Origin of the sequence: Photobacterium sp. WH77 (genome assembly GCF_022014395.1) — a bacterium.
Classification (GTDB): domain Bacteria; phylum Pseudomonadota; class Gammaproteobacteria; order Enterobacterales; family Vibrionaceae; genus Photobacterium; species Photobacterium arenosum.
The window spans coordinates 1-57,671 of record NZ_JAKLTE010000023.1 but is presented as its reverse complement, the minus strand read 5'-3'; the positions used below and the strand labels follow the sequence as shown (position 1 = coordinate 57,671).

Sequence of the window (57,671 nt, the reverse complement as noted above, 5' to 3'; positions counted from 1 at the left end):
CGCATTTGGTGGGGCAGTGGCTGATTAAAGGCTGGGCAAAAGAAACCATCTTCAACCTGAAACTGCCCATGAAAGGCCGTTATGAGGAAGTACTGCAGGATATTGAAAATCTGAAAGTCTTTCTGATTCAGAATGGCATGAAATTCCGCCTGCAGGCCAAACACCTGTACCATGACCGTGAAGAAATCACGGTACATATCCAGAGTCTGGACAACCGTCATCCTCACTAATTGATCTGGTAGCTGGCGGGCTGCTCAGCCCGCCAGCTGAAATCGGATATCCTGCAAATTAAAGCCAAGCTCTAGATCGGTTTTCAGCCTGGCGACCGCTTTACTGGCTCTTGCGCTGTCTTTATTGGGTGCGATTTTCTTGCGCCATTTCTCCGGGAGATTGTCCGCGGACAAAATGCTGTCGAGATCCGGATAAAGTTGTAACAATTCACACGCTGCTTTAGGGCCGATTCCCGGTACGCCCGGAATTTTGCTTGAGCTGATCCCCGCCAGTCCCCAGTAATCGGGCAACTGCTCAGGACGGACCCCGAACTCTTTTGCAATGAACGGGCTGTCAAGCCACCGCTGCTGGAAGTAATCACGGATCATTACAGTCGGTCGCAGCAGCTGGCAGTAGCCTTTGTCGGTTGACACTATAGTGACCTTGCCGCCATGGTCTGCCACTTTGAGCGCCAGGGTGGCAATCAGATCATCGGCTTCATCGCCGTCAGACAGCAGTGAGTCGACGCCCAGCGCCATGAAGTCATCCTGTATCTGATCCATCCCTGTCTGCAGTTCCGGCGGCATAGGTTTGCGCCCTTCTTTGTAATTGGGCAGCAACTCCGCCCGCCAGCCTCTGTCATCGCCATGATGGTCAAACACCGCCACGATATGGGTTGGCTGGCTGATAGCAATGATTTTACTCAGCGCCTGGCAGCACACCTTACTGGTGCTGGCGATATCGGGCTCGCCCGGCTGGGCGGCATGCACACGGCGGATCAGGTTGAGGGCATCAATGACGACTAAGTGTATGGACATATATATCAACAATAGTAAAACAGGGCCTGCTGGCCCTGTATTCTACGTTGCATGGCAAATTATTTCACCATGTCGGGGTGAGTGAGGATCCGGTAGCAGGGAATATATTCGCTGCCCGGCAGTTTCATACGTCGCTGAGCGACGAAATTTTTGAGCAGCTTATCCATGCGCTTCATCAGGGATGGATCGCCGTTGATCAGAAAGGGGCCATTGCGTTCAATTTCCTTGATCCCTTCTTCTTTGACGTTGCCGGCGACAATACCGGAAAAAGCACGGCGTAGATTCGCGGCAAGCTGTTCCGGCCGCTGGTTGAAGTGCAAATCCAGACTGCCCATGGCATCGTGGTTGGGTTCAAAGGGCAGTTGAAATTCCGGTGGGATTTTCAACGACCAGTTGTAACAATACGCGTCCCCGGTTTCCTGACGGTATTCTTTGGTTTGCGGCATGGCCGCTTTCATGATGCGGGCCACTTTCGCCGGGTCATCAATGACTATCTGATAATGTTTGGTTGCTTCTGCACCTAAGGTATCGCGCACAAAGCTGTCCAGGGTGCGGAAATACGGCTCACTGCTTTTCGGACCGGTGAGCACTACAGGCAAAGGTTGATCCTGATTTTCCGGGTGCATCAGAATACCTATGATGTACAGCAGCTCCTCGGCGGTACCGGCTCCTCCGGGGAAGATAATGATGCCGTGACCCACACGGACAAAGGCTTCCAGCCGTTTTTCAATATCTGGCATGATCACCAGCTCATTGACGATAGGGTTAGGTGGCTCGGCGGCAATGATGGACGGTTCGGTCAGGCCGATAAAACGGCTTTTACCGTATCTTTGCTGGGCATGGCCGATGGCGGCCCCTTTCATTGGCCCTTCCATGGCACCGGGCCCGCAGCCGGTGCAGATATTCATCTCACGTAATCCTAACTGGTGGCCGACATCCCGGGTGTATTGATATTCTTCCGGGTTAATGGAGTGCCCCCCCCAGCAGACCACGATATTGGGATCTTCCCTTGAGCGGACTGTCTGGGCGTTACGCAGAATACTGAAGATGAAATTGGTGATGTGTGGTGCACTGGTCAGGTTTAGATCGTTGCGCTGGTTAACGTGTACGTTGACGTAAATAATGTCCCTCAGCACGGCAAACAGGTGCTCCTGAATACCGCGAATAATTTTACCGTCGACAAAGGCGTGCTCGGGTGGGTCTTTGAGTTCGAGTTTTATCCCGCGTTCTCTTCTCAGTACATTGATATCAAATGACTTATTGAGTTCCAGCAGTGCGTTGGAATCGTCACTGTTACTGCCTGAATTAAGTACAGCCAGTGAACAGTTGCGGTACAGGCGATACAGGTCGCTGGCCGCAGTGGCCTTCAGACTGTCAACTTCGAGCTGCGACAGCAGTGTCATCGCACCAACCGGACTGATGTGTGTAATCATGCTTACCTCCCTGGAGACGAATACAGAGGCTGATGCTTCTGTATGTAAGCGATTTTCCTGGCGGATAAAGGATCGACCGCGGATGGAAATAGCGGGCATTTTCCTGACCCGTACTATTGAACATACACAGGGTTACAGGGTTTGACTAGGGCAGAAAGAAAAAAAAGAGTTTGTGTAGCAGTGGGTTAGAGCTTGGATTTGCCAGCAGCTGAGTGAGTAATCAGTGATTAAGCGATCCAAATCAGATGGTTGCGGCCAGCGTGTTTCGCGCTGCTCAGAGCCTTTTGTCCCCGCTCGATCACCTTGCCCGGAGTATCTGTGTCATCAAAGAGCGTCGCGCCTATTGAGGCCGAAATGGTGACGTTCTTTTCCCTGAACCGGAAGGGGAGCTGCAAGATGGCTTCACGAATACCGGACAGCCGTCGATGACGTTCATCTTCGGCGATATCAGGCAGGATAAGCATGAACTCGTCATTGCCGACCCGGGCGATAAAGTCGGTATCTCTGAGATGCTGGTGCACAGTACGGGCGATAATCTTCAGCACTTTGTCGCCAGCCTGGAAACCATAGTTGTCATTGAGATCCCCGAAGTGATCGATATTGACAATGGCCAGGCACAGCGGGTGCTGATAGCGAATCCAGCGGCGGTATTCGTGCTCCAGCCGGTCATGAAAAGCCGCCCGGTTGTAAACACGGGTCAGCGGGTCAAGGAATATCCGGCGTTGCAGATCTTCAATCTGGCGATGCTGGTTCTGCGTTTGCTGATAGAGGTGCTCGGCACGATTCTGGTGATAATGCAGTTGCTCCAGCAACGCCTGTTCACGGTTTTCAAGCGAGCGCTGGCGCTCGACCAGTTGTCTGAGTGAGGTATCGAGCGAATGTGCGGCACCGCGCCAGCTTTCCAGGTTGGTGTACTGCTGCAGCGCGTGGTGGAAGCGGTCAGACAGTTGCCCAAGCTCGGCAGTCAGTTCAGAACGGTGCTTGTACAGCGCTTGCCCCTGATCGGCGGTCTGGCGCGTCGTTTGTTCCAGTGCTGCCAGATCGCCGCTGATGACATCAAGAAATTTTTGCGAATGGCGACGTTCGTGAATAAAACTGTCCAGCGCCAACCGCAACACATCCAGGCATAGCTCGACCAGTGAAATGGGCTCGACATCGGCGAGCAATTGGTGCCGTATGGCCAGCAACTGGTCGCCGGATTCACCCTCGGCATCCAGCTCTGTGATGATCTGTTGCAGCTCATTGCACAGCTTATGCTGTAAATCGTTGTCTTTTGAGCGTGATTCACGTTCGATGCTGACAGGCACAGTCAGGAGTTTCAGGGCGCGATCATACAGACCGAACAATTGGGTGATTTGCTGGTGGCTGTGGTGCAGTGAGTCAGGTGCCTGGGACAGAAGATCATGGATGTCGCGTTTGAGCTGAACCGGCAGGGCAGGGATGCGTTTCAGGCTTTCAGAGCTTTGCCGGATCAGATCAGACAGGCGTTCCATGGTTGAATGGGTTGAGGTTTGCCGGAGCAATAACCGTTCGACCTGGGCCAGATGCGGCACAATCTTACTGATATCTTTGTTTTGTTCCAGATCGGTACGCAGGGTATCAAGCCGTTTGTCCAGCTCGCTATCCAAACCTTTACAGGCAACAGACATACGGGCAATCAGGCGTTTTAGAATAACGATTTCACGACGCGATTTTAATGACACATCGCGGTATGACAATTGAGCCTGATCCAAACGCAGCTTCAATTCACTCACATCAGAAGCTGCATTATATTTCGCAGTCACGTCGACTAATAATTACCTTATCTAAACATCCATTACACCCAGCGCCAGGCGCTGTGCAAGCTCGGATGTTAGCAAAAATGTTCTGATGAGTTGAACATTATTAACGGCTTGTTTTCCCAGACACAAACGCTCGCGTGCTTTTTATGCTATTTCGTGATCTTTGTAGCTCTAAACAGCGGAAATACTGAGCGTTTTTTCCTCAGAGGTGCCGGCGCCAGTCATATTCCTGATGGGAAGAGGTCTGCACCCTGACCAAACCTTTGTCCATCGCCAGTATGCAAGCGCGGCGGATATTCTCGCCGGCGAAACTGGCGGCCGGGGCTGCTTCGATGGCACTCAGGTGCACCCATTGGCTGCCGGTTTCGGTTTTGCTTATCTGGCGGGCGGCATGGGTGGCCATCAGCAGAATGTCGATCAGTTCCTGATCATTGATGGCGGTACAGGCCCGTGGCAGAAAAGGGTACTCGGCCATTCCTATGCGTACCCGGCTGTCGAGCTGCCTGTCGTTCATGAAAGTGTCCACCAGTTGTTTGATGGAATCTGCCAGCTGCTGAGGCGCACTTTCAAGGCGTGAGTTTGGCTCTATGTACAGGAACATGGCATCGGAAAAATGGTACAGGCGGGCCGGTTCGCAAATCTGGGCTTTGAGGTAATCACCAAACTGGCGCTCCAGCTCCAGTCCCTGCTGGTAGCCATGTTCAAGATAGACATGTTTGAGTAGCGGGACTTCAAACAGGGCAAAGCGTAACCGGTCGCTCAGGGGTTCGTTAATGATCTCCCCCAGGTGCCACTGCTCGAAATGCGCACTGCTCTGCTGCAGCGAGCTGGAGAGTCTGGCATTGAGCATTCTCAGGTTGCGCAGGCCACTGCGGGGGTGGGTGTAGAATTCATCCCGCAGCAGCGCCAGGCGCTCCCGCCAGCGGCATGCGGAGCGGTGACGATACCAGAGCACCAGCAGGGCCAGCAACAGGCCGATCAATAGTACTGTGGTGATGTTCTTTTGCTGATAAAGGGCTTTTTCCTGGGTGAATTGCTGTCGTTCAAGTTCTTCTAACTGCAGCGCCCGCGCCATCATACGCTGTTGCTGGCGGAACACTTCGGCATTACTTTTCACCTGATTTTCCTGCAAAGAGGCATACAACTGCTCATAGCGGCGTTGGCTCAGCAGGGCGTTGTAATAGTCTTTCTGCTTCTCAAATGCGGCCGACAGGCTGATTTCTCCCTGCATTTGCAGAGCCGGCTGTGCTTTGGGCAAACGGCTGGCCGCCAGCAGTGCCGCCTGGATGGTCGAGATTGCCTGCGCGGTTTTATCTTCTGCCAGCTCAAGCTGTCCCTGGAGCAGCTGTGACTTGATCAGAGTGATTTCATCATCGCTTTCCTGCGCCAGCTGACGGGCATGGTGCAGGTATTGTTCGGTTTTCGGGTAGTTATAGAGTTTGAGATAAACGCGGGCAATACTCAGGCGCAGCTTGGAGGAGCGGGTGGGTAAGCGCAGCTGGTTTTCCTGATCTAAAGCATTGAAGTAATGCACCAGCGCAAGGTTATACCGGCCCTGCTGTTCGTAAATATTGGCTATCAGGGCCAGAGTGCGGGCCAGGGGGATGGTGCGATTGAAGTGCTCGAAAAACTCTCCTGCCTGCGTCGCGTGTTCCAGTGCCTTGTCAAAGACTTTGCGCTCTTCGTAAAGCGTGGCCAGTTCCAGGTTGGCGATCGCCATTTTGCCGTGATCGTCTTTTTCCTGCGCCAGCCAGTAGCCGCTCAGCAAACGATCCAGCGCCAGATCATAGTGCTGGTGCCGTAAATAATGCATCCCGTGATTAAGCAGGAAGTTGATTTCTTCTTTACTATCATCAAGCTCAGACAGGTCACGCTTGGCACGGATATACATTTTCTCTGCCTGTCTTTCATCGCCAAGGGTGGATTCCATATCGGCACGGAGCATCAGCAACTGATACTGCAGAATCTTGATTTGTTCGCTGCGTTGCAGTTTCTCATCACCGGCGATGACCTGATCGATTTTATCCAGTCGAGCCGCCGCTGAGGAGGCCTCGCCCATCCCGTGCCATAGAATATTGGCATGAATGAGCTGGGTTTCGAGCAGCGTATAGCTGAACGCGTTTTCAATCGCCAGTGCTTCGGCTTCGTTGATGGTGTGAATGGCGTCGCTTTGCGCATTTAACAAAGACTGCGCTCTGGCTTTTATTTGCAGCGCATTGATGGTGCTCAGCGGGGTGCGGATAGAATGGTCAGTTTCTTCATTAACATGAACGCGAGAGCTGTCGACAGGCACACTGAGGCGACGTTGGTTCAGGTAGCGTTCGGTGATCTCCAGTGCTTTTTCCGGGCTGGTTTCCAACAGGAGATCGGCATCGGCCAGAATAGGGGTGGCATAAATCTTCGCCTGAGCCGGCAGGGCGGTGAGAAACAAAAGCAGGATGCTGAAGAGCCAGTAACGACAGTTCATAGCGCACTTATCCATCGGGAAACACGGCCCTCATATTACTGGCTCAGGACGTCAAGTCCAGCAAAGTAAAGCGATTTGCCGGACTTGACTGCTAAGCGGGCGAGCCTTTACTGGCGTGCCATGCGATCGTTGTTGCTTGGCGTCTTGCCCTGATTGGTGCGGTAAGGGTTAATATCCAGACCGCCACGGCGGGTGTAGCGGGCGTAAACAGTCAGTCGCTCCGGCTGGCAAAAACGCATCAGATCCATGAAGATCCGCTCAACACATTGTTCGTGGAACTCATTGTGATTGCGGAAAGACACCAGGTAGCGCAGCAGTTTTTCACGATCTATCCGCTTGCCTTTATAGGCAATTCGCACGCTGCCCCAGTCTGGCTGACTGGTGATCAGGCAATTAGATTTCAGCAGATGGCTGTGCAGCACTTCCTCTACTTCCTCACCACTGGCGGCATTGTTCAGCAGCTCAGGTTCAAAGTCGAAACTGGTAATCTCAATATCCTGCTCATCAATGCATTCACCGGCAAAATCCACGATAGGCTGATCGGTAAAGTCACTCAGCGGCTGGATAGTCACGTCCACATCCATCCCGGCGCAGGCGGATAAATCTTTCTGCAGAATATCTGCCACTTCCTGCCAACTGCCGAAACGGGTATTGTTCAGGCTGTTCAGGAAGAGTTTGAAAGACTTGGATTCAATCAGATTAGGGCTGCTGGCGGGCAGACGCACTTCACCGATAGCCACCTGAGGCAGTCCTTTGCTGTTGAGCCAGGACAACTCGTACAGGGTCCAGATGTCATACCCGGTGAATGGCAGGTCGTCGCTCAGCGACAGATCATCACGATTTAGCTTACGCGGCACGGCCTGCAGCAGAGTGGGATCGTACTGATCTTTGTATTCGCTTTTTTGGCCAAGAGTTAAACCGGCTAGTTCTTTCGCGTCTTTGTATTTGCTCATATTGTCCTGGACACACACACTTGGATTAGAATAGGCAAAGTTTACTGAATCTTGCTTGAGGTTGCGAATGAATCATCCTGTAACGGCCGCATTGGCTGAATTTTCTTCCCGTTTTATTAAAGTGTGGCACGATGAGCGCGCCTGTCTGCCCTGCAGCAGCGATCTGATTGGCCTCACATCTCCTTGTATTGAAACGGATAATGGCGATACCGTGAGCTGGCAGCCGGTCGCGCGTGAGCCTGCTGGCCGTTTTGATGCGGTTGAGACAGGCATTGAACTTCGTCTGCATCCGGATATTACGGCGTTTTACGGCAGCTTTTTCAGTGGCGATATGGCGGCCCGTTTCAAGGCGCTGGAATTTGACCTGCTGCAGGTGTTTAGTGAGTCGGATCATCAACGGCTGCAGGAAAACATTCTGGGTCACCTGGTGACTCAGCGCCGGCTGAAGCTCAAGCCGACTGTCTTTATCGGGGTGATGGATGCAGAAGATCAGGTAATTGCTATCTGTAATCTGACCGGTAACGTTATTCTCGAGACGCTGGGCAAATCCGACCGGGAGGTGCTGGCGTACGATGTCGAGACTTTTATCCGCCAGCTTGAGCCCGTTGTGAAGGTGAGTTAAGCCATGTATGTCGTTGAGCTACAGTTTGAATGCTTTGACAACACCACTGTCGCTGCGGTGGAGCAGGCGATCAATGGCCTGATGGATGCGCTGCGCTATAACGGCCAGGTGCTGGGGCGGGAGTTCCCTGTCGTGATGGATGAAGCCGTGTTTAAAGTGCGGGCTGTCTGTCCGGAGAAAACCAGCCTGCACAGCCAGTTTCACAGTCCGCAGGTCAAAGCGGGTATCAACCGACTGACACAAGCCAGTTTGCTGGCCCCGAAAATTAAAGTCTTGGGGCGTGATATTAATTCGGAAGCGACGGCCGAAGAAGCACCGGGCTGGCAGGTGCTGTATACCACTTATGTGCACACCTGCTCCCCGCTGCGCAGCGGCGACAGCTTATTGCCTATCCCTTTGTACCGGATACCGGCAACCTTTAACGGTGATCATAAAGCCTTGGTCAAATGGCAGACCGAATGGCAAGCCTGTGATGAAATTCAGATGGCCGGAGGCTGTAAAGCTGAACATGCGGCCCTGCATGAAATCCGCGATGCCGACAGTGATTTGTTCCGCCGTGGCTGGGATTTACGCGGCAGGATTGAATTTCTGACCAAAGTGCCCACCTATTATTATCAGTACCGGGTGGGTGGGGTCAGTCTGGTCGATGAGGCTGATCGTCCTTGCCCTAAATGCGGACAAGCCTGGCGGGTGGATGAGCCGATCCACGGTATTTTCCATTTCAAATGCGATCCGTGCCGGCTGGTGTCCAACCTGTCCTGGGATTATCAGTAGCTCAACCCCCGTTGGTCGGCATGCGCCGTTCGACGCAGTCACCGCCCGTTACCACAAAGCAACGGGCGGTGACTGCACTTAACAAGGCAGGTTATTTATCTTGCTGGGCCTGCTCCAGGGCGGCAAGGCGTGCTGTCAGGCTGGCGACTTGTTGCTCCAGGGCAGCCAGTCGTTCGCTGTCGCTGGCCGGTGCTGCCTGGCTGGCTTTAATGTCTGGTACTTTGGCATGCTGTTTCCAGCTTTTAAGCGCCTGAATGATCACAGGCATAGGTAAAGGCTCACGCAGGCGGGCTTTCACCAGTGCGACACTGGGCTCTTTACCTTCCGCGATGAGTGTTGATATGGCGCGCTCCAGCGCATCGGTAATGGCAGATGACATATTTCTTCCTGAAAGAGTGGCTCGGGTTCACTTATTTTCGTAGCAAAGCGTCTAATTGATCAATCACTTCGCACCAATCGGCATCTTCAGCAATCGATTCTTTGAGAAAACGGCGCTGGGCGGGTTGCCAGAAATCAGCCTGAGCGAGGGTTTCGTCTTGTTTGAGATTATGGTCGCGAATGAAGCCTTCTATCGATTCCTTGGACGAATTCATTCCTAACTGATTGAATAAACTGTGTAAGTCGTGGCTGAATGTTTCCATCTTGCTATTCCCCTACTGGTGTTTGTCATAAGTATAGTGGGGAATAGTCGTCAATTCGTCTCTGTGGTTTGTGAGAGATCGCTTACAAGCATGTAAGACATACTGAAGTCTTGCTATGGCAGTTAGCCTAAATGGATAAAGATAATTGTTTATTATCATGTGTTTATGTTGATTTTGTCGTGTCGGGCTAAATGTGGCGTGATAACTGACATTCAATGTGCGCTTGTTCGAATCGGGATATCGCGTAATCTTAACTCTGTCGGAAGGAGCTGACACGGAACAGGAACATGAGCCACGGAGTTGGCGGTCTCAGGATGAGACACGGTCTTCAGGATGAGGGCTGACATGGACAGTTCGGAGACTGCAGGATGTAGTCAGTGCAAGCAGGATGTTTGCCGTCAGGATGACACAAGGATGATGCTTCAGGAAGAAGCCAGGGACACCGCCAGGATGGCTGTTGAGAGTTCACCCGGGATGGGTAACGGGTCAGGAGACCAGGACACTTCAGGATGAAGTTCAACAAGGGAAGCGCTGAAGGATACAGCATACAAAGGAATGATGCAGGGAGCACCATAGTAGTAGGAAGCTACAGGTAAGACCTAAGGGCGCAACGCAAGTTGCGCCCATTCTTTTATGTCTGGAATGTGGTAACAGGGCGTACCACAGCAGGCATTCCGACCGTCAGCTCATTTTTGTTCCCTTGTCTCATACCCTGTATTGGCTGTACTGAGTTGCGACGGCTGATTACGCGTCATCCTGCTTCATATTTTGCCTGCTATCTTGTAAGCGATCTCTCACAAAAGCGTGAGAAATATGCGTTTTCTATGATCTCTTTCAGCGCACAAATCTAAAAATACATCAACCAATTCATTGTCTTATGTTTTTATCGCCTTGTGGCCTGAGCGCAGGGGAAAGAGCAAACCAACGACTGTGCTGTGTCCGGCGCGTAATTATCGTAGTCTTAGAAGTGTCGAAGGAATTGACACACGGAACAGGATAACGGCCAGGGAGCAGGGTCGGTTCAGGATGATAGTGAAGGCGAGGACAGCTTTCACGCTAAGGACGGTTCAGGACATGGCGGGATGCCGGCTGCAGTGTTCAGGATGACACTGCTCAGGAAGAGACAGGGATACTTTCAGAACGAAAGCAGGGACACCGCCAGGAAGGTCGAAGAGAGTTATTTCAGGATGAAGTAACGGATCAGGAGATCAACGGACACGTTCAGGATGAGCGTTTAAAGGAAAATCGCCGACGGATTCCGGCGCATCAAAGGAATGAGGCAGGGAGCCTATGTGTAGCCGGATTGCTGCAAGTAAGACCTAAGGGCGCAACGTAAGTTGCGCCCGTTTTATTTTGTGTGTCGGGAAAAAGAAAAATTGGCGCGGGAACGGTTCAGCCCGGCATATGGTGCGGCGGCACATAAAACTGTACCGGACGCAGCCCCTTGAAGGTGGCGCATCCCTGATAGGCATCAGCACCGTCAGCTGAAAACTCAAACAAGTACAGGGTTTGCCAGCTCCAGTTGCCGGCATCATCTTTCAGGCGGTGCGAGCCTCTGGCGACACTCAGCAACTGCAAGCCTAACTGCTGGCAGCGTTGAGTGATAAATTGCTGGGCCAGCTCGCTCTGGCGCCTTTGCTGCCAGAACAGATAGCCCAGTATGGCCATCGCCAGTATGCCAAGTAAATTATCCATCCGTGGGATTTCCTTCTCAGTTCCGTTTCATTTGTTATTGGCCGCGAGTGGCTTGTTGCAACCGGGTAATGGCCTCGGTCAGCTCGGCATTGGCTGAACTGTGCAGCACCTGCAGCATAGTGCCGCGCAGTGCTGGCAGCATCACCAGATCGGCAAACAGCTGGTTGAATAAATTCTGATCCTGAGTCTGGGCCAGGCGCAGTAAAAACTGACTGGCTGAGTCAGTGTCAGCTAGGCCTTTCCAGCACCTGCCGGCTATGGCGACCAGCATTTCAGGGTGGCAGAGTTCAGGTTTGGCCAGTATGGCCTGAAGCGCCCGGTTCAGCATAGCCGTCTCGGCACCTGACATGGCACGCAGTAAGGCAGACAACAGGAAGATGTCGGTTTGCTGTGCCGTCAGCTCACCTTGAATGCGTTCTTCCAGACGCTCAGACAGCGCCGCTGGCAGCTCACAGTGTTCCAGACAACCCAGCAGCGCGTACAGCGGCGTCATGGGGAGATTCTGCAGCGCCTTGCGCAGGTAGGTCGCGTTATTTTCCTGCTTCATGCGGGCGCAGATATCGGCCAGCCCCTGTAAGCCGACGCCCTGCCATTGCGCCCAATCCAGTTTACCGCTGAGATACACCTGGGCATGTTCGTAATACTGGCTGGCTGGCAACGCCAGTTGCTGACGCAGATGGGCGTGGAAGATCGCCATTTTGTCGTCTTTCGGTTTGAAGGTATACGGGTTGGCCGCCAGCTTCTCCTGCTCTTCGTCTGTTGGCACTGCATTGAGTGTGGCGCCCATGGCTTCGATGACATACTTAATGAAATCGCCGACTGCGGCCTGTTTGAGTAAGCCCCGCTCATCCAGCGGCAGCTTGAGAAACCAGATCCAGGGCGGATTACCCTGCTGCCAGAAGGAAATCGACAGGTGAGCATGCTGCTGTAACGGCCATGGATAAGGTTGGCGGTTATCTTCAACCGCTTTGAAAGTTGCTCGCTCGATTTCACAGACCCGGCGGCCCAGATCGAAAATCTTATACTGGCATCCGGCATTGTCCAACAGTTGGGTCAGGGTGTGAAATTTATCCATGGGCATGCTACAGGGCTCCTAGAGTTTGACGGCTTATGCTGGCGCATTATAGGGAGTTGAGCGTGAAGATGGTATCCTTGCGCGCCAGTTGTCCGGCTGAGCTCACCCTCAGCCATCAGGCTAGTTATGTTGATCCAGGAGTACAGCATTGGATTGTTACGAAAAAACCACCCGTTTGCTGGTACGGTTAGAACAGCAGTTACGCGCGCAAGGACTGTGGCAGCACAGCCCACCCAGTGAGGAAGCGCTGGCCAGTACTGAGCCATTCGCCATTGATACGCTGACATGTGCAGAATGGCTGCAATGGATTTTTCTGCCCCGTATGTATCATCTGGTTGAGGAAAGGCTGATGTTGCCGACTCAGTTCAATATTTATCCCTATGCTGAAGAGTCAGCCAAACTGGAACCTGAACTGGCCGGTGTGTTGCCGCTGATTGCTGAACTGGATCACTGGCTGGGCGGGGCGAATCAATGACAGCGCCAAATACTGAACTTGAGATCCTGTATCAGGATGACTATCTGGTTGCCGTTAACAAACCGGCCGGTATGCTGGTGCACCGCTCCTGGCTTGATCGTCACGAAACCCGGTTTGTGATGCAGACCCTGCGGGATCAGCTCGGTGGGCAGCATGTGTTTCCCTTACACCGGCTCGATAAACCGACCTCAGGCGTACTGTTATTTGCACTCTCAAGCGAGATGGCCGCTGAAATGATGCCAAAATTTGCGGGCCGGGAGGTGAAGAAAACCTATCATGCTGTGGTACGGGGCTGGGTAAAAGAAGCGGCTGTGCTGGATTATCCACTGAAAGAAGAGCTGGATAAGATGAGCGATAAGCGGACCTTGCAGGACAAAGCACCGCAGGAGGCCGTCACAGCGTATCGTCCGCTCGCCAGAGTGGAAACCCCAATCCCTGTCGGCCGTTATGCAACCAGCCGCTATACCCTGGTTGAAATGAAACCGGAAACCGGCCGCAAGCATCAGCTGCGCCGGCACATGCATCATCTGAGTCATCATATTATTGGTGATGTGAACCATGGTGATGGCCGGCATAACCGCATGTTCAGGGAGCACTATGACTGTCACCGGCTGATGCTACATGCCTCTGCGCTGGAATTTATCCATCCGGTTACCGGTCTGCCGATAACGATCCGTGCAACCGTGGATCAGAGCTGGCAGGGTGTGATGCTGGCCTTCCAGTGGCCGCTGTCTTATCTGGACGGATAAAATCACCGTTTTTGATTGCAGGATCGCGCATTTGTGTTTCGGAATTTGCATCTGGCCGGTACAAGGGTCAGAGTAATCTCAGGTCATTGAAATTTAAACAGGGAGTGAGGTGTGACTGTGATGGCAACTATTGGTGTATTTGTGGGCTCTGTGTTTGGCGGGGCAGAGGAAGTCGCAGAAGAAGTCGTCAGCGAGCTGAAAACCAATGGCCACGATGCGGAACTGTTCACAGATCCCAGTCTGGACGATTTTCTTGCTTACCGGGATCAGGTCGCGTTGGTGATTACTTCCACTACAGGGCAGGGGGAGATCCCTGAAAATCTGTTGCCGCTGTATATGGCGCTGAATGATCAGTTTCCACTGATGCCGGCGCTCAACTATGGTGTGATAGCGATGGGCGATTCCAGTTACGGTGAGGACAGATACTGCGGCGGCGGACGGCAGTTTGACGCCTTACTTCAGGAGCTGCAGGCCAAGCCTGTGACTGCGCGTCTGGATATTGATGCCTGCGTCAATTTTGATCCGGCGGAAGCGGCGTTGCCCTGGCTGCAGGACTTTATGAAAAAAGTGCAGTAATGCCGGTGACTCACAGGTAGCGAGATGTAAAAAGGGCACCTCAGCAGGTGCCCGATTTCTGACTTATTATTTACCACTAGTTACTTCAGTTTTGCCAGATCGGATTCGATCTCGGCAATTTTATGGCTGACCACCTGTTCCAGATGGCGTAAATCGTCCAGAATTTTTTTCTTGATATCGACATCGGTGTGACGCTTTTTCGTGATCTTGTCTAACTCGTCGGTGACAAAAGTCAGCTTGCGGTTAATCTCCGAGACTTCCTTGGCTTCACGGTTGCCGCTGTTCACGATGACAGACTTGGACTGGCGTTGGAATTTGAACTTCATGCTTTTGGCAAAAATCTCTCCTTTTCCTTTGGCGAAGTAGATTTTCAGAATGTCATTCGCAGCTTCCTGGCGCAGACTATAACTTTCAATGCGCTCAGGGTGTTCGATGCCCAGGCTGGTAAGGTTGGGGTACATGGCGGCCTCGTGTTGTTTCAGTCAATAAACCGTCTGCGCTCAGTACAACAAATGCGAACCTAAGTGGCATTACCTGGCGTTGATAGAGGCAGTTTGTTGCTACTCTAGCAATTTATGCTGGGTAAATCTTGCACGCGGCGCAGAATCTGCGTCAAGGATTCGCAACAGCCCGTCATGTTTGGCTGACGGGCTGACTGGTTTGACTATGCCGCGTCGTCAATACGTTCAATCAGTGCGGTTTTGAGCGCCGATTCCTGCTCGGCGCTCAGTTGCTGACCCTCTTCATTGACCAGAATGAAAAAGTCTTCTGCTCGCTCCCCTATGGTAGTGATCTTGGCGGCCTGCAGACTGACATTCTGATCGGCAAACACTGAACCTATCCGGGCCAGCAGCCCTGGCATGTCCAGTGCCACCAGCTCCATCATGGTCTTTTTGCCTGTTTTGGTGGGCAGAAAATCGACCTGGGTTTTGACGTTGAAATGGCGCAGCTTGCGTGGCGGACGCTTATTGCGACGCACCGAAACCATGGTGTCCAGGGCATGGATAAGATCGTCCCGGACCGTGGCGCGGCGGTTGTCCGTCAGGGGATCACCGTTTGGATCCAGCACCATGAAGGTATCTAAGGTGTAGCCATCTTTACTGGTCATGATTTGTGCATCATGAACGCTGAGGTTTTTCTTATCCAGTTCGGCCACAACAATGGCAAACAGTTTGGCTTTGTCGCGGCTGTAAACGAACACTTCGGTCCCGCCACGGGTCGGCTTTTTGCTGATCAGTATCAGCGGCATATCCGGATTCTCATGTTTCAGCAGCGCCTCGGCATGCCAGGCTATCTGCTGGTGGGTGTGACGCAGAAAATAGTCGGCTTTAAAACGTTGCCAGAGCACGTCGACTTCACGCTGGCTGAAGCCTTGGCTGCGCAGCAGGGCAGAGGCCATTTGCTGGTTGTGGCGAATACGTTCGCGGACATCAGGCGGGTTTTCCAGGCCGCGGCGTAGCGCTTTCTGGCTGGAGTAATACAGTTCGGCCAGCAGGGTGCGCTTCCAGCTGTTCCACAGCTCCTGATTGGTGGCGCAGATATCTGCCACTGTCAGGCAAATCAGATAATCCAACCGCTCTTCATCGCGCACTGTCTTGGCAAACTCAGTGATCACATCCGGGTCATAAATGTCTCTGCGCTGGGCGGTGACTGACATCAGCAGGTGATTCTTGACCAGCCAGGTGACCAGATTGGCTTCCGGTCGCGACAGGCCATGTTCAAGGCAGAACCGGTAGGCGTCGTCTGCCCCCAGCTCGGAATGGTCGCCGCCTCGGCCTTTGGCGATGTCGTGGAAAATTGCCGCCAGTATCAGCAGTTCTTTTTTCTGAATCCGCGGATACACTTCGCAGCAGATAGGGTGAACCTCCCGGTTGGCCGGATCGCTGAATTTGTTCATGTGTTTGAGCAGGCGGACACTGTGCTCATCCACGGTGTAAACATGGAACAGGTCAAACTGCATTTGCCCCACTATCTGGCTCCATTGCGGGAGATAGGCGGCAAGCACACCGTGGCGGTGCATCAGGTGAAAAGCTTTGTTCAGGGCGTTTGGCTGGCGTACCAGCTCCATGAATTTCTCGCGTGCTTCAGGAATATCCACTAAAAAACGGTTCAGACGGCGTCGGGCAGTACGTAACTGGCGCAGCGTGGGGGCTGAAATGCCTTCTATCTCTGAATTACCTGCGATATGCAGGAACATGTCGAGAATGGTCTCCGGACGTGCCTGAAATAAGGCTGGCTTTCTGGCTTCGATGAGGTTGCCGACCAGGCGGAAATCGTCGTCCAGATCGACGATGGCTAACTCGTCACCGTTTTTCAGTATCGCCTGATCAAACAGCTGCAGCAGCATTTTATTGAGTTCGGCCACACGCCTGAGCGTGCGGTAGAACTCTTTCATCATCATTTCGACCGGTTTGTTGCCTTCCCCTTGATAGCCCAGTTTTTGCGCGACGGAAGCCTGATGCTCGAAGGTCAGCCGGTTGTCGTAGCGTTTGAGCTCACAATGCAGGGCAAACCGGATACGCCACAACGAGGCCTGGCACTCATACAGTTCACGGTACTCGGCATCGGTCAGAAAACCAAAGCGGCTCATCTCCAGCAGATTGGTCGCGCCGAAATGCCGGCGGGCGACCCAGCTTAAGGTGTGAATGTCACGCAGCCCGCCAGGGCTGGATTTGATATCCGGTTCCAGGTTATAGGTGGTGTCGTGATAGCGGGCATGGCGGATGCGCTGCTCTTCGACTTTGGCACGGTAGAAGGCTTCGCTGGGCCAGAATTTGCCGGAATTGACCTGATCCTGCAATTGCAGAAAGCTGTCTTCACTGCCGCACAGCAGGCGGGCTTCCTGAAGATTGGTGGCCACGGTTAAATCTTCCAGCCCGATATTGATACACTCTTCAACGGTACGGACGCTGTGGCCCACTTCCAGCTTGAGATCCCACAGTAAGGTCAGAAACTCACTGATTTGTTTTCCTGTATGATTATCAAGCGGGATGGTACTGAGCAGCAGGATGTCGACGTCAGACAAGGGATGCAGCTCGCCGCGACCGTATCCGCCGACCGCAACCAGCGAGAGATCGTCGCGCTTATCGAGTCCGAACAGGGGCCAGAGATGGCGAAGCAGCCGGTCTATACAGCCCGCTCTGGCTTCGACCAGCTCAGTCACAGGAACATGCTGGGAGAAGAGTAACTGCTGCTGATCGTTGAATTGCTCCAACTCTTCTTTGAGCATGATAAGCAGCTGAGCAGTGTCTTCGCAGCTGGTTGGGGTGTGGGGTTCGGATTGAATCTGTGTCATTGCTGTCCATGCCATGTTGAGGTATCAGTGACGGGCAATAAAGCCTTGTTTCCAAGCCTTTGCTGGTGGCTGGGAGGAAAACTGCCGTCTCTTTACTCTAGCCTGAATTACAGCAACAAAAAAGCCAGCAATGTGCTGGCTTTGAGTCAATGGTCAGTAATCGTCGAACTGACCTGCGGATCAGGCGTTTTTCATCACCCGTGGCAGGCTTTCTTCTTTACGCAGGGTCAGGATTTCACAGCCGCTATCGGTGACCAGCAGCGTGTGTTCCCATTGCGCCGATTTCTTGCCGTCGACAGTGTAAACCGTCCAGCCGTCTTCATCATCGAGAAGGCAGCCGAACTTACCGGCATTGATCATTGGCTCGATGGTGAAACACATACCCGCTTTCAGTACAGTGCGGTCGGCGTTTTTGTAATGGACCACTTGCGGCTCTTCATGGAATTCATCACCGATGCCGTGGCCACAGTAGTCTCTGACAATGGTGAAGCGGCTGTTACCGTTTTTCACAAACTTCTGGATTGTGGTGCCAATCTCGCCCAGCTTGGTGCCCGGCTTCACTTTTTTAATGGCCTGGTAAAGGCTTTCCTGCGCGACACGGCACAGGCGTTTGTCTTCCAGTGAGACCTCGCCTACTTCAAACATTTTAGAGGTATCGCCGTGGTAGCCATCTTTGATTACCGTGATATCAATGTTGATGATATCGCCATCTTGCAATACATCTTGTTCGCTGGGAATGCCGTGGCATACCACATGGTTGATTGAGGTACAGATGGATTTAGGGAAACCGTGATAGTTCAGCGGAGCCGGGATCGCACCCTGGGTTTCGGTGATGTACTCATGACAGATCCGGTTCAGTTCTTCAGTGGATACGCCAGGTTTTACATACGGCTCAATCATTTCCAGTACGTCGGCAGCCAACTGGCCGGCAACGCGCATCTTTTCAATTTCTTCAGCCGTCTTGATCTTAATGCTCATGCAAACTTCTCTGCTCTGTCAGTCTCTATACTTTATATGGTATCAGCGAGAGCGGAGGATGAAAACTGACTTTGGTCTGTACAGAAGATTTTGACTGGATTTTTGCGGTCTAAATATGGTATAAAGCGCGCCGTAATTTGGCATATTGTGCGTTGACGAAAGTCAGTGCGGCAGGTCAGATTGCGAAAACATTATTTTATTTAATCACTCACACATATCGACACGTGCTCCGGGGTGCCCAAGGCTTATGAGTAAGTCGACCTTAAAAGGTCAAGGGTCGGTAGCATGGGATATGTGGACGCCTAACCCCAATTGAGGAATATTCAATGGCAACTGTATCAATGCGCGACATGCTGAAGGCTGGTGTACACTTTGGTCACCAAACCCGTTACTGGAACCCTAAGATGAAGCCATTCATCTTCGGTGCTCGTAACCGTGTACACATCATCAACCTTGAAAAAACTGTACCAATGTTCAACGAAGCGCTGGCAGAAATCAACAAGATCGCTGCTCGCAAAGGTAAAATCCTGTTCGTTGGTACTAAGCGTGCTGCAAGCGAATCTATCAAAGACGCGGCCAACAGCTGTGATCAGTACTACGTGAACAACCGTTGGTTGGGCGGTATGCTGACTAACTGGAAAACTGTTCGTCAGTCAATCAAACGTCTGAAAGATCTGGAGACTCAGTCTACCGATGGTACTTTCGACAAGCTGACTAAGAAAGAAGCGCTGATGCGTACTCGTGAAATGGAAAAACTGGAGAAATCTCTGGGCGGTATCAAGAACATGGGCGGTCTGCCAGACGCTATGTTCGTTATCGATGCTGATCACGAGCACATTGCTATCAAAGAAGCGAACAACCTGGGTATCCCAGTATTCTCTATCGTAGATACTAACTCTAACCCAGACGGCGTAGATTACGTTATCCCAGGTAACGATGACGCAATCCGTGCTATCCAGCTGTACACAGGTGCTGTTGCAACTACTGTTACTGAAGCTCGTAACCAGGACATCGTTGTTCAGGCTGAGCAAGACGGTTTCGTAGAAGCTGAGTAATCAGTCGCTCCTTTGAGCATCTTAAGTTACCTTGTGTAAACTAAGTATGGTTAACAGGGGCCGTTTACAGGCCCCTGATTTTTACACCAAGATTTGAAAACTGAGGATATAACAATGGCAACAGTTACAGCTGCCCTGGTTAAAGAACTGCGTGAGCGTACTGGCGCAGGTATGATGGAATGTAAAAAAGCACTGGTTGAAGCAAATGCTGATATCGAGCTGGCCATCGAGAACATGCGTAAGAGCGGCGCTGCAAAAGCGGCTAAGAAAGCAGGTAACATCGCTGCTGAAGGTTCTATCATCATCAAGAACAACGACAGCCTGGCTGCTCTGGTAGAAGTGAACTGCCAGACTGACTTCGTTGCTAAAGACGGCAACTTCCTGGCTTTCGCCAACGAAGTCGCTGATGCTGCACTGGCTGGCAAAACTGACATCGCTGAACTGCAAGCTCAGTTCGAAGAGAAGCGTATTGCTCTGGTTGCTAAAATTGGTGAGAACATCTCTATCCGTCGTGTTGCTTACATCGAAGGTGAGAAAGTGGCTTCTTACCGTCACGGCGACCGTATCGGTGTTGTTGTTGCTGGTAACGGCGAAGACGAAACCCTGAAGCACATTGCAATGCACGTTGCAGCTTCACGCCCAGAGTACGTGAACCCAGAAGACGTACCAGCTGACGTTGTTGCTAAAGAGCGTGAAGTTCAGGTTGAAATCGCCATGAACGAAGGCAAGCCTCAGGAAATCGCTGAGAAGATGGTTGAAGGCCGCATGAAGAAGTTCACTGGCGAAGTCTCTCTGACTGGTCAGCCTTTCATCATGGAGCCTAAGAAATCTGTCGGCGACGTACTGAAAGAAAACGGCGCTTCTGTTTCTACCTTTATTCGCCTGGAAGTAGGTGAAGGTATTGAGAAAGCAGAAGGCCTGAGCTTCGCTGAAGAAGTTGCTCTGGCGCAGAAAGGTTAATCTTTCGCAAATTGCTTATAGAAGACCGTGGCCAAGGCTGCGGTCTTTTTACAACTCCATATCTCTATAGTAAGCCTGGAAGGTACAATAAATGACCACGAATCCTAAACCGACTTATCAACGGATCCTGCTGAAACTGAGTGGCGAAGCGCTGCAGGGCGACGAAGGTTTTGGTATTGATGCACATGTGCTTGACCGCATGGCTCAGGAAATTAAAGAACTGGTAGAACTGGGCGTACAGGTGGGTCTGGTTATCGGTGGTGGTAATCTGTTCCGTGGTGCAGGTCTGGCTGCTGCGGGTATGAACCGAGTTGTGGGCGATCACATGGGTATGCTGGCGACAGTGATGAATGGCCTTGCCATGCGTGACGCGCTGCACCGTGCCTATGTGAACGCGAAAGTAATGTCAGCTATTCCGCTGAATGGTGTCTGTGACAGCTATAACTGGGCAGAAGCTATCAGCCAGCTTCGCCAGGGCCGGGTCGTTATTTTCTCTGCCGGTACAGGTAATCCTTTCTTTACGACAGATTCAGCGGCATGCCTGCGTGGTATTGAAATTGAAGCTGATGTTGTGCTGAAAGCCACAAAAGTGGACGGTGTTTACAGCGACGATCCAGTTAAAAACCCAGAAGCTGTTCTTTATGATAAGCTAGGTTATCAGGATGTTCTGGAACAAGAGCTGAAAGTCATGGATCTCGCCGCCTTCACATTGGCTCGTGACCACGGTATGCCGATTCGTGTGTTCAACATGAATAAACCTGGCGCACTGCGCAAAGTGGTGATGGGTGAGCCGGAAGGTACCTTGATCGCTCACAGCGAGTAAGGGCGTAACATATTGATAGGGTAGGAAAACAGCTTCCTGCTAAGACCGACTATTCAAGGGTACAAACGTGATTAACGATATTAAAACTGATGCGCAAACGCGAATGGAAAAAAGTGTTGAAGCACTGAAATCTCAGCTGGCAAAAGTGCGTACTGGTCGTGCACATCCAAGTTTGCTAGATGGTATTCAGGTTGACTACTACGGCTCCAACACACCGCTGCGTCAAGTAGCTAACGTCATCGCTGAAGATGCCCGTACCCTGGCCATTACGGTATTCGACAAGGAACTGACGCCTAAAATTGAAAAGGCGATCATGATGTCGGATCTGGGCCTTAACCCATCCTCTGCAGGTACGGTTATCCGGGTTCCACTGCCAGCATTGACGGAAGAGCGTCGTAAAGACCTGGTGAAGGTTGTTCGCGCTGAAGCAGAACAAGGCCGTGTTGCCATTCGTAATATCCGTCGTGATGCCAACGCAGAAGTGAAGGCACTGCTGAAAGATAAAGAAATTTCAGAAGACGATGATCGTCGTGCTCAGGATGACATTCAGAAGCTGACTGATGCTGCCGTGAAGAAAATTGATACCATTTTGGAAGCAAAAGAAAAAGAGTTGATGGAAGTATAAGGTTCTCCTTACTTATTATTGACTCTGGCTTGATAAGCTCTAAAGCGCTGTGCGTGCAGCACGGCGCTTTTTTGTTGAGGGAAAAGTATGACAGAGCATACAAGCAGCACTGAATGGTACACCCAGAACCTGCCCAAGCACGTGGCTATCATTATGGATGGTAACGGACGCTGGGCGAAGGCGAAGGGTAAAGCGCGGGTGTTTGGCCATAAAGCCGGTGTAGAAGCCGTACGTAAAACTGTCTCTGCTGCGAGCCGTATTGGTATCCAGGTAGTGACTCTGTTTGCATTCAGCAGTGAAAACTGGCGCCGTCCGGAAGATGAAGTGTCTTTATTGATGGAACTCTTTCTGACCGTTCTTGGCCGGGAAGTGAAGCGTCTGCATAAAAATAACATCCGTCTTAAAATTATTGGCGACACCAGCCGCTTCAGTCAGCGTCTTCAGGACAAAATCACGGCAGCCGAAACTTTAACCGCTGGCAACACCGGCATGGTTCTCAACGTGGCGGCGAATTATGGCGGACAATGGGATATTCTTCAGGCTACTCAGGCTCTCGCCCGGGAAGTGGCCGAGCAGGGGCTGACCCCGGATGATATCACTGAAGACATGCTGGCTGCTCGCTTATCCACCAGTGGCTTGCCTGATGTCGATCTTCTTATTCGTACCAGTGGCGAATGCCGGATCAGCAACTTTATGCTGTGGCAGACCGCCTATGCCGAGTTGTATTTCACACCGCAACTCTGGCCTGATTTTGATGAAAATACCTTAGCCGATGCCATTGCCTGGTTTATGGATCGGGAGCGTCGTTTTGGTTGTACGGGTGAACAAATAAAAAAGTTACTGAAAGCTCAGTAACACCAAGATGGTAGCGCGGAAAATGGAACCCCGCTGCCATTCTGAAAACAAGCTCGTGGCTTGTTGGATTGCTGCCAAGCAAGATATTGCTGAGAAGCGACAACGATAAATAATAACGAGAGGAACAAGCTTGCTTAAGCAACGAATTTTGACTGCATTGGTTCTGGCACCATTGGTGGTAGCCGGCATCTTCCTGCTACCTTTTTCGGGTTTTATGTTGGCTATCGCAGGTATCACCCTGGTTGGCTTCTGGGAATGGACCCAGTTTGTAAATACCCGTTCACGCCTGCTGGCGATGGTACCCCCTGTTTTAGTCTTACTGGCGTCATTTCTGGCTCTCCCTGCAGATGCCATCGAATTGGGTAATTTACAATTTCCTCATCACATCATGTTAGCTGCAGGTGGCGTCTGGTGGTTGTTTGCCTGCTTGCTGGTCGTGACTTATCCGAACCAATCTGGCTTCTGGGTTGGTTCAACCACGCTTCGCTACCTTTTTGGCTTACTGACTTTGATTCCCTTTTTCTGGGGCGTCGTCATGTTACGTGCTGTTAACTATGCCGAAGCCCCCTATCTGGGTGCCAAACTGGTTATGTTGGTGTGTTTACTGGTCTGGGCGGCAGACAGCGGTGCTTATTTCGCGGGTAAACGTTTTGGCCGCCATAAAATGGCCCCCAGAGTCAGCCCGAATAAAACACTTGAAGGGCTTGCCGGTGGTGTGGTGCTGGCAGTGGTCGTCGCGTGGGCAACCGCAGAACTGTTTGGCATAACCTTTAATAACAGCGGTGCACTGTTAGTGACAGTGGTGCTGACTGTGATTGCCTCTGTATTTGGTGATCTGGCAGAGAGTATGCTCAAGCGTGTTTCCGGAATTAAAGACAGTGGACAGATCTTACCTGGTCACGGTGGTATTCTGGACCGGATAGACAGCCTGACGGCGGCACTGCCCGTTTTTGCATTGCTCTATCTCTGGCTTATCTGAGACCTGATTCGGGGGGAAGCGGGTAACCACTTCCCCCATTTTGATTTTGATACCCTTGATAGTGTGTTGACCCCCTGTTTACACACTAACTGGAAATGGACGGTAGGATTATGGCTGTGAACAGCCAGAATTCATAAAGTAGTGAAGGTATGCGTAAGTTAACCATTCTTGGAGCAACGGGGTCGGTAGGCACCAGTACACTGGCCGTAGCGGCAAACAATCCTGACCACTTTGAGGTGGTCGCGCTGGCGGCTGGGACAGACAGCCGTAAAATGTTTGAACTGTGCTGTCAGTGGAAGCCCAAGTTTGCAGCTATGGCCTGCGAGCAGGCCGCACGTGAACTGTCTGAGCAGTTGAAAGCTCACGGTGTTGCCACTCAGGTGCTGACCGGTGTTGCTGGCATGTGCGAAATTGCCGCGCTGGATGAAGTGGATACCGTAATGGCCGCCATAGTGGGGGCAGCAGGGTTGATGCCGACTATGTCTGCGGTTAAAGCCGGGAAGCGAGTGCTGCTGGCTAATAAAGAAGCCCTGGTGATGTCTGGCCAGATGTTTATTGATGCCGTTGCGAAGTATGACGCAGAATTATTACCGGTGGACAGTGAACATAATGCTATTTATCAGTGTCTACCCTTAGGTGTTCAAAAGCAGACCGGGCGCTGTGATCTGTCTGCAGCTGGGATCAGTAAGATTTTGCTGACCGGCTCTGGTGGTCCGTTTCGCTATACCGATCCACGGGATCTGGAGACTGTGACACCGGAAATGGCCATTGCGCATCCAAACTGGTCGATGGGACCGAAGATTTCCGTTGACTCGGCCACTATGATGAATAAAGGGCTGGAGTACATAGAAGCCCGCTGGTTGTTTAATGCGTCCAGGGAGCAACTGGAGGTGCTGATTCATCCCCAGTCGGTGATTCACTCTATGGTACAGTACAAAGATGGTTCAGTGATTGCGCAGATGGGTTTGCCGGATATGCAGACGCCAATCGCTTTTGCCATGGCCTATCCTGAAAGGGTGGATGCCGGCGTTAAGCCGCTTGATTTTACCCAGGCGGGAGAACTGACATTTATGGCGCCGGATATGTCGCGTTATCCGTGTCTGCAGCTTGCGATAGATGCGTGCTACAGTGGACAGGCAGCAACAACGTCGCTCAATGCTGCCAATGAGGTGGCAGTGGCAGAGTTTCTGGCCGGTGGAATACGTTTTACCGATATCGCGCGAGTGAACCAGCAAGTGCTGGAGCGGATTAACCTGACAGAGCCGCGGAGTCTGGAGTGTGTGATGGCGTTGGATGCTGATGCACGACAGCTCGCGCAGCAAGTGATTCAGAAGGTAGCTAAATGATGGGAATTTTGTGGAATTTGGGCGCCTTTCTCGTTGCGCTGGGCATTTTAATTGCGGTGCATGAATTCGGACACTTCTGGGTTGCACGCCGTTGCGGCGTGTATGTCGAGCGTTTTTCCATTGGTTTTGGCAAACCCCTATGGCGCCGGGTTGATAAGCAAGGCACCGAATACATACTGGCAATGATCCCACTCGGCGGCTATGTCAAAATGCTGGATGAGCGGGTTGACACTGTACCGGCTGAACGTCGCCATCAGGCTTTCAATAACAAGTCATTGTGGCAAAGAAGCGCCATTGTGGCGGCTGGCCCTCTTGCTAACTTTGTTTTTGCTATCTTTGCCTATTGGGTTGTGTACCTGATTGGTGTCCCTGCGGTTAAGCCGGTGATCGGAGAGGTTGCGCCGCAGTCAATAGCTGCCCAGGCCGGTATTGAAAGCGGCATGGAACTTAAGTCAGTTTCCGGTATCCAAACTCCGGATTGGGAGTCCGTCAATATGGCCATGATAAGCCATATTGGTGATGATGAGATGACGCTGACAGCCGTGCCGTCGGAAGAGTCTTATGAAAAGACATTCAATCTGGATTTGCGCAACTGGTCTTTTGACCCGGAAAGTGAGCGTATACTGACGACTCTGGGTCTCACCCCGTTTTCACCGCCGATCACGCTGGAAATTGGTCAGTTGGTGGATAACGGAGCGGCCAAAAAAGCTGGCTTCGAAATAGGGGATACGATTGTCGCTATCGATAAGCAGCCGATTACTCAATGGCTGCAGGTGGTTGATGCGGTTCGTTCCAGCCCGGATCAAACGCTGACAGTTCAGTTGCGCCGTGGCGACGAGCTGGTAGAAGCCTCCTTGACGCCCATTAGCAAAAAGTTGCCGAGCGGTGAGTGGGTTGGATATGCTGGCTTCGCACCTGTGATGTCAGAGTGGCCAGCAGATCAGCGCTTTGTTCGCCAGTATGGACCGATTGAGGCCATTGGTGAAGCGACCGGGAAAACCTGGCAACTGGTGACACTGACCTTTGATATGGTAACCAAACTGGTGACCGGGGATGTGGCACTGAAGAATTTAAGCGGCCCGATTTCTATCGCCAAAGGTGCGGGAACAACGGCTGATTATGGCATAGTGTACTTTTTGGGTTTCCTGGCTTTAATTAGCGTTAACCTGGGTATAGTGAACCTGTTGCCGCTGCCTGTGCTGGATGGTGGGCATTTACTCTTTTTTGCAATTGAAGCTGTGACACGACGTCCTGTTTCAGAGCGTATACAGGATCTTGGCTACCGTCTTGGATCTGTGATTTTAGTCGTTTTGATGGCTGTAGCGCTCATAAATGATTTTACCCGCCTTTAATAAGTGCGTTTTTAGCAAGGAATAATCAGAACAGTAATGGCGATGAAGAAACTGTTAGTCGCATCCCTCTTGCTTGGCAGCAGTGTGGTACATGCGGAACAATTTGTGGTGGATGATATCCGCTTTGAGGGATTACAGCGTGTAGCCTTGGGTGCTGCATTGCTGAAAACGCCTGTCAGAATTGGTGATTCGGTCGATGAACGTGACGTCGCGGATATGATCCAGGCCTTGTTTGCTTCAGGCAATTTTGAAGATATTCAGGTTTTTCGTGACGGCAATGCTCTGGTGGTGAAAGTCATTGAGCGTCCGACCATTGCCAGCATTACGTTTTCTGGCAACAAGGCAATCAAAGACGAGCAGCTCCAGGAAAACCTCAACGCGTCTAAAATCAGCGTGGGTGAAGCACTGGATCGCACAACTCTGAGTAAGATTGAAAAGGGCCTGGAAGATTTCTACTACAGTGTGGGTAAGTACAACGCCAGTGTTAAGGCCGTTGTGACCCCATTGCCACGAAATCGTGCTGACCTGAAATTTGTCTTTACCGAAGGGGTATCGGCGAAAATTCAGCAAATTAATTTCATTGGTAATAACGTGTTTACCGATGAAGATCTGCGCGACAAATTCAATCTGCAGGCCGATGTACCCTGGTGGAACTTCCTGGCCGATGAAAAGTATCAGAAACAGGTGTTGGCTGGTGATCTGGAAACCCTGCGTTCTCAGTACCTCAACAACGGTTATCTGAAATACAAGCTTGAATCGACCCATGTGTCTATCTCCCCTGATAAGAAAGGGGTATACATCACCCTGAATATCAATGAAGGCCAGCAGTATACTGTCAAGGGCGTCAAATTCCGCGGAAACCTGGTTGGCGCGCAGGGCGAACTGGCCGGGCTGGTCACCTTTAAAGAGGGGGATATTTACAACGGTGCGAAAGTCACAGGGTTGGAAGAATCGATCAAACGCCGGCTTGGCGAGTTGGGTTATGCCTACCCGCAGGTGAATACCATTCCAGAGTTTGATGATACCAATCAGCAGGTGTCCCTGCTGGTGAACGTTGAGCCAGGCAAGCGTATTTACGTGCGTAATATTGCTTTCTCTGGCAATACATCAACTCAGGACGAAGTGTTGCGCCGCGAAATGCGCCAGATGGAAGGCAGCTGGCTCAACTCTAAGTCAATTGAACGCGGTAAAGAACGTCTGAACCGTACCGGTTTCTTTGAATCGGTTGATGTACAGACAGTGCGTGTTCCGGGTACCGAAGATCAGGTCGATGTTCAGTACAAGGTGAAAGAAGCCAACGCTGGTAACATCAACTTTGGTGTCGGTTATGGTACTGAATCCGGAGTTTCTTTCCAGGCTGGTATCCAGCAGGACAACTTCCTGGGAACCGGTAACCGTTTCGGCATCAGTGCCATGATGAATGACTACCAGAAAAACGTGAGCGTTGAGTACCGCGACCCGTATTTCACGCTGGATGGTATCAGCCTGGGCGGCAAAGTGTACTACAACGAGTTTGAAGCCTCTGACGCTAACATTTCTGACTATACCAACCAGAGCTACGGTACCAGTCTGACCTGGGGTTTTCCGTATGATGAACTGAATTTCTTTGAATTTGGTCTGGGCTATGACCACAACAAGATCTCGAATACGGAAGAGTATTATCAGATCGAAAAATTCAAACAAATTCATGATTTTGATCAAGCGAATACTTCCATTGAGCTGGATGACTTTGACTGGTCGGTTTCCTGGACCCGCAATAACCTGAACCGTGGCTTCTTCCCGACAGCAGGTAACCATCAGCGTGCTACCTTCCGCATGACAGTACCGGGTTCAGATGCCCAGTATTTTAAAGCGCAGTATGATGTCCGTCAGTACTTCCCGTTAACTCAGGAACAGGACTTTACCCTGTTGCTTCGCGGACGGCTGGGCTATGGTAATGGTTACGGCACAACGGATAATGGCAGTGATCAGCTATTGCCGTTTTATGAAAACTTCTATGCGGGTGGCTTCTCTACCCTGCGTGGGTTCCGTTCCAATACTGTGGGTCCGAAAGCTGTCTACGTTGGCGGCTGTGATAGCGGTGGTAGCATAGGTGGCAATAACAGCTGTGCGACAGGTTCTGACGATGCTGCGGGCGGTAATGCTGTCGCACTGGCCAGTGTTGAGCTGATCGTCCCGACTCCGTTTGCTTCTGAAGAGGCGAGGAATCAGATCCGTACCAGCCTGTTTATTGATGCCGGTAACGTGTGGGACACAGAATACGATTTGAGCGGACAGGACGGTGATTTTCTGTATGACTATTCAGATCCTTTCCTGATCCGTGCTTCATATGGTGCGGCTCTGCAGTGGATGTCACCAATGGGACCTCTGGTCTTTTCGGTTGCGAGGCCACTTAAGAAATACGATGGCGATGACGAAGAATTCTTCACATTTACCATCGGACGCACATTCTAACCCTTTAAGGAGAGAGCCTTTGAAACAGTGGATTAAAGCAGCCGGTCTTAGCCTGGTCGTTCTTTCATCATCTATGTATACCCAGGCAGCGGCAGCGGCTGAGAAGGTAGGCTACGTTGCCACGGCTCAAGCCATGGCGCAACTGGCACAGCGTTACAACTTGCAGGATAAGCTGCGTAACGAGTTCCAGGGACGGGTAACAGAATTGCGCTCGCTGGAAACCAATATCAAATCTAAGCTGGAAAAGCTCAAGCGTGATGGTCAGCTGATGAGTGCCAGCGACAAGTCTAAACTGCAAAACGAGTTGCAGACGCTGGATGGCCAGTTCAAGCAAAAAGCGCGTGCTCTGCAGGAAGATCAGGCGCGTCGTGCGTCGGAAGAGCAGCAAAAGCTGGCCATGAAACTGCGTACAGCGATTCAGGATGTGGCTAAGCGCGAAGGCTACGATATGGTTGTTGATGGTCAGGCAATCCTGTTTGCTAACCCTAAAGATGATCTGTCTGCGAAAGTGATGTCAGCGGTGAAATAAGCTTATCTTGTTTCACTGAGTGCTAGTGAGAGAGTACACCGGGAGGGAATCAAGGTCCGTCTGGTGTATTCCTCTTAGTATCCAAAATGACATTATTATGTGAACATTGTTCAAATTGTGGGCGTTTCTGCGTTATCCCTTTGCATTGTCTCTTACTCCGCAGATAATAAGGCGCAGTACGTACAAAACGAAATATTAAGGTAAATAATGGCTGCATTGACGCTTGCTGCATTAGCAGAAAAATTAGGTGCGGAGCTGCGTGGTGACGCAGCGGCCGAAGTCACAGCAATCGCAGGGTTGGGCCAGGCAGGCTCCGGCCAGATCACTTTCCTTTCCAGCAGTAAATACCGTCAGCACCTGCAAGCGTGCAAGGCGACAGCGGTGATGTTGACACCGGCTGATGCTGAATATTTCGACGGAAATGCACTGATCGTTAAAGACCCTTATCTGGCCTACGCCAAAGTGGCTCAGTGGCTCGATTCCACACCAGCCAGCGCGGTAGATATTGCGCCATCAGCGTATATTGCCCCTGACGCCGTTCTGGGTGAGGGCGTTGCCGTTGGCCATAATGCCGTGATCGAATCCGGTGTGGTGCTGGGTGATCATGTTCAGGTTGGTCCCGGCTGCTTTGTCGGTAAAGGTGCGCGCCTTGGCAGTCGCACTAAGCTATGGGCCAATGTCAGTATTTATCACAATGTTGTGCTGGGTGACGATTGCCTGGTTCAGTCGGGGACAGTGATTGGCTCTGATGGCTTTGGTTATGCGAACGATAAAGGCCAGTGGCAAAAAATTCCTCAGCTGGGCACGGTGCGTATTGGTAACAGAGTAGAGATCGGAGCTTGTACCACTATTGATCGTGGTGCGCTTGAGGATACCCTGATCGCTGATGGTGTTATCATTGATAACCAGTGTCAGATTGCCCATAACGTTTCCATTGGTGAAAATACTGCGATTGCAGGTGCTACGGTTATGGCTGGCAGCCTGAAAGTCGGTAAACATTGTTTTATTGGCGGAGCCAGTGTGTTCAATGGCCATATGGAAATTACCGATGGCGTGACTGTGACAGGTATGGCAATGGTCATGAGACCTATTACTGAGCCTGGCGTGTATTCATCCGGTATCCCATTACAAACTAACCGGGAATGGCGTAAAACGGCGGCACGTGTTCTGAAAATTGAAGAAATGAATAAGCGATTGAAATCTGTAGAGAAAAAACTCGAAAAAGATAGTCAGTAGTTTTTCGTTCTCATTTTGCCGCTTCGGGCCTGCGTCACTTACCGCGTAGGCCGCTTACGTTTTTGTCCGGCGCTTTATTAACTTTTTAGACAGGAATGCAGTTTTGACTAGCGAAAACAAAACGCTGAATATCACCGAGATCCAAGCTCTTCTTCCGCACCGTTATCCTTTTCTGATGGTTGATCGTGTTGTTAACTACGAAGAAGGCAAAACACTGACAGCGATTAAAAACGTTTCCGTCAATGAGCCGCAATTTACCGGCCACTTCCCGAAAATGCCTGTTTTTCCTGGTGTACTGATTCTTGAAGCCATGGCACAGGCCACTGGCTTGCTGGCGTTTAAAACCTTTGGTGCGCCGGCAGAAAATGAACTGTATTACTTTGCCAGCATTGATAATGCGAAATTCCGTAAACCCGTTGGCCCTGGTGACCAGCTGGTAATTGAAGTGGAATTCCTGAAAGAGCGCCGCGGTATTGCCATGTTTAATGGCATTGCGAAAGTGGACGGCGATGTTGTGTGTTCTGCTGAGTTGAAATGCGCGAGACGAGAGTTTTCATGATTCACGAAACAGCACAAATTCACCCATCAGCGGTGATTGAAGACGGTGTGATAATCGGAGCCAATGTTACCGTTGGCCCTTTTACCTACATTGGCAAAGATGTCGAAATTGGCGACGGTAACGAGATCATGTCACACGTTGTGATCAAAGGCCCGACCACGATTGGCAAGGATAATCGCATTTTTCCTTATGCAATTGTCGGTGAAGAGTGCCAGGACAAGAAATACAACGGTGAACCGACGCGCCTGGAAATTGGTGATCGCAATGTGATCCGCGAAAGCGTACAGATCCATCGCGGCACGGTACAGGATAAAGGCGTGACTATTGTTGGCGATGACAACCTGTTGTGTGTCAATGCCCACGTTGCTCACGACGTCGTGATTGGTAATCACACCCATATTGGTAACAACTCAATTCTGGGTGGCCATGTGGTGGTAGGCGATTACGCCGGCGTGATGGCACTGTCAGCCATCCACCCATTCTGTAATGTGGGTGCGTACAGCTATGTCGGTGGCTGTTCTGCCGTGGTGCAGGATGTGCCGCCTTATGTACTGGCTCAGGGTAACCATGCCACACCGTTTGGACTGAACATTGTGGGTTTGCAGCGTAATGGCTTTGAAAAGCCTGAAATTCATGCCTTGCGCCGTGCCTATAAAGAGATTTACCGCTCGGGTAAAACGCAGGCCGAGGTGAAGCCGGTACTGGAAGATATGGTGAAAGACTGGCCGTCGGTTGGCCTGTTGCTGGATGCTCTGAACAATACCGAACGCGGAATTATTCGCTGATATGAGCAAGCCTCTTCGAATTGGAATTGTCGCCGGGGAGATCTCCGGCGATATTTTAGGGGCCGGCTTTATTGAAGCGGTCAAAGCGCGCTATCCGGATGCCGAGTTTGTTGGCGTTGCAGGACCGCGCATGCAGGCGCTGGGCTGCGAAGCTCTGTTTGATATGGAAGAGCTGGCGGTCATGGGGATCGTCGAGGTTGTCGGTCGGCTGCCTCGTCTGTTTCACATTAAAGCCGAGCTGGTTAAGTATTTTTCAGCCAATCCGCCGGATGTGTTCGTGGGCATTGATGCGCCTGACTTTAATCTGCGATTGGAAAAAGACCTGAAATGTCAGGGTATTAAAACCGTTCATTATGTCAGCCCGTCGGTCTGGGCCTGGCGGCAGAAGCGGATCTTCAAAATTGAAGCCGCGACCAATCTGGTTTTGGCCTTCCTGCCCTTTGAAAAAGCCTTTTACGATAAATTTAACGTTCCGTGTGAATTCATCGGTCATACCATGGCGGATGCCATTCCATTAGAGACAGACAAAGCCGCTGCCCGGCAAAAGCTGGGACTGGACAGCGATAAACGCTGGCTGGCCGTGTTACCTGGCAGCCGTGGCGGTGAAATGGGTCTGCTGGCAGAGCCGTTTATTCAGGCTTGCCAGTTGCTGAAAGCGAAACAGCCAGAGCTGGGTTTTGTGGTGGCGCTGGTGAACCAGAAACGCCGGGAACAGTTTGAACAGGCGTGGAAGGCGACAGCGCCCGAACTGGATTTTGTTCTGGTTGATGATACCGCGCGCGATGTCATGACGGCGTCAGATGCGGTGTTACTGGCTTCCGGTACCGTAGCGCTGGAATGTATGTTGGTTAAGCGTCCAATGGTGGTGGGCTATAAAGTCAAACCGCTGACAGCCTGGTTAGCCAAACGCATGCTCAAGACCAAATATGTGTCATTACCCAATATTCTGGCGGACAAAGAACTGGTGCCTGAATTATTGCAGCAAGAGTGTGTGCCAGAGAAACTGGCCGCGGCAGTTGAGCAAAGCCTGACAGCCGACAACCAGCCGCTGATGGCCGAATTTACCCGGCTGCACCAGCTTATCCGGTGTGATGCGGATAAGCAGGCTGCCGAAGCCGTGCTGACCTTAATCGGTAAGTCATCTAGCAGTGGCCGGTGTTAATTTACCGGACAGAGTGAAACACATTATGCAATACGAACCCTTTGTATACCCGGATGCCCGATTGATTGCGGGTGTGGATGAGGTTGGCCGTGGGCCGCTGGTCGGTGCTGTTGTGACAGCCGCTGTCATACTCGATCCGGCCAATCCTATAGTCGGGCTTGCTGACTCGAAAAAGCTGAGTGAGAAAAAGCGGCTGGCGCTGTTTGACGACATTCAGGAAAAAGCACTGAGCTGGTCTTTGGGCCGCTGTGAGCCGGAAGAAATTGACGAGCTGAATATCCTGCAGGCTACTATGGTCGCGATGCAGCGAGCGGTTGCTGGCCTGTCTGTACAGCCCGATTATGTCTTGATCGACGGCAACCGTGTGCCATCGTTACCTGTGTCGGCCCAGGCCGTGGTGAAAGGTGATATGCGGGTAGCAGAAATCAGTGCTGCCTCGATTCTGGCCAAAGTGACCCGCGACAGAGAAATGCAAGTCCTGGATGCGCAGTACCCTGCTTACGGGTTTGCCCAGCACAAAGGTTACCCGACCAAAGCACACTTTGCGGCGTTGGAAAAACATGGCGTGATTGAGCAGCACCGTAAGAGTTTTAAGCCAGTTCGAGAGCGAATTGCGCAAAATTTGAAGTAATGGCTTTCGGGCACTTGCGTTGACGAAAAATCATTTTAGACTCAACCCCTGTTTGTGTCTTAACCGCTGAATTGACGACATCATCATGGCTGAACCACGCTTTATACACCTGCGCATCCACAGTGACTTTTCCATGGTCGACGGCCTGAGTAAGGTCCCGCCTCTGGTCAAGAAAGTGGCAGAGCTGGGCATGCCCGCAATGGCCCTGACAGATTTCACTAACCTGTGCGGCCTGGTGAAATTCTATTTCGCAGCCCATGGCGCGGGGGTGAAGCCTATTATCGGTGCGGATTTCAAAGTGCGCAGCGATGAGAATGGCGATGAGCTGTCTGATCTCACTGTCCTGGCGGCAGACAATGACGGTTATAAAAACCTGACTTTGCTGATATCCCGTGCCTATCAGCGCGGGCATGTGCAACACATGCCTGTGATTGACCGCGACTGGCTGGTTGAGCAGAAGCAGGGGTTGATCCTGTTGTCTGGCGGTAAAACCGGAGATGTCGGACAGGCCTTGCTCAAAGGCAACCAGGCGGCGGCAGAGCGCTGTGTGGCCTTTTATCAGCAACACTTTCCCGGCAATTATTATCTGGAACTGGTCCGCACCGGCCGGCCGGATGAAGAAGCGTACCTGCATTTTGCCATTGAACTGGCCGCGCAGGCAGATTTGCCTGTGGTGGCAACCAACGATGTGCGTTTTATCAACCCGGATCAGTTCGATGCTCATGAAATCCGCGTCTGTATCCATGATGGTTATACTCTGGTCGATCCCCGCCGTCCCAAACATTACAGTGCTCAGCAATATCTGCGCAGTGAAGAAGAAATGTGCAAGCTGTTTGCTGATATTCCGGAAGCCCTGGAAAACTCAGTAGAAATTGCCAAGCGCTGTAATGTAACGGTCCGGTTAGGTGAATATTTCCTGCCAAACTTTCCGACCGGTGACATGACGACGGAAGATTTCCTGGTCTTGAAGTCGAAAGAAGGTTTGGAGCGACGTCTGGAATTCTTATTCCCGGATGAAGAAGTGCGCAAAAACCGTCGCCCTGAATACGACGAACGTCTGGATATTGAACTGGAAGTGATCAACCAGATGGGTTTCCCTGGCTACTTCCTGATCGTCATGGAATTTATCCAGTGGTCGAAGGAGAACGGTGTGCCCGTTGGCCCGGGGCGGGGCTCGGGTGCAGGATCCCTGGTCGCTTATGCGCTGGATATCACGGATCTCGATCCGCTGGCCTTTGACCTGCTGTTCGAACGCTTTCTGAACCCGGAACGGGTATCCATGCCTGATTTTGATATCGATTTCTGTATGGATAAGCGGGATCAGGTGATAGATCACGTGGCCGAAATGTACGGCCGGGATGCGGTATCCCAGATCATCACTTTTGGCACTATGGCGGCTAAAGCCGTTATCCGGGATGTGGGCCGGGTACTGGGCCACCCTTATGGCTTTGTCGATCGCATTTCCAAGATGATTCCGGCAGAACCGGGCATGACACTGGCAAAAGCTTTTGAGGCCGAGCCGCAGCTGGGTGAAGTGTACGAAGCCGATGAAGAAGTCAAAGATCTGATCGACATGTGCCGGGTGCTGGAAGGGGTAACCCGAAACGCCGGTAAACACGCCGGAGGGGTGGTCATATCGCCGACCACAATTACAGATTTTGCCCCGCTGTATTGTGACGCTGAAGGCCATCACCCGGTCACACAGTTTGATAAGAACGATGTAGAAACCGCGGGGCTGGTGAAGTTCGACTTCCTGGGCTTGCGTACGCTGACCATTATTGACTGGGCGCTGGGCATGATTAACCCGCGCCTGGAAGCTCAGGGCAAGCCGCCGGTCAATATTACGGCTATCCCGATGGCGGATCAGAAATCGTTCGCCATGCTGCAACGCTCAGAATCCACCGCGGTGTTCCAGCTTGAATCGCGCGGCATGAAAGATTTGATCAAGCGCCTGCAGCCGGACTGTTTTGAAGACATGATCGCACTGGTGGCCCTGTTCCGTCCTGGCCCGCTGCAATCAGGCATGGTGGATAACTTCATCGACCGTAAGCATGGTCGTGAAGAAATCTCTTATCCCGATGCCACTTATCAGCACGAGTCGCTGAAAGAGATTCTGGAGCCGACATACGGCATTATTCTGTACCAGGAACAGGTCATGCAAATTGCCCAGGTCCTGGCCGGTTATAGCCTGGGCGGTGCTGACTTGCTGCGCCGTGCTATGGGTAAGAAAAAACCGGAAGAAATGGCGAAACAGCGAGCCACGTTTGAAAGCGGCGCCGTGAATAACGGGGTCGACGGCGAGCTGGCGATGAAGATCTTCGATCTGGTAGAGAAATTCGCAGGTTACGGCTTCAACAAATCACACTCGGCCGCCTATGCCCTGGTGTCTTACCAGACTCTGTGGCTGAAGGCGCATTATCCGGCTGAATTTATGGCTGCGGTAATGACCGCCGACATGGATAATACCGATAAAGTGGTCGGCCTGGTGGAAGAATGCCAGCGCATGAATCTGCAAATACTGCCGCCGGATGTTAACAAGGGGCTTTACCGCTTCACCGTTGATGATGAGGGTGCCATTGTCTATGGCATAGGCGCTATTAAAGGGGTAGGTGAAGGCCCGATAGAGAATATTATTGCGGCACGGGAAAAAGGCGGCCATTTTAAGGACTTATTTGATTTCTGTGCCAGAATAGACACCAAGAAGGTCAATAAACGCGTTCTGGAGCGGTTGATCAAAGCCGGTGCGATGGATCGTCTCGGACCCAACCGCGCGGCGATGATGGCAACATTGGACGACGCGCTGAAAGCCGCTGGCCAGCACCATCAGGCCGAGGCATTCGGTCAGGCGGATATGTTCGGCGTGCTGACAGCAGCGCCGGAAGAAGTGGAAAAAGCGTACGCCAATATTCCGGAATGGCCAGAAAAAATCTGGCTGGAAGGCGAGCGGGACACGCTCGGCTTGTACCTGACCGGCCACCCGATCAACAGTTATGTGCGTGAGCTTAAGCACTATGTCACCTGGCGCCTGAAAGATGCCCATCCGACAGGGCGTGATAAGGTAGTGACGATTGCCGGACTGGTTATCGCCGCCCGGGTTATGACAACCAAGCGCGGTACCCGGATTGGAGTGCTGACATTGGATGACAGATCGGGGCGCATGGAAGTTATGCTGTTTTCCGATGCTTTGGAGCGATATCTCGATCTGATTGAAAAAGACCGGATTTTGGTCGTTTCCGGACAGGTCAGCTTTGATGATTTCAATGGTGGCCTTAAAATGTCTGCACGTGAAGTCCTTGATATTTCTGACGCTAGAGAAAAGCACCTGCGGGGTCTTGCTATCTCGCTGACTGAAGGGCAGATTGATCACACATTTTTTGAGCGTTTCAGCAAAGCGCTGGAGCCGCATCGGGCAGGTACTGTCCCGGTGAATATTTATTATCAGCGTTCGAATGCACGCGCTAAACTTACCCTTGGCACAGAGTGGCGGATAACGCCAAGTGATGATTTAATCACTGATCTCAAAGTGTTACTGGGCGAGCAGCAAGTCGAATTTGAGTTTAATTAATGAGTCCGATACCTGTCAGACAGGTTGCTAATAATGGACAAAGGATTACAAGTGGTATGAGCCTGAACTTCCTTGATTTTGAACAACCCATTGCCGAGCTAGAAGCCAAAATTGAAGCACTGCGCGATGTATCGCACCGTGATAAATCGGCTTCGGTTGATCTGGACAAAGAAATTGCACAGCTTGAACAAAAAAGCCTGGAACTGACCAAAAAGATTTTTGGCGATCTGGGCGCTTGGCAGGTCGCACAACTGGCCCGTCACCCGCAGCGTCCGTATACGCTGGATTATATCGAGCATATCTTTACTGAATTCGATCCGCTGGCCGGTGATCGTGCATTTGCCGACGATAAAGCCCTGATCGGCGGTATCGCCCGTCTGGATGGCCGTCCGGTTATGGTGATTGGCCATCAGAAAGGCCGAGAGACCCGTGAAAAAGTATTGCGTAACTTCGGTATGCCTAAACCTGAAGGCTACCGTAAGGCATTGCGCCTGATGAAAATGGCTGAGCGTTTCCGCATGCCGATCATCACTTTTATAGACACAGCAGGCGCGTACCCTGGTGTGGGTGCCGAGGAACGCGGTCAGTCTGAAGCCATCGCTATGAACTTGAAAGTCATGGCCGGTTTGAGCGTACCTGTGATTTGTAACGTGGTCGGTGAAGGCGGCTCTGGCGGCGCACTGGCGATCGGTGTCGGTGATTGCGTGAATATGCTGCAATACTCGACTTATTCAGTGATCTCCCCGGAAGGCTGCGCGTCGATTCTGTGGCGTGATTCTGATAAAGCCCCTCAGGCTGCAGAAGCTATGGGTATGACAGCAAATCGTCTGAAAGAGCTGGGTCTGATTGATAACATCATTGAAGAGCCTCTCGGTGGCGCGCACCGTGACGTGCCTGTGATGGCTTCGCGGATCAAGCAGCAACTGCTTAATACACTGAACGATCTGGAAGGCCTGGATGATGACAGCCTGCGGGAGCGTCGTTATCAGCGTTTGCTGAGTTACGGCTACTGCTGATAAGCACTTCCGGATACAGATCAACGGGTCGCCACAGACGGCCCGTTTTGCTATCTGTTGCGCGTCGTTGTTGCACACGGGCCCAAAGCAGCACTAACACCTGGCACTGCACTGATATAAGATAGCCTTATTGCCACAGATCACAGAGCAGAATTGCTGACATTTATGTTGTTTACTCATTTCTCTGACACCCTCTTGCGCCTTTGCCCGCAGCCATCACAGCTTGTTCTTGCGCTCAGCGGCGGACTGGATTCCCGTGTTTTACTGCATCTTTTGAGTCGGTTTGTACAAAAGTATCCGCATTATCAGTCGATTGCTGTGCATGTGCATCACGGCTTAAGCCCGAATGCGGATCGCTGGTTAGCACAGTGCGCAGCCTGGGCGAAGAAAGATGGGGTGACCTTTCACTGGGAACGAGTCAGTGTGCCGTCGGGTAACCGTATCAGTCTGGAACAGGCCGCGAGAGAAGCTCGCTATGACGCACTGGCGGGGTATGTTCAGTCTCAGGAGTACCTGCTGACCGCGCAGCATGCCGACGATCAGCTGGAAACTGTCTTGCTGGCGTTAAAGCGCGGCAGTGGCCCTGCCGGTCTGGCTGCAATGCCCGAGGTCAAACCCTTTGCCAATGGCTTACACCTACGCCCTTTGCTTGATGTCAGCCGCGCCGAGTTACAAGCCTATGCCAATGAGCATCATTTGGACTGGGTGGACGATGAGAGCAATCAGGACAGGCGTTTTGACCGTAATTTTTTGCGGCTGGATATTGTGCCGGCACTGACATCACGCTGGCCGGGATTACGGCAGGCTGCAGCACGAAGCGCCGCATTGTGCGGCGAGCAGCAGTCATTGCTGGAATCCTTACTGACAGACAAACTTCATCAGATGAGTGCGCCAGACGGCAGCATAGATCTGAGCACAGTGACGGACGAGAAACAGGGCAGAGCGCTGGTGCGTCTCTGGTTGCAGCACCAGAACCTGTCTGTTCCCTCTAAAGCGCAACTGGAACAAATCTGGCAGGCGGTTTGCCTGGCTCGTGAAGACGCTAACCCTTGTGTGTCGTTGAGCGGATACGATATACGCCGCTTTCAGTCTCGTTTATATGCGGTCCGGCCCCGGCAGGATGTGACGGAATGGCGCCGGGAGATCACCCCGGATATCACTTGTCCGCTACCGGCTTCGCTGGGCGTTATTACACTCAGCAGTCTGTCTGGCGGACATCTGCGCAGCCCTGAGCCGGGTGAGCGGGTGTGGGTTGCTTTTGACCCCAGTGGTCTGCAGGCACAACCACTGGGGCGTGCAGGCAGCCGCAAGCTGAAAAAGCTGTTTCAAGAGTATGGGGTGCCCAGCTGGCGTCGGCGCCAGACACCCTTACTGTTTTATGGTGACAAACTGGCCGCGGTGGCGGGCTTATTTGTGGTCGAAGGCTTTGAAGGCAATGAATGCGAGTTAGTCTGGAAGTGTGATCACCTACACTGACACCGGGGTCAGGAATGTAGATAGTCAATCAGTGTTTGAATGTCGATATAAGTAAAATAATGAGGATCTTATGAAAAAAGCAATGACGCTGACACTGGCTGCGGCACTATTTTCACTTCCTGTTATGGCTGCAGGTGATGCCGAGGCCGGTAAGGGAAAGGCCGCTATTTGTGCCGCCTGCCACGGTGCTGATGGTAAGACTTTGATTCCGGGCTATCCCAACCTGAATGGCCAGAATGAGCAGTATCTGGTTTATGCCCTGAAAGCTTACAAGAATAAAGAACGAAATGGTGGCAACGCCATGTTGATGCAGGCGCAGGCTGCAATGCTGAGTGATACAGATATTGATAATCTGGCGGCTTACTTCTCGCAAATGTAGTAACGGCCACCCGTATCCGCCCAGCAGGGCTGGGCGGATAAACTCCCTTCATTCTCTTCGCGGTTAAACAATCTTCTTGTTGCTGTAATATTGACCAGTTGGATTAACTGGCATTGATAAAATCCACCAATAAATATATTGTACTAGTTCACTGATACGGTAGGGTTGTAAAGCATGGCAGGAACACGCGAACATTTTGGCTCACGGATAGGCTTTATCCTCGCGGCTGCAGGAGCAGCGGTAGGGTTGGGTAACATCTGGGGGTTCCCCACTCAAGCGGCCAGTAATGGTGGCGGCGCTTTCCTGCTGGTTTATCTCCTGATGATTCTGGTGGTGGCTTTTCCTATGTTGATCGTTGAAATGGCGATTGGTCGTTATGGTCAGGCTAACCCGGTAGACAGTATGCGAAGCCTGAGCGATAACCCGACAGCAAAGCGTGCGGGTGCGTTGGTGGGCTGGGTTGGCCTGATGGTTCCTTGTCTGGTGCTGGCATTTTACAGCATAGTGGCCGGCTGGCTGGTAACCTTTCTGCTGGCGGCTGTTACCGATATTCTGGGAATGGCAGATGTCACCACCTGGCTGAAAGGTTTTTCTGTCTCTCGTAACCTGTTTGGTGCGGCTATCTTTTATTTGCTGACCATTTTGATCGTACAAAGCGGGGTGAAGCAGGGAATTGAAAAATGGTCTACCCGCTTGATGCCGGCGCTGTTTGTGCTTTTCCTTCTGATGTTTGTCTACATCATGACTCAGGATGGGGCAATGGAAGGCCTGAAGCATTATCTGATTCCTGATTTCAGTAAGGTACTGGAACCTAAGCTATTGCTGGCAGCAATGGGGCAGGGCTTTTTCTCCCTGACGATCGGCGGTTGCTCAATGTTGATTTACGGCTCTTACCTGAGCAAGAAAGAGAGCCTGCCTAAAATGGCACTGAGCGTCACCCTGGTTGATACGGCGGTGGCCTTTATCGCCGGTCTGGTGGTGCTGCCCGCGATGTTTGTTGCCATGCAGAAAGGGGTGGCGATATACGCTGAAGACGGTTCGTTGCTGGGATCGGATACCCTGGTATTTACCGTACTGCCGCTGCTGTTTGACAGCCTGGGCTTTGCCGGTCAGCTGATTGCACTGGTGTTTTTTGTCTTGATGACCATTGCGGCGCTGACGTCTTCGATTTCAATGCTGGAGTGCCCGGTGGCTTTGGTCAGTGAGCGCTTTGAAACGGACCGTAAAGCGACAAGCTGGGTTTTGGGCGGGGTTATTGCCGTATTCAGTGCGGTGATTATCTTTAACTTTGGCCAGCTGTTTGGCCTGGTGGCGACCATAGCCACCCAGTATTTCCAGCCCGTAGCGGCCTTGTTGTTCACTGTGTTTGGTGGTTGGGTATGGTCTCGTCACCGTAAACTGAAAGAGCTGAGCGAAGGTAGCCCGGAACTGGAGAAGTCGCTGTTCTGGAAAATCTGGCCTGTGTATCTGAAGTTTGTTTGCCCTGTGCTGGTCATCGCGGTCTTGGTGTCTTCTTTCAGCTAACTCAATCGCTTTAGAACATCACGCAACATAAAAAAACGGAAAGCCTGGCTTTCCGTTTTTTGTGTGCGGTATTTAGCGAAATTGTCTGGCGTCTGGTAAATAGTCAAATCCGGCAGTAGCAAGCCTGGCGATCAGTTTATCTTTGTCAATCTCGTAATAGCGGACCAGAGCGTCCAGATCGCCAAACTCATCGCGTATCTTCATATTGACGATGCTCATCAGCATGACAGGATCCATGGTGTCGAAGGTTTTCAGATTCATTCTGCGTCCTCGTGATCACTGATCAATAAATTTGCAGCGGCAAAGGCTGCTTGATCTCGGATGGACTGCGGCACCTCAGAGCTGGCCGCGACATTATTTAAAGCACGTACGGCGCAGGCAATCGCGGCAGGGATATAGCCCTGATCTCCACTGCCAATCTGGCTGTAACTCTGACGGACAAGCTCGCAGCAGTCAGCGACTTTCATAGTGTCTCCTGATTATGGTCACGAAAGATGAGTCAGAGCTTACCGCTATCGGCTATTGAGATCGAGTGAAGAGGGTTATTTAGAGCGCTTGTGCTGGTAGAGCTGGCGATCTGCCCGCTCTAATAAGCTTATCGGCGTATCACCACGCCGATAGGGGGTGGCGCCAATCGAGGTGCCTATGTCCAGGCTGCGCAGGGTATGGTCCTGATCTATCCGCGTCATGACGCGGTGAATGACCTTGCGTGCAGACTGCTCAGAGGCCGGTTGCAGCAACAGGACAAATTCATCTCCGCCCATGCGGTAACATCGGTCTGAGGTGCGGACTGATTGTTTCAGGATCGACGAAAAACGGCGGATAACGTTATCGCCATCCAGGTGGCCATATTTATCATTGACCTGCTTGAAGTTGTCCAGATCAAACAATAGAAGTACCAGGCCAACCTGGCGGCGATCACTCATGGCGATGGCATGCAGTATGTCCTGATCCAGACAGCTGCGGTTACGCAGGCCGGACAGATGATCCCGCATCGCCATTTCTTTGATCCGGCGATACTCTATCGCACTGAATAACGGGCCGGCCAGGAGCCTGTGGTAGGTATGGAGAAGGTTAATTTCATCCTGATCCAGCGCGTAAGGTGTGTCGTACTGGATCTCCCCCAGAGAGTGATCGGCATACCGCAGGGCAAAGCACTGGCGGTTGTCCGTTCCTTGCCCGTGGCGTATCAGGGTGGTGGTGGTTTCATGGCGCCAAAGCATGCGACTGATATCAATCTGTTTCTCAACTTCCAGTGCAAAGACTTCCAGCAGCACAGACAGCTCAGGCTTGCCCTGCATTTTTTGCAGGATAAGCAAGCGCTGATCCGCACCCAGCGGCTTGGCGCGGGTTCGGCAGGTGTCGGTTTGCTTTTTGTGCCAGATAATTGGATCCATGACTAATATCATTGATAAGCAAGGTTTTTAATATATGAGATTTTGGAACTAGATCAATAGAAAATGGAATGAAATGAAAATCTCCCATTGTTTTTATTCTAAAAACGAACGTAGCTCACTTTCTCTCTCCTGGGCATCCAAATAACCGAGATTAATCAGTGCGTGTATGTAATTGGGCTCGAAAAGTATATAGCTGGTAAGGGCGGCATCGTCCTTGGGACTGATGCCTAGTAAGCGCATCAGAGAGCGGGCGGCCAGCGGCATATGGTGATAGAAAGCCTGGGCCAGAGGCTCAAATGACTGACTCGGGTACAGGTGCAGGGTATCAACCGATTTGACCGCCATCTTGCGCCTTTCATCGTCTGGCAGCTTGCTGAGCAAAGTATTGGTGTATTCCAGATGCTCCAGCTCAGCGGCCATGGTATCACTGAAAATGGTATCCATCAGATGGCCTGTCAACATGCCTACGCCAGGGGCCTGAGTGGGATCTTGCGGCCGTAATCTTTGATTGATCAAATCAATGATCAGAATCTTATCTGCGCCCATTTTCATCGAAGGACGCAGTGGCGTCAGTTGGTGAATTGATCCGTCGCCATAGTATGCCTGTCCAATCCGGCTGGCCGGGAAGACAAAAGGGATGGCCGATGAGGCCAGCAGGTGCTCTGTGGTGATCAGTGAACGGCGTCCTTTGGATTTCGAATAGGTCCAGGGCGTAATACTCTGCTGGCCCTGAAAAAAGCTGACGGTTTTCCCGCTTTTATAGCTGGAGGCTGTGATGGAAATGCCGTGCAGATTACCTGCCAGGATCTGCTGTTCCAGCCGGCCGTAATTATTGACCTGGTTCAGCAACAGGCGCAGTGGCCGATTGTCCAGTAACCCGAACGGCGGCCTGGGGTGATGTTCTGCCCGCAGCCTTGCCAGCAGTTGATGTGATAAATGCTGGGTGATGCCCCAACCACTAGAACGGAACACCCGTCTGCTGTGCAGGCGTGCCCAGATCCATTCCAGCTTTTTTACTCCTAATCGAAAACAGGATGCATAACAGGCAATCGCAGTAGCGTTAATGGCACCGGCAGAGGTACCACTGTAGATAACAAAAGGGCTGTGATGGTTACGGGGATACCACTCAGAAATCGCTTTCAGTACGCCAACCTGGTAGGCCGCTCTGGCGCCACCCCCTGAAAGCAAGAGACTGATTTTTGGCTTTTCCTTGCCCATGCAAAACGTTCCACTCAAGATACTAAACAGATGCGACAGACACTGGTGGCGTCTAGTCTAGTGATAATACTCAGTTTATTTGTAATTTAAACTGAGTATATGTGGCACAGACACAAAAAAGCCTCCGTCCGGAGGCTTTTTTTAATATTACGGGTCAGCAAAGGCTTAAGCCAGCTTTTGCTTAATGAAGTTTGCAATGCTGCCGGCGGCCACAGGCTCTTTCGTACCTGTGCGGCGGTCTTTGTATTCCACTTCACCGTTTTTCAGGCTGCGATCGCCGATCACCACAGTATGTGGCACACCGATCAGTTCCATATCGGCAAACATGACGCCAGGACGTTCTTTACGATCATCAAACAGTACCTCGATACCGGCAGCCGTCAGATCTGTATACAGTGCTTCAGCAGCCTGCTGAACTTCTTCTGATTTGTGCATGTTCATCGGCACAATGGCCACCTGGAACGGCGCAATGGCATCCGGCCAGATAATACCGTTCTCATCGTTATTCTGTTCGATAGCCGCTGCGACCACTCGGGTACAGCCAATGCCGTAACAACCCATTTCCATTACGGCCTGCTTGCCGTTGGCATCCAGTACAGTGGCGTTCATGGATGAAGAGTAGTTAGTTCCCAGTTGGAAAATATGGCCCACTTCGATACCGCGTTTGAGCAAGATAGTCCCTTTACCGCATGGGCTTGGGTCACCTTCAATCACATTGCGAATATCTTCGACACGACCCAGCTCTACGTCACGGCCCCAGTTGATGCCAAAGTAGTGTTTGCCGTCAATGTTGGCACCGGCACCGAAGTCGCTCATCACGGCAACGCTGCGATCAACAATGAAAGTGGCAGGCAGATTGACAGGTCCCAGTGAGCCCGGGCCGGCATTCACAACGGCGCGGATTTCTTCTTCTGTCGCAAACTCCAGTGGTTTGGCAACACAATCCAGGTTTTCTGCTTTCACTTCGTTGAGTTCGTGATCGCCACGTACGATCAGAGCGATTAACTCTGCGTCTGACTCTTCAGACGCTTTCACGAACAGTGTTTTAACGTTTTTTTCAACCGGCAGGCCAAATTGCTCAACCAGCTCAGCGATGGTTTTAGCATTTGGTGTATCAACCAGCTTCATCTCCTCTGCCGGCTCTGCACGCTCGATGGCAGGCGCCAGCGCTTCGGCTTTTTCGATGTTGGCGGCGTATTCCGACTCGGTAGAGAAGGCAATCAGATCTTCGCCACTTTCGGCCAGAACGTGGAACTCGTGCGAGCCGCTGCCGCCGATAGAACCGGTATCTGCCAGCACGGCACGGAAATCCAGACCCATGCGACTGAAGACGTTGCTGTAAGCACGGTACATGTCGTTATAGGTGTCTTGCAGGCTGTCTTTATCCAGGTGGAAGGAGTAGGCATCCTTCATGATGAATTCACGTGAGCGCATCACACCGAAACGGGGACGAACTTCATCACGGAACTTGGTCTGGATCTGGTACAGGTTCAGTGGCAACTGCTTGTAGGATTTCACCTCATTACGCACGATGTCAGTGATCACTTCTTCGTGCGTCGGGCCCAGTACAAACGGTCGGTCATGGCGGTCAGCAATTCGCAGCAGCTCAGGACCGAATTTGTCCCAGCGGCCTGTTTCCAGCCACAGTTCAGACGGCTGAACCACAGGCATCAGTGTTTCGACTGCACCGGCATTGTTCATTTCTTCGCGAACAATGGTTTCGACCTTACGCAGGACACGCAGACCTGTAGGCAGCCAGGTGTACAAACCTGAGGCCAGCTTACGGATCATACCTGCACGTAGCATCAGCTGGTGGCTGATGACTTCTGCGTCGTTTGGAGTCTCCTTCAGGGTAGAAAGAAGATATTTACTGGTACGCATTGATGGTATCCGTTGGTAATTATGAGGATTAATATTGAGAGCAGTATATTAGCAGCGTATCTGCCTTTCGCCAAAGGGAACCCGAGGCTTATTGGCTGTCCGGTGACTTCAGTCACCGGAAAACAGGTTAAGTATAGTCTGTAAGGTCAGCTTGCCCGGAGGCGACTATTTGTTCGACCAGGACTTTATGGCCTTCAAACCGAAACAGTACGTTGTAGTCAAACAATAGTACGGCATAGCGCTTGTCATCCGTTTTCCCTTTCTTATAGGCCGGGCGGGGATCCTGCGCCAGTACTTCTTCAATCACCGCTTGTTGATAGGCTGCGTCTTCGCCATCGAGCTGGGCCAGTGCAGCAGGGGTAAACTCGACGGGAAGCAGTTCAGGTATCTCTGCCGCAAAGCCGCCACTGGCATCCGGCACACTGTCGGAATAGGGAATATAGGGTTTTATGTCAATGACAGGCGTACCGTCAACCAAATCCACACCGGCCAAATCCAACAGCACCTGACCTTTTTCATGCCGCACGCCGTTCAGCTTGATCGCTGACATCCCTATACCGTTAGGGCGAAAAGTGGCCCGGCTGGCAAAGACGCCGATGCGGTCATTACCGCCTAGTCTGGGCGGTCTCACGGTAGGGCGCCAGCCCGCCGCCAGGTTCTGATCAAATAAAAACAGCAGCCACAAATGGCTGAACTGTTCTATGCCTCTGATCGATTCCGGCGTGTTCGCATCGCCGCAAAGCACCAGGGTTGCTCTGGCACTGGGTACCAGGCCGGGCTGACGGGGAACGGCGAATTTCTCTTTGTAAGGGGAGTGGATGACACCAATTGGCTCAATCTGAAAAGTCATTTTCTCTGTCATTCGTGCATGTCGCTGCAGATCATATCTGCCAGACCTTAGCACATCTCAATGTGGTGTTGCTGAAAATCTTGTTGTGGGAAAAGCGTATTAAGTGTTATGTTATACTATAACATTTAATGCGAGGAGGCATGATGAAACCAGGTATCCATCCCGAGTACCGTAAAGTGGTGTTTCACGACACTAGCGTAGATAAATATTTCGTTGTCGGCTCGACACTGAAGACAGATAAAACCATCACATGGCAGGACGGCAAGGAGTACCCCTACTTCTTGCTGGACGTGTCGTCTGAATCGCACCCTTTCTACACCGGCAAGCAGCGGGTGATTAAGACAGAAGGCCGGATGGCAAACTTTAACCGCCGTTTTGCGGCGTTTGGAAATAAGGAAGCACAATGAAGGTATTAAGCTCACTCAAAAGCGCCAAGCTGCGCCATAGAGATTGCCAGGTGGTCAAGCGACGTGGCCGCATTTACGTAATTTGCAAATCCAATCCACGCTTTAAAGCCGTGCAGGGTACGGTGAAAAAGAAGAAGTAAACGACCGAGCTGTCTGATCAGATCATTGTTCCCCATCCAGAACAACAAAAGCCCCTTTGCAGGGGCTTTTGAACTTTTATCGGCAAGGTGTTGTGAGGCGATGGCTTACCAGCCTTTGACAATGCCGCCTTTGAAGATCTCCATCGCTGCATCGTTCACCGCATCAGACTGATATGCCTTGATAAAGGTCTGCACGTTTTCGGCATTCACGTTATCTTCACGGGCAACAATCAGGTTCACATAAGGTGATTCTTTGTCTTCCACAAAGATACCGTCATGATCCGGAGACAAGTCGATAGTGCTGGCGTAGGTGTTGTTGATAATGGCCAGTTTGACGTCATCCAGAGAGCGCGGCAGTTGCGGTGCTTCCAGTTCAACGATGTCCAGGTTCTTTGGATTTTCAACGATATCCAGCACAGTGGCTGTCAGGCCTGCGCCGTCTTTAAGTTTGATCAGACCTTGTTGCTGCAGCAACAGCAGCGAGCGGCCCAGGTTGGTTGGATCGTTTGGCACTGCGATCTGATCACCGTCTTGCAGCTCATCGATAGAAGCGATTTTGCTTGAGTAGGCTGCAATCGGGTAGACAAAGGTGTTACCGGCAATCGCGAACTTGTAGCCACGGTCTTTAATTTGCTGATCCAGATAAGGTTTATGCTGGAAGGCGTTAACGTCGATCGAGCCTTCTTCCAGCGCCGCGTTAGGTGACACATAGTCGGTGAAAGTGATCAGCTCAACGTCCAGACCATACTTGTCTTTGGCTTCTTTGGCGGCCACTTCAGCTACCTGCGCTTCTGCACCGGCCATCACACCCACTTTGATTTTGCTGTTGTCAGCAGCAGCGGTAGATTCCTGTTTTTCGCCACAGCCAGTCAGTGCCAGAGCTGACGCCAGACCCGCGACTGCAAAGAAATGTTTAATATTCAGAGCCATTGTACTTCTCCTATTGTTCAGGGAATCCCTGTACTTTGTTGTCGTTGTATTTCTGTAACTTATCGGTTTCGCCGGCAAGCCATGTCCGGCGGATGTGAGTTTTCTGTTGTGTTCCCGTCAAACTTATCTGTGGTCGACGCGGCGGACCAGATGATCCCCGGCGGACTGGATCAGCTGTACTAACACGACCAGCATGATCACAGTGATCATCATGACTGTGCCGTCAAAGCGCTGATAACCATAGCGGATACCGACATCACCTAAACCGCCGCCGCCGACTGTACCTGCCATGGCCGAGTAGCTGACCAGAGTGACCAGAGTAATGGTGACGGCATTAATAATGCCCGGCAGCGCTTCCGGCAGCAGTACCTTGCGAATGATTTGCACTGGCGTGGCACCCATAGCTTGCGCGGCTTCAACCAGACCGCTGGGTACTTCGAGCAGTGCACCTTCCACCAGACGGGCGATAAAGGGAATTGCGCCGACTGTCAGTGGCACAATGGCCGCCGCAGTACCGATGGAACTGCCCACCACAAAGCGGGTGAATGGAATAATGGCCACCAGCAGAATAATGAACGGGATGGAGCGGCCGATATTAACCACACCACCCAGCACTTTATTAAAGCCCGGGTTGGCCAGCAGGCCGTTGGGCTTGGTCAGGTGCAGAGCGACACCCACAGGAATGCCGATGGCGAAACCAATCAGGCCGGAAGCGAAGACCATCATCAGTGTTTCGCCTAAAGCGTCCGTCAGCAGACCAATCAGGCGTTCGTTGGTTTGCCACCAGGTGGCGATAGAATCAAGCAACATAACCCAGCACCTCTACATTTACTTTGTGTTCGCGAAGGAAAGCGATGGCTTGTTGTGTCGCTTCTTCAGAGCCAAAAAATTCCGCCAGCATCAGGCCGAACTTCACACCGCCGGCATAGTCCATGTCGGCACTCAGAATGTTGGCATCAATACCGAACTGCCGCGATGCCTGACTGAGCAGTGGCGCATCCACGGAAGCGCCGGTGAATTCCAGCCGTATCAGAGGGTAGTTAGTCTCTGTACGCTCTGTTTCCAGGCGCGCTTTATAATCTTCCGGTATCGACAGATCTAAGGTAGAACGGATAAATTCACGTGCCAGTTCTGTTTTCGGATGGGCAAAGATATCACCCACCGGACCTTTCTCGACCAGCTCGCCGTTGCCTATGATGGCTACTTCTGAACAGATGCTTTTCACCACGTTCATTTCATGGGTGATCAGCAAAATGGTCAGGTTCAGCTTATTATTGATTTCTTTCAGTAACTCAAGAATGGACTGGGTGGTGGCCGGATCCAGTGCGCTGGTGGCTTCGTCACACAACAGGACTTTAGGATCAGAGGCCAGGGCACGGGCAATAGCCACCCGTTGTTTTTGTCCGCCGCTGAGGTTTGACGGGTAGGACTGATGTTTGTCAGCTAAACCAACCAGATTGAGCAATTCGGTTACTTTGCGTTTGACTTCCGCTTTATCCGTGCCAGCCAGTTCCAGCGGCAGCGCGACATTGTCGAAAACGGTGCGGGACGATAACAGATTGAAGTGCTGGAAAATCATGCCGATTTTACGGCGAGCCAGCGTTAATTCCTGATTAGAGAGCTGAGTGAGATCGATACCATCAACAATGATGTGTCCTGAGGTTGGCTTCTCAAGCAAGTTAACGCAACGTATCAGGGTACTTTTTCCCGCACCGGACGCACCGATGACACCAAAAATTGTGCCTTGCTCAATGCTGAGGTTGATATCGCGTAAGGCGTGGATGTCTTTATCCCCGACTTTGAAGGTTTTATTGACCCTGTTGATCTCTATCATGCTGTGTCCTGCTACTGCTTTTTTAACTTGCTTGCTGTGTTGTAAACCAGCATAGCTTTATGGTCGTAATTTCGCCTGTATTAGTGTTTTTGTGTGTAGTTTAAGCGATAGACCTTGTCATCTTCTTGTGTTATCGCAATTTTTCCGTGTCATCTGTTGTGGATGCTAGGGTGTCTAGATGGCTAAGTCAATAGATATTTTTACGTCTAGACGGCTAAATCAAAAAACACTGCGATTTAGCCGGAAAAGTGTCAGCCAGTCTGCCTGAGGATAAAGAGATGATTCCGTGTGTCAGCCATGCCATAATTTAGCGAATTTGATTTCTATCTTTAGGTGATCGCTTGGCTAAGCCTGCTGTGTTTATTGATCGTGACGGCGTCATTAACGTTGATCACGGCTATGTCCATACTGTTGACGATTTTGAATATATCGAAGGGGTGTTTGACGCCTGCAAGAAACTGAAAGAGCAGGGTTACCTTCTGGTGCTGGTGACCAATCAGGCCGGTATTGCCAGAGGCATGTATACCGAAGATGAATTCCTGACCCTGACAGAGTGGATGGACTGGAATTTTGTCGATAACGGTGTTGAATTTGACGGCATCTATTACTGCCCGCATCACCCGACAGAAGGAAAGGGCGATTATCTGCAAGATTGTGATTGCCGCAAGCCCAAGCCAGGCATGTTTATTTCAGCCCGCGATTTTCTGAACATTGATATGGCCCGTTCAGTGATGATTGGCGATAAAACCGATGATATGACAGCGGCGCAAGCGGCTGACGTGGGCACCAGAATTCTGGTGCGTACCGGTAAGCCAGTCACTCAAGAAGGGGAGGCACTGGCATCGGTTGTGCTCGACAGTGTCGCGGATGTCCCGGCCTGGTTAGCGGCCCGCAACTAACTGTCCGGCATCTTTAAGGTTCACAAAAACAGACACGCTCAAAACGTGTCTGTTTTTTTATATCTGAATAGTGATCACTCTGATGGTCTGCCAGGTGGGTCAGAATATCAGGGCAGTATTTTCCCTTTGAGACAGGGGTAAATATAAACTCATGTTTTTATTGTCAAATAGTGAGCAGGCTGCTGTTTGGATCATCATTAGACATTCAACCAACTGCTATACTGACTAGACCAAGGAACAGGCGGACAATGACAGGAGTCATTTACCTTCATGCTTTCATACTTTTTGCGCCGTTTGGTGCTGGTAATCCCCACTTTTATCGGCATTACGATTCTTATTTTTGCCCTCACCCGTTTTGTGCCGGGCGGACCGGTCGAGCGTATGCTGGCCAGTATTCAGGCGCAGCAAAGTATGTCTATGTCTCCTTCTATGGCAGGGGAAAGCAATGCACTGTCAGAAGATCAACTGGCCGAACTCAATGCGTTTTACGGATTAGACAAGCCGGTATTTGAAGCTTATTCCGAGTGGCTGATGAAAATGCTGCATCTGGACTTCGGATTGTCGACCCGTTACTACGAACCTGTCTGGGACATGATTATGGACAGGCTGCCGGTGTCCATGTTCTACGGCGGTGTGACCTTTTTTCTCAGTTACTTTATCTCTATTCCTCTGGGTTACTACAAAGCCTTAAAACACGGCAGCGGCTTTGACTCCGGATCTTCAATTCTGATTTTTGTCGGTTATGCCTTGCCGGGGTATGTGGTAGGGGTGATGCTTATTACGCTTTTCAGCTATCAGCTGGAATGGTTTCCAATGGGCGGCTTTGTCAGTGACGATTTCGATGACTATGAATCACTCTGGCAGCAGGTTAAAGATATCCTCTGGCATGCCTGTCTGCCGCTGATTTGTTATCTGATTGGTGATTTTGCCACTCTGACAATGACGATGAAAAACAACATGATGGAAACATTGTCAGCGGATTATATCCGTACAGCTATCGCCAAAGGGTTACCCTTTTCGACCGCGGTTCGCCGCCATGCGCTCCGCAATAGTCTTATTCCTATCGCCAGCCACTTTGGCAACTCCTTGCTGTTCTTTATGACAGGGTCTTTCTTGATTGAGGTGATATTCAATATTGATGGGATCGGTCTGCTGGGGTACGAATCTATCATTGAGCGGGACTATCCTGTGGTGATGGGAATCGTTGCGATAAATGCTGCGTTATTAATGCTGGGCAATATCATTTCCGATGCTTGTGTTGCCATGATTGATCCCCGAGTGAGATTCGGAGCCTGAGATGCTGACACTTAGCCCACTGACAAAAAAGAAAATCCAGCGTTTTAAAACGATAAAGCGAGGTTACTGGTCACTGATAATATTATCCACACTGCTGGTGTTATCCTTCTTTGCCGAGTTTTTGATTAACAGCAAAGCGCTGATCGTCAAGTATCAGGGGGAGTACTATTTTCCGGTCGTCAGCGATGTGCTGCCTGGCACTCAGTTCGGGCAGGAGTACCAAAGCGAGGCACAGTACCGGGAATTGCAGCAGGCTTTTTCGCAAAGCGATACGGATAATTTTGTGCTGATGCCGCTTGTGCCCTGGAACCCCTATGAACAGGATTTTAGCGGGGATTATCCTCCCACCGCGCCTGACGCCCAGTCCCGGCATTATCTTGGCACCGATACCATAGGGCGGGATATTCTAGCCCGGCTGGTTTACGGTTTTCGTATCACTATGGGTTTTGCCTTACTGACCATGGCTATTTCCTATGCCATAGGTACAGCTGTCGGCTGTGCGATGGGTTTTTGGGGCGGAAAGTTTGACTTGCTGGTGCAGCGTTTTATCGAAATCTGGTCAATGGTGCCTTTTCTCTATGTCATCATGATACTTGTCTCTATTACTCAGCCTTCGTTTACGCTTTTTGTCGCCATCAATGTGCTGTTCGGCTGGATGGGGATGACCTGGTACATGCGCACTATGACCTACAAAGAAGTGGCCCGGGATTACGTGATGGCCGCGAAGGCACTGGGCGCCTCAAACTGGCGGATTCTTTACGCGCACATTTTGCCCAATGTTATGGTGATGATAGTGACATTGGCTCCGTTTACCATAGCAGCCAATATTACAGCGTTAACGGCACTGGATTATCTTGGTCTGGGCTTAATGCCGCCGACACCCAGTTGGGGAGATTTACTGCAGCAAGGGAAATCGAATTTGGGTGCGCCCTGGATTGTGATTACCGTGGTGACGGCCATCGTGCTGGTCCTGGTAATGGTGACCTTTATCGGTGAGAGCGTGCGTGCGGCTTTCGATCCGAAAAAATTTACCCGTTATAGTTAATAAAGACGTGTAGCCAGATAACAAGGATGTACGATGAGAAAGATACTGAACATTTTCGCCTTTTGGACCATCACATTGAGCGGTGCACCGGCAGGGGCAGCCGAGCTTCCGGCCGGGCTGAAATGGGAGTCTAATCTGCATGAGCCGCGTTTTGCTTCTCCGCATGCCAAATTCGGCGGCACTTTTAATACTTATATTGAGAGTTTTCCGCAGACATTTCGTATCGTCGGACCGGATTCCAACGGCCGCTTCCGTACCTGGCTGCTTGACAGCCGACCCGCTGCAGTAACCCGTCATCCTGATACCAAGGCCTGGATCCCGGATATCGCCAGTGAATGGGCTTATGGCAATGACGATAAAACCGTTTATTATCGTATTAACCCCAACGCCAGATGGTCTGATGGAAAGCCTATTACGGCGGATGATTTCATCTATGTACTGACGTTTATGCGCTCCAAAGACATAGTTGCCCCCTGGTATAACACCTTTTATACCCAGCAGATTGCCGATGTCGTTAAATATGATGCTCACACCTTTGCTGTGGTATCAGCAGAAAAACGCAATAAAGAAGAGTTGATGCTGTACACCAATCTGCAGCCCCGTCCCGCTCATTTCTATAAACCGAAAGTCGATAAAAACAGTGATGGGGTAGAAGATAACTTTGTTCGCTACTACAACTTTAAAGCCGAGCCGTCCGCCGGCCCGTATTACATTGACGATATCAAAAAAGGCAAGTCGATCACTTTCAAACATGTTGGCAAAGACTGGTGGGGATACTCAAATCCTTATTATCTGTATCGTTATAATGTCGAGAAAATTCGCGTCAAAGTGATACGCGACAAAGACATTGCCCGTCAGCACTTTGAAAAAGGCAATCTGGACTCTTTCTGGCTGGACACCCCTGAGTTGTGGCGCGAGAAGTCGGACACCCCCAATTTTGAGCATGGCTACATCCATAAGTTTTGGGGATATAATCAAGTCCCCATGGGCGCGGGTGGATTATGGCTAAATACCGCCAAACCACTGCTGGGGAATCTGGATATCCGTAAAGGCCTGGCATACGCCACCGATTTTGATGGTCTGATTGAGAAAGTCTTACGTGGTGATGTCATCAGGAAACCCAACCCGATGGGAGTCGGGCATGGTGATTACACCAACAGCGAGCTGAAAGCGCCACCGTTTGATCCGGATACCGCGATTGAATATTTTACAAAAGCGGGGTTCGGTAACATTGGCCCGGATGGCATTCGGATCAACGATAAAGGACAGCGGCTTTCGTTTGCTATCACCTACAGCTACGGCTACCTGACACCACAAGTGGCTTATCTGAAAGAACAGGCCAAACTGGCCGGGCTCGAATACACCCTGAATCTGGTTGATGGTTCATCGGCATTCAAATATGTGCTGGAGAAAAAGCACGAGCTCTCTTTTCACTCTATGGGCACCAGCGAAATCCCCCAATACTGGGAATATTTCTACTCTGAGAACGCCAATAAGCCGCAGAATAATAACTTCACCAATTACAGCACCCCTGAATTAGACCGGCTGATCCTGGCCTATCGTTCCGAATTTGACTTGAATAAAAAGAAAGCTCTCGCCAAGCAAATACAGGTCATTGTGGATCAGGCCAGCGTCATTATTCCTGGTTACATGCGCCCCTATGCCCGTGAAGCTTACTGGCGCTGGCTGCAGATACCGCAACCGGCGATGACAAAATCCACTGAATTTCTGTTTCCCTCGGGGACGTTCCGGGATCTGGGCACGTATTGGATTGATGAGTCGCTGAAGCGTGAAACCAAAGCGGCTATGAAGTCAGGCAAAACCTTCGAGCCCGTCACTATCATGGAAGAGGCATACAAGCTGTAAGCGGGCGGAGGGCGAAATGAACGAGCATCAGGTTATCCTGCGGGTAGAGGGGCTGGAAACTGAGTTTTGCACAGATGACGGTGTGGTAAAGGTACTGCACGGCGTGTCATTTGATGTCAGAAAAGGCCGCACTCTTGGGTTGGTCGGCGAGTCAGGGTCAGGCAAAAGCGTGACGGCCATGTCTGTCATGGGCCTGCTGCCAAAGCCTTATGGCCGGGTAACCAATGGCAAGGTTTTGTACCGGGAGACGAACTTACTCGAACTTTCCGCCCAGGACATGTGCGCTATGCGTGGCGATCGCATATCAATGATCTTTCAGGACCCAATGACAGCACTCAATCCTGTGTACACCATAGGTAAACAGCTTAACGAAGTGCTGGCGCTTCATCGTCCGGAACTGAACAAAAAGGAGCGTAACCGTTATTCACTGGACATGCTGAATAAAGTGCAGATACCCATGGCCGAAAAACGCCTGCATGAATATCCCCACAGCTTGTCCGGCGGCATGCGGCAACGGGTGATGATCGCCATGGCGCTGGCCTGCAAGCCAGACATTCTGATCTGTGATGAGCCGACCACGGCACTGGATGTCACGATCCAGGCCGAAATCCTGAAATTGATGAAGGCACTGCAGGAAGAAACCCAGATGGCGATGATCTTTATTACCCATGATTTGGGTGTAGTGGCGGAAATTTGTGATGATGTGGCTGTTATGTATGGCGGTAAAGTGCTGGAAACGGCCGATGTGTTTGAGTTGTTCGACCATCCCCGGCATCCCTACACCCAACGGCTGTTGGGATTGATGCCCAGCGCTGAACGTCCAAGCAAACAAATGATTCCGCTTGAACCCATAGATCCATCAAGGTTTCCGGAATTTGGGGAATAGAGTGGCAACTACGCAAAGGAGTGGGTGTCTTCATGGACGACATTTTACGTATTGAGAACCTGAAGCAGCACTTTGTTTCAGGTAAAGGAATATTTAAAAAGGGCTACACAGTGAAAGCCGTTGATGGTGTCTCTTTTTCAATAAGAAAAGGAGAGACCTTAGGGCTGGTGGGGGAATCCGGCTGCGGCAAAAGTACACTGGGTCGAACCATTCTGAAGTTGCATGAGCCGACAGAAGGTAACATCTTTTTCGACGGTAAGGATATTACGCACTTGTCTCCTCGCCAGATGCGCCCGCTCAGAAAAGATATGCAGATTGTGTTTCAGGATCCTCTGGAATCGCTGAATCAGCGACATACGGTAGGCATGATTCTGGAAGAGCCATTTATTATCCATAATGTAGGAACATCAGCCGAGCGTAAGCAATGGGTACTGGAATTGCTGAATAAAGTCGATTTACCTGCTACTGCCATTAATCGGTATCCTCATGAGTTTTCTGGCGGGCAGCGCCAACGAATCGGAATTGCCCGCGCGATTGCACTAAAACCTAAATTATTAATCTGTGATGAATCTGTCTCTGCTTTGGATGTCTCTGTCCAGGCGCAGATATTGAACCTGTTACTGGCGCTGCAACAGGAGATGAAACTCACCGTGATTTTCATTTCTCACGATTTGTCAGTCGTAAAGCATGTATCAGACAGAGTCGCGGTTATGTACTTCGGCAAACTTGTTGAGATAGGAACGGCTGAAGAGATTTATCATGCACCGAAAGCGGATTATACGAAAACCTTATTAGCTGCGATCCCTATCAGCCATCCATCGCAACGGAAAAGACCTGCAGTACCTCAATAATTTCCTTTTAAAGCGGGTGAAATGTGCTGTTTTTAGGCTGTATGTTTTGGTGTTGTCTAAAAAATAGACCAACGAAATAAAAATCAAAAAAAACTATTGCGCTGTAAGAACATCTCTCTATAATGCGCCCTCGTTGTCACGATAAACCGCACGGCTTACGGGATAACAAAACGTTCTTTAACAATTTGACCATGCAATCTGTGTGGGCACTCGACAATGATACAGTCATAAAAGATTTATCAGTGAACTGAGTGACCAATTGGTAGCACTTTTTATAAAAGAGTTACCGCCACAGTCAATTCGTTTCAGCTTCGGTTG

Annotated in this window: 55 protein-coding genes (1 of these 55 running past the window's edge); 34 read left to right on the top strand and 21 right to left on the bottom strand. The window is 51.3% G+C overall.

Annotated elements, in window-relative coordinates; translation table 11 throughout:
- Nucleotides 1-230, top strand: partial view of a 23S rRNA (cytidine(2498)-2'-O)-methyltransferase RlmM gene (rlmM, locus tag L6J37_RS18495; RefSeq protein ID WP_237796171.1) — the 3' end only. It extends 853 nt beyond the left edge of the window; the window shows 230 of its 1,083 coding nt (coding positions 854-1,083); the start codon falls outside the window, past its left edge; it ends in the stop codon at nucleotides 228-230.
- 24 nt (nucleotides 231-254) lie between these two features.
- On the opposite strand, the gene xni is transcribed toward rlmM, so the two are convergent.
- The 5 genes from xni to queF all read right to left on the bottom strand — a co-directional run bounded on the left by xni (nucleotide 255) and on the right by queF (nucleotide 7,662).
- Complete coding sequence (gene xni / locus L6J37_RS18490; protein WP_218386475.1) at nucleotides 255-1,028, bottom strand: flap endonuclease Xni; 774 nt, start codon at nucleotides 1,026-1,028, stop codon at nucleotides 255-257.
- A 59-nt stretch (nucleotides 1,029-1,087) separates the two neighbouring features.
- A complete protein-coding gene (gene ppnN / locus L6J37_RS18485) occupies nucleotides 1,088-2,461 on the bottom strand; it encodes a nucleotide 5'-monophosphate nucleosidase PpnN (RefSeq protein ID WP_192017560.1) in 1,374 nt (457 codons plus the stop codon).
- A gap of 227 nt (nucleotides 2,462-2,688) precedes the next feature.
- Nucleotides 2,689-4,215, bottom strand: coding sequence for a GGDEF domain-containing protein (locus L6J37_RS18480; protein ID WP_237796169.1), 1,527 nt, complete (start codon nucleotides 4,213-4,215; stop codon nucleotides 2,689-2,691).
- Nucleotides 4,216-4,444: 229 nt separating this feature from the next.
- Nucleotides 4,445-6,709 (bottom strand): tetratricopeptide repeat protein, encoded by a 2,265-nt coding sequence (locus L6J37_RS18475; protein ID WP_192017562.1) that lies wholly within the window; start codon nucleotides 6,707-6,709, stop codon nucleotides 4,445-4,447.
- Nucleotides 6,710-6,816: 107 nt separating this feature from the next.
- Entirely contained in the window at nucleotides 6,817-7,662 is an 846-nt protein-coding gene (gene queF / locus L6J37_RS18470) for an NADPH-dependent 7-cyano-7-deazaguanine reductase QueF (protein ID WP_192017563.1), read from the bottom strand.
- 67 nt (nucleotides 7,663-7,729) lie between these two features.
- Here queF and syd point away from each other — a divergent pair, with 67 nt between their 5' ends.
- Together syd and L6J37_RS18460 are read left to right on the top strand one after the other, a co-directional pair.
- Complete coding sequence (gene syd / locus L6J37_RS18465; protein WP_192017564.1) at nucleotides 7,730-8,284, top strand: SecY-interacting protein; 555 nt, start codon at nucleotides 7,730-7,732, stop codon at nucleotides 8,282-8,284.
- 3 nt (nucleotides 8,285-8,287) lie between these two features.
- Nucleotides 8,288-9,058, top strand: coding sequence for a Zn-ribbon-containing protein (locus L6J37_RS18460; protein WP_192017565.1), 771 nt, complete (start codon nucleotides 8,288-8,290; stop codon nucleotides 9,056-9,058).
- 91 nt (nucleotides 9,059-9,149) lie between these two features.
- On the opposite strand, the gene L6J37_RS18455 is transcribed toward L6J37_RS18460, so the two are convergent.
- The 4 genes from L6J37_RS18455 to L6J37_RS18440 form a co-directional block, all read right to left on the bottom strand.
- A complete protein-coding gene (locus L6J37_RS18455) occupies nucleotides 9,150-9,437 on the bottom strand; it encodes a hypothetical protein (RefSeq protein WP_192017566.1) in 288 nt (95 codons plus the stop codon).
- A 31-nt stretch (nucleotides 9,438-9,468) separates the two neighbouring features.
- Nucleotides 9,469-9,699 (bottom strand): DUF2789 domain-containing protein, encoded by a 231-nt coding sequence (locus L6J37_RS18450; protein WP_027251653.1) that lies wholly within the window; start codon nucleotides 9,697-9,699, stop codon nucleotides 9,469-9,471.
- A gap of 1,392 nt (nucleotides 9,700-11,091) precedes the next feature.
- Nucleotides 11,092-11,394, bottom strand: coding sequence for a DUF3301 domain-containing protein (locus tag L6J37_RS18445; protein WP_192017567.1), 303 nt, complete (start codon nucleotides 11,392-11,394; stop codon nucleotides 11,092-11,094).
- Nucleotides 11,395-11,428: 34 nt separating this feature from the next.
- Complete coding sequence (locus L6J37_RS18440; protein WP_237796168.1) at nucleotides 11,429-12,475, bottom strand: DUF3549 family protein; 1,047 nt, start codon at nucleotides 12,473-12,475, stop codon at nucleotides 11,429-11,431.
- Between the two features lie 142 nt (nucleotides 12,476-12,617).
- On the opposite strand from L6J37_RS18440, the gene L6J37_RS18435 reads away from it, so the two are divergent.
- The 3 genes from L6J37_RS18435 (at nucleotide 12,618) to L6J37_RS18425 (ending at nucleotide 14,269) form a co-directional block, all read left to right on the top strand.
- Entirely contained in the window at nucleotides 12,618-12,944 is a 327-nt protein-coding gene (locus L6J37_RS18435) for a YqcC family protein (RefSeq protein ID WP_161444723.1), read from the top strand.
- Nucleotides 12,941-13,693 (top strand): tRNA pseudouridine(65) synthase TruC, encoded by a 753-nt coding sequence (gene truC, locus L6J37_RS18430; RefSeq protein WP_218386467.1) that lies wholly within the window; start codon nucleotides 12,941-12,943, stop codon nucleotides 13,691-13,693. Before L6J37_RS18435 ends, truC begins: the two co-directional genes overlap by 4 nt.
- Nucleotides 13,694-13,813: 120 nt before the next feature.
- A complete protein-coding gene (locus L6J37_RS18425) occupies nucleotides 13,814-14,269 on the top strand; it encodes a flavodoxin (protein WP_192017609.1) in 456 nt (151 codons plus the stop codon).
- A gap of 80 nt (nucleotides 14,270-14,349) precedes the next feature.
- Here the strand turns inward: L6J37_RS18425 and L6J37_RS18420 are convergent, their stop codons facing one another.
- The 3 genes from L6J37_RS18420 to map form a co-directional block, all read right to left on the bottom strand.
- Nucleotides 14,350-14,730, bottom strand: a complete 381-nt coding sequence (locus tag L6J37_RS18420; protein ID WP_192017569.1) for a DUF3461 family protein — start codon at nucleotides 14,728-14,730, stop codon at nucleotides 14,350-14,352.
- A 203-nt stretch (nucleotides 14,731-14,933) separates the two neighbouring features.
- On the bottom strand, nucleotides 14,934-17,564 hold the full coding sequence (gene glnD / locus L6J37_RS18415) for a bifunctional uridylyltransferase/uridylyl-removing protein GlnD (protein ID WP_237796167.1): 2,631 nt from the start codon (nucleotides 17,562-17,564) through the stop codon (nucleotides 14,934-14,936).
- A gap of 180 nt (nucleotides 17,565-17,744) precedes the next feature.
- Nucleotides 17,745-18,542: a type I methionyl aminopeptidase gene (gene map / locus L6J37_RS18410; RefSeq protein ID WP_192017571.1), complete on the bottom strand. Its 798-nt coding sequence runs from the start codon at nucleotides 18,540-18,542 to the stop codon at nucleotides 17,745-17,747.
- A gap of 326 nt (nucleotides 18,543-18,868) precedes the next feature.
- Between map and rpsB the strand changes: the two genes are divergently transcribed.
- The 20 genes from rpsB (at nucleotide 18,869) to L6J37_RS18310 (ending at nucleotide 41,853) form a co-directional block, all read left to right on the top strand.
- Nucleotides 18,869-19,597 carry a 30S ribosomal protein S2 gene (rpsB, locus tag L6J37_RS18405; RefSeq protein WP_192017572.1) on the top strand — a complete coding sequence of 243 codons (729 nt, stop codon included), beginning with the start codon at nucleotides 18,869-18,871 and terminating at the stop codon, nucleotides 19,595-19,597.
- Between the two features lie 114 nt (nucleotides 19,598-19,711).
- On the top strand, nucleotides 19,712-20,557 hold the full coding sequence (gene tsf, locus L6J37_RS18400; RefSeq protein WP_192017573.1) for a translation elongation factor Ts: 846 nt from the start codon (nucleotides 19,712-19,714) through the stop codon (nucleotides 20,555-20,557).
- A 91-nt stretch (nucleotides 20,558-20,648) separates the two neighbouring features.
- Nucleotides 20,649-21,380, top strand: a complete 732-nt coding sequence (gene pyrH, locus L6J37_RS18395; protein WP_027251665.1) for a UMP kinase — start codon at nucleotides 20,649-20,651, stop codon at nucleotides 21,378-21,380.
- 67 nt (nucleotides 21,381-21,447) lie between these two features.
- Entirely contained in the window at nucleotides 21,448-22,005 is a 558-nt protein-coding gene (frr, locus tag L6J37_RS18390) for a ribosome recycling factor (protein WP_192017574.1), read from the top strand.
- Between the two features lie 87 nt (nucleotides 22,006-22,092).
- The gene (locus tag L6J37_RS18385) at nucleotides 22,093-22,860 is read left to right on the top strand and encodes an isoprenyl transferase (RefSeq protein ID WP_192017575.1); all 768 of its coding nucleotides are present in this window, start codon (nucleotides 22,093-22,095) and stop codon (nucleotides 22,858-22,860) included.
- A 130-nt stretch (nucleotides 22,861-22,990) separates the two neighbouring features.
- Nucleotides 22,991-23,839: a phosphatidate cytidylyltransferase gene (locus L6J37_RS18380; protein WP_237796166.1), complete on the top strand. Its 849-nt coding sequence runs from the start codon at nucleotides 22,991-22,993 to the stop codon at nucleotides 23,837-23,839.
- Nucleotides 23,840-23,988: 149 nt separating this feature from the next.
- Nucleotides 23,989-25,185, top strand: a complete 1,197-nt coding sequence (ispC, locus tag L6J37_RS18375; RefSeq protein ID WP_192017577.1) for a 1-deoxy-D-xylulose-5-phosphate reductoisomerase — start codon at nucleotides 23,989-23,991, stop codon at nucleotides 25,183-25,185.
- Nucleotides 25,182-26,537 carry a sigma E protease regulator RseP gene (gene rseP / locus L6J37_RS18370; protein WP_218386464.1) on the top strand — a complete coding sequence of 452 codons (1,356 nt, stop codon included), beginning with the start codon at nucleotides 25,182-25,184 and terminating at the stop codon, nucleotides 26,535-26,537. Before ispC ends, rseP begins: the two co-directional genes overlap by 4 nt.
- 36 nt (nucleotides 26,538-26,573) lie before the next feature.
- Nucleotides 26,574-28,991: an outer membrane protein assembly factor BamA gene (gene bamA / locus L6J37_RS18365; protein ID WP_192017579.1), complete on the top strand. Its 2,418-nt coding sequence runs from the start codon at nucleotides 26,574-26,576 to the stop codon at nucleotides 28,989-28,991.
- 19 nt (nucleotides 28,992-29,010) lie between these two features.
- Nucleotides 29,011-29,520 carry an OmpH family outer membrane protein gene (locus L6J37_RS18360; protein ID WP_192017580.1) on the top strand — a complete coding sequence of 170 codons (510 nt, stop codon included), beginning with the start codon at nucleotides 29,011-29,013 and terminating at the stop codon, nucleotides 29,518-29,520.
- Between the two features lie 207 nt (nucleotides 29,521-29,727).
- Complete coding sequence (gene lpxD, locus L6J37_RS18355) at nucleotides 29,728-30,756, top strand: UDP-3-O-(3-hydroxymyristoyl)glucosamine N-acyltransferase (RefSeq protein ID WP_192017581.1); 1,029 nt, start codon at nucleotides 29,728-29,730, stop codon at nucleotides 30,754-30,756.
- A gap of 103 nt (nucleotides 30,757-30,859) precedes the next feature.
- Nucleotides 30,860-31,315, top strand: a complete 456-nt coding sequence (fabZ, locus tag L6J37_RS18350) for a 3-hydroxyacyl-ACP dehydratase FabZ (RefSeq protein ID WP_027251674.1) — start codon at nucleotides 30,860-30,862, stop codon at nucleotides 31,313-31,315.
- A complete protein-coding gene (lpxA, locus tag L6J37_RS18345) occupies nucleotides 31,312-32,100 on the top strand; it encodes an acyl-ACP--UDP-N-acetylglucosamine O-acyltransferase (protein WP_237796165.1) in 789 nt (262 codons plus the stop codon). The genes fabZ and lpxA overlap by 4 nt, the downstream gene beginning before the upstream one ends.
- A 1-nt stretch (nucleotide 32,101) precedes the next feature.
- Nucleotides 32,102-33,262 (top strand): lipid-A-disaccharide synthase, encoded by a 1,161-nt coding sequence (gene lpxB / locus L6J37_RS18340; RefSeq protein WP_237796164.1) that lies wholly within the window; start codon nucleotides 32,102-32,104, stop codon nucleotides 33,260-33,262.
- A 13-nt stretch (nucleotides 33,263-33,275) separates the two neighbouring features.
- A complete protein-coding gene (rnhB, locus tag L6J37_RS18335; protein WP_303458655.1) occupies nucleotides 33,276-33,893 on the top strand; it encodes a ribonuclease HII in 618 nt (205 codons plus the stop codon).
- Nucleotides 33,894-33,978: 85 nt separating this feature from the next.
- Nucleotides 33,979-37,458 carry a DNA polymerase III subunit alpha gene (gene dnaE / locus L6J37_RS18330; protein ID WP_192017585.1) on the top strand — a complete coding sequence of 1,160 codons (3,480 nt, stop codon included), beginning with the start codon at nucleotides 33,979-33,981 and terminating at the stop codon, nucleotides 37,456-37,458.
- 56 nt (nucleotides 37,459-37,514) lie between these two features.
- Nucleotides 37,515-38,474, top strand: a complete 960-nt coding sequence (gene accA / locus L6J37_RS18325) for an acetyl-CoA carboxylase carboxyl transferase subunit alpha (RefSeq protein WP_192017586.1) — start codon at nucleotides 37,515-37,517, stop codon at nucleotides 38,472-38,474.
- Between the two features lie 165 nt (nucleotides 38,475-38,639).
- The gene (gene tilS / locus L6J37_RS18320; protein WP_237796161.1) at nucleotides 38,640-39,950 is read left to right on the top strand and encodes a tRNA lysidine(34) synthetase TilS; all 1,311 of its coding nucleotides are present in this window, start codon (nucleotides 38,640-38,642) and stop codon (nucleotides 39,948-39,950) included.
- A gap of 70 nt (nucleotides 39,951-40,020) precedes the next feature.
- A complete protein-coding gene (locus L6J37_RS18315) occupies nucleotides 40,021-40,329 on the top strand; it encodes a c-type cytochrome (RefSeq protein ID WP_192017588.1) in 309 nt (102 codons plus the stop codon).
- A 174-nt stretch (nucleotides 40,330-40,503) separates the two neighbouring features.
- Entirely contained in the window at nucleotides 40,504-41,853 is a 1,350-nt protein-coding gene (locus L6J37_RS18310) for a sodium-dependent transporter (RefSeq protein ID WP_218386455.1), read from the top strand.
- 72 nt (nucleotides 41,854-41,925) lie between these two features.
- Here the strand turns inward: L6J37_RS18310 and L6J37_RS18305 are convergent, their stop codons facing one another.
- From L6J37_RS18305 to tsaA, 6 genes are all read right to left on the bottom strand, one after another.
- Nucleotides 41,926-42,114 (bottom strand): DUF4250 domain-containing protein, encoded by a 189-nt coding sequence (locus L6J37_RS18305; RefSeq protein ID WP_192017590.1) that lies wholly within the window; start codon nucleotides 42,112-42,114, stop codon nucleotides 41,926-41,928.
- Nucleotides 42,111-42,320, bottom strand: coding sequence for a YaeP family protein (locus L6J37_RS18300; protein ID WP_192017591.1), 210 nt, complete (start codon nucleotides 42,318-42,320; stop codon nucleotides 42,111-42,113). Before L6J37_RS18300 ends, L6J37_RS18305 begins: the two co-directional genes overlap by 4 nt.
- A gap of 75 nt (nucleotides 42,321-42,395) precedes the next feature.
- Nucleotides 42,396-43,250 carry a GGDEF domain-containing protein gene (locus L6J37_RS18295; protein WP_192017592.1) on the bottom strand — a complete coding sequence of 285 codons (855 nt, stop codon included), beginning with the start codon at nucleotides 43,248-43,250 and terminating at the stop codon, nucleotides 42,396-42,398.
- A 93-nt stretch (nucleotides 43,251-43,343) separates the two neighbouring features.
- A complete protein-coding gene (locus L6J37_RS18290; protein WP_192017593.1) occupies nucleotides 43,344-44,468 on the bottom strand; it encodes a patatin-like phospholipase family protein in 1,125 nt (374 codons plus the stop codon).
- A 165-nt stretch (nucleotides 44,469-44,633) separates the two neighbouring features.
- On the bottom strand, nucleotides 44,634-46,349 hold the full coding sequence (locus L6J37_RS18285) for a proline--tRNA ligase (RefSeq protein ID WP_237796160.1): 1,716 nt from the start codon (nucleotides 46,347-46,349) through the stop codon (nucleotides 44,634-44,636).
- 127 nt (nucleotides 46,350-46,476) lie between these two features.
- The gene (gene tsaA, locus L6J37_RS18280) at nucleotides 46,477-47,199 is read right to left on the bottom strand and encodes a tRNA (N6-threonylcarbamoyladenosine(37)-N6)-methyltransferase TrmO (RefSeq protein ID WP_237796159.1); all 723 of its coding nucleotides are present in this window, start codon (nucleotides 47,197-47,199) and stop codon (nucleotides 46,477-46,479) included.
- 143 nt (nucleotides 47,200-47,342) lie between these two features.
- On the opposite strand from tsaA, the gene L6J37_RS18275 reads away from it, so the two are divergent.
- Both L6J37_RS18275 and ykgO read left to right on the top strand, forming a co-directional pair.
- Nucleotides 47,343-47,606 (top strand): type B 50S ribosomal protein L31, encoded by a 264-nt coding sequence (locus tag L6J37_RS18275; protein ID WP_192017610.1) that lies wholly within the window; start codon nucleotides 47,343-47,345, stop codon nucleotides 47,604-47,606.
- Nucleotides 47,603-47,746, top strand: coding sequence for a type B 50S ribosomal protein L36 (gene ykgO / locus L6J37_RS18270; RefSeq protein WP_192017596.1), 144 nt, complete (start codon nucleotides 47,603-47,605; stop codon nucleotides 47,744-47,746). Before L6J37_RS18275 ends, ykgO begins: the two co-directional genes overlap by 4 nt.
- Nucleotides 47,747-47,851: 105 nt before the next feature.
- Here the strand turns inward: ykgO and L6J37_RS18265 are convergent, their stop codons facing one another.
- The 3 genes from L6J37_RS18265 to metN form a co-directional block, all read right to left on the bottom strand.
- Nucleotides 47,852-48,676 carry a MetQ/NlpA family lipoprotein gene (locus tag L6J37_RS18265; protein WP_192017597.1) on the bottom strand — a complete coding sequence of 275 codons (825 nt, stop codon included), beginning with the start codon at nucleotides 48,674-48,676 and terminating at the stop codon, nucleotides 47,852-47,854.
- A gap of 123 nt (nucleotides 48,677-48,799) precedes the next feature.
- The gene (locus tag L6J37_RS18260; protein ID WP_120513953.1) at nucleotides 48,800-49,486 is read right to left on the bottom strand and encodes a methionine ABC transporter permease; all 687 of its coding nucleotides are present in this window, start codon (nucleotides 49,484-49,486) and stop codon (nucleotides 48,800-48,802) included.
- A complete protein-coding gene (metN, locus tag L6J37_RS18255) occupies nucleotides 49,476-50,510 on the bottom strand; it encodes a methionine ABC transporter ATP-binding protein MetN (RefSeq protein ID WP_218386448.1) in 1,035 nt (344 codons plus the stop codon). Before metN ends, L6J37_RS18260 begins: the two co-directional genes overlap by 11 nt.
- Nucleotides 50,511-50,851: 341 nt before the next feature.
- Here metN and gmhB point away from each other — a divergent pair, with 341 nt between their 5' ends.
- The 6 genes from gmhB (at nucleotide 50,852) to L6J37_RS18225 (ending at nucleotide 57,353) form a co-directional block, all read left to right on the top strand.
- On the top strand, nucleotides 50,852-51,409 hold the full coding sequence (gene gmhB, locus L6J37_RS18250) for a D-glycero-beta-D-manno-heptose 1,7-bisphosphate 7-phosphatase (RefSeq protein ID WP_218386437.1): 558 nt from the start codon (nucleotides 50,852-50,854) through the stop codon (nucleotides 51,407-51,409).
- 270 nt (nucleotides 51,410-51,679) lie between these two features.
- Nucleotides 51,680-52,705, top strand: a complete 1,026-nt coding sequence (locus L6J37_RS18245) for an ABC transporter permease subunit (protein WP_192017600.1) — start codon at nucleotides 51,680-51,682, stop codon at nucleotides 52,703-52,705.
- Between the two features lies 1 nt (nucleotide 52,706).
- Nucleotides 52,707-53,750 (top strand): ABC transporter permease, encoded by a 1,044-nt coding sequence (locus tag L6J37_RS18240; protein ID WP_237796158.1) that lies wholly within the window; start codon nucleotides 52,707-52,709, stop codon nucleotides 53,748-53,750.
- 33 nt (nucleotides 53,751-53,783) lie between these two features.
- Nucleotides 53,784-55,616 carry an extracellular solute-binding protein gene (locus L6J37_RS18235; protein ID WP_237796157.1) on the top strand — a complete coding sequence of 611 codons (1,833 nt, stop codon included), beginning with the start codon at nucleotides 53,784-53,786 and terminating at the stop codon, nucleotides 55,614-55,616.
- A gap of 16 nt (nucleotides 55,617-55,632) precedes the next feature.
- Nucleotides 55,633-56,502, top strand: coding sequence for an ABC transporter ATP-binding protein (locus L6J37_RS18230; protein WP_237796156.1), 870 nt, complete (start codon nucleotides 55,633-55,635; stop codon nucleotides 56,500-56,502).
- Between the two features lie 32 nt (nucleotides 56,503-56,534).
- Entirely contained in the window at nucleotides 56,535-57,353 is an 819-nt protein-coding gene (locus L6J37_RS18225) for an ABC transporter ATP-binding protein (RefSeq protein ID WP_192017604.1), read from the top strand.
- Nucleotides 57,354-57,671: the final 318 nt, after the last annotated feature.

Bases quoted from the DNA above. Each gene is read 5' to 3' on its own strand.
- ppnN (WP_192017560.1), bottom strand. From the start codon at position 2,461: ATGATTACACACATCAGTCCGGTTGGTGCGATGACACTGCTGTCGCAG.
- lpxD (WP_192017581.1), top strand. From the start codon at position 29,728: ATGGCTGCATTGACGCTTGCTGCATTAGCAGAAAAATTAGGTGCGGAG.
- L6J37_RS18315 (WP_192017588.1), top strand. From the start codon at position 40,021: ATGAAAAAAGCAATGACGCTGACACTGGCTGCGGCACTATTTTCACTT.
- L6J37_RS18445 (WP_192017567.1), bottom strand. From the start codon at position 11,394: ATGGATAATTTACTTGGCATACTGGCGATGGCCATACTGGGCTATCTG.
- rpsB (WP_192017572.1), top strand. From the start codon at position 18,869: ATGGCAACTGTATCAATGCGCGACATGCTGAAGGCTGGTGTACACTTT.
- truC (WP_218386467.1), top strand. From the start codon at position 12,941: ATGACAGCGCCAAATACTGAACTTGAGATCCTGTATCAGGATGACTAT.
- L6J37_RS18230 (WP_237796156.1), top strand. From the start codon at position 55,633: ATGAACGAGCATCAGGTTATCCTGCGGGTAGAGGGGCTGGAAACTGAG.
- L6J37_RS18260 (WP_120513953.1), bottom strand. From the start codon at position 49,486: ATGTTGCTTGATTCTATCGCCACCTGGTGGCAAACCAACGAACGCCTG.
- metN (WP_218386448.1), bottom strand. From the start codon at position 50,510: ATGATAGAGATCAACAGGGTCAATAAAACCTTCAAAGTCGGGGATAAA.
- tsaA (WP_237796159.1), bottom strand. From the start codon at position 47,199: ATGACTTTTCAGATTGAGCCAATTGGTGTCATCCACTCCCCTTACAAA.
- tsf (WP_192017573.1), top strand. From the start codon at position 19,712: ATGGCAACAGTTACAGCTGCCCTGGTTAAAGAACTGCGTGAGCGTACT.
- L6J37_RS18275 (WP_192017610.1), top strand. From the start codon at position 47,343: ATGAAACCAGGTATCCATCCCGAGTACCGTAAAGTGGTGTTTCACGAC.
- L6J37_RS18225 (WP_192017604.1), top strand. From the start codon at position 56,535: ATGGACGACATTTTACGTATTGAGAACCTGAAGCAGCACTTTGTTTCA.
- L6J37_RS18475 (WP_192017562.1), bottom strand. From the start codon at position 6,709: ATGAACTGTCGTTACTGGCTCTTCAGCATCCTGCTTTTGTTTCTCACC.
- accA (WP_192017586.1), top strand. From the start codon at position 37,515: ATGAGCCTGAACTTCCTTGATTTTGAACAACCCATTGCCGAGCTAGAA.
- ykgO (WP_192017596.1), top strand. From the start codon at position 47,603: ATGAAGGTATTAAGCTCACTCAAAAGCGCCAAGCTGCGCCATAGAGAT.
- L6J37_RS18295 (WP_192017592.1), bottom strand. From the start codon at position 43,250: ATGGATCCAATTATCTGGCACAAAAAGCAAACCGACACCTGCCGAACC.
- pyrH (WP_027251665.1), top strand. From the start codon at position 20,649: ATGACCACGAATCCTAAACCGACTTATCAACGGATCCTGCTGAAACTG.
- xni (WP_218386475.1), bottom strand. From the start codon at position 1,028: ATGTCCATACACTTAGTCGTCATTGATGCCCTCAACCTGATCCGCCGT.
- lpxB (WP_237796164.1), top strand. From the start codon at position 32,102: ATGAGCAAGCCTCTTCGAATTGGAATTGTCGCCGGGGAGATCTCCGGC.
- L6J37_RS18300 (WP_192017591.1), bottom strand. From the start codon at position 42,320: ATGAAAGTCGCTGACTGCTGCGAGCTTGTCCGTCAGAGTTACAGCCAG.
- L6J37_RS18235 (WP_237796157.1), top strand. From the start codon at position 53,784: ATGAGAAAGATACTGAACATTTTCGCCTTTTGGACCATCACATTGAGC.
- queF (WP_192017563.1), bottom strand. From the start codon at position 7,662: ATGAGCAAATACAAAGACGCGAAAGAACTAGCCGGTTTAACTCTTGGC.
- dnaE (WP_192017585.1), top strand. From the start codon at position 33,979: ATGGCTGAACCACGCTTTATACACCTGCGCATCCACAGTGACTTTTCC.
- L6J37_RS18425 (WP_192017609.1), top strand. From the start codon at position 13,814: ATGGCAACTATTGGTGTATTTGTGGGCTCTGTGTTTGGCGGGGCAGAG.
- L6J37_RS18385 (WP_192017575.1), top strand. From the start codon at position 22,093: ATGACAGAGCATACAAGCAGCACTGAATGGTACACCCAGAACCTGCCC.
- L6J37_RS18455 (WP_192017566.1), bottom strand. From the start codon at position 9,437: ATGTCATCTGCCATTACCGATGCGCTGGAGCGCGCCATATCAACACTC.
- ispC (WP_192017577.1), top strand. From the start codon at position 23,989: ATGCGTAAGTTAACCATTCTTGGAGCAACGGGGTCGGTAGGCACCAGT.
- tilS (WP_237796161.1), top strand. From the start codon at position 38,640: ATGTTGTTTACTCATTTCTCTGACACCCTCTTGCGCCTTTGCCCGCAG.
- L6J37_RS18305 (WP_192017590.1), bottom strand. From the start codon at position 42,114: ATGAATCTGAAAACCTTCGACACCATGGATCCTGTCATGCTGATGAGC.
- lpxA (WP_237796165.1), top strand. From the start codon at position 31,312: ATGATTCACGAAACAGCACAAATTCACCCATCAGCGGTGATTGAAGAC.
- L6J37_RS18440 (WP_237796168.1), bottom strand. From the start codon at position 12,475: ATGCCCATGGATAAATTTCACACCCTGACCCAACTGTTGGACAATGCC.
- rseP (WP_218386464.1), top strand. From the start codon at position 25,182: ATGATGGGAATTTTGTGGAATTTGGGCGCCTTTCTCGTTGCGCTGGGC.
- bamA (WP_192017579.1), top strand. From the start codon at position 26,574: ATGGCGATGAAGAAACTGTTAGTCGCATCCCTCTTGCTTGGCAGCAGT.
- map (WP_192017571.1), bottom strand. From the start codon at position 18,542: ATGAGCATTAAGATCAAGACGGCTGAAGAAATTGAAAAGATGCGCGTT.
- glnD (WP_237796167.1), bottom strand. From the start codon at position 17,564: ATGACACAGATTCAATCCGAACCCCACACCCCAACCAGCTGCGAAGAC.
- L6J37_RS18310 (WP_218386455.1), top strand. From the start codon at position 40,504: ATGGCAGGAACACGCGAACATTTTGGCTCACGGATAGGCTTTATCCTC.
- L6J37_RS18245 (WP_192017600.1), top strand. From the start codon at position 51,680: ATGCTTTCATACTTTTTGCGCCGTTTGGTGCTGGTAATCCCCACTTTT.
- L6J37_RS18240 (WP_237796158.1), top strand. From the start codon at position 52,707: ATGCTGACACTTAGCCCACTGACAAAAAAGAAAATCCAGCGTTTTAAA.
- L6J37_RS18460 (WP_192017565.1), top strand. From the start codon at position 8,288: ATGTATGTCGTTGAGCTACAGTTTGAATGCTTTGACAACACCACTGTC.
- L6J37_RS18265 (WP_192017597.1), bottom strand. From the start codon at position 48,676: ATGGCTCTGAATATTAAACATTTCTTTGCAGTCGCGGGTCTGGCGTCA.
- L6J37_RS18420 (WP_192017569.1), bottom strand. From the start codon at position 14,730: ATGTACCCCAACCTTACCAGCCTGGGCATCGAACACCCTGAGCGCATT.
- L6J37_RS18290 (WP_192017593.1), bottom strand. From the start codon at position 44,468: ATGGGCAAGGAAAAGCCAAAAATCAGTCTCTTGCTTTCAGGGGGTGGC.
- L6J37_RS18450 (WP_027251653.1), bottom strand. From the start codon at position 9,699: ATGGAAACATTCAGCCACGACTTACACAGTTTATTCAATCAGTTAGGA.
- L6J37_RS18285 (WP_237796160.1), bottom strand. From the start codon at position 46,349: ATGCGTACCAGTAAATATCTTCTTTCTACCCTGAAGGAGACTCCAAAC.
- syd (WP_192017564.1), top strand. From the start codon at position 7,730: ATGAATCATCCTGTAACGGCCGCATTGGCTGAATTTTCTTCCCGTTTT.